The following is a 57671-nucleotide window of genomic DNA, read 5'->3' on the forward strand; positions in this document are numbered from 1 at the left end:
AGGACTTTCACGGCACCTACGATGAATACCGGGAGCAAGTACTGGCTAAGGTCAGCAACGGCTCTGACAGCAAAAAGAAAAAGACGCCGGCTCAAAAACCAAAGCAGGAAAAAGAGAAGCCTAAAGAAGAACCCAAAAAGCTCAGTTATAATGAGCGCCGGGAGTTCAATAAGCTGGAGAAAGAGATTGCCCAGATGGAAAAGGAGAAAACCGAACTTGAAAAATCAATGAGTGCCGGAAATTTGGATTATGAGGAACTGAGCGAACTTTCTCAGAAATTTGAGCAGCTGAAAGAAGAGCTTGAAGAAAAAGAATTAGTTTGGCTGGAACTTGCCGAACGAGCTTAAAAATGACTTCATCCGACGACTCCCAGTTCGTCTGATGAATGGGAAAGGCACAACCTCTTTACCAACTTTTCTTGCTCCTTTCAATCGTCAGACCACTTCGAGGTAGGGTTTAACTTTACAGCTTAGTTCAGTGGTCGGAGGGTTTTTGGGAAATGGAACAATACTTGCCTCCACATACTATTATCCAACAAGTTAGTATCTTACTTTTTTTCTAAATCAAGAAACACATCATGGATATATCGAACAACCGAGGAGTAGTCATTCTCGGGATCTGCATTTTTTTGGGTTTAGCTTCGCTTGGGTTTCTTCTCAGCAATGCTGCCATCACTTATAAAGAATATGAGCGTTCTGTCACCGTAAAAGGACTGGCGGAACGTGAGCAACTTGCTGATGTCGTCATCTGGCCCATACAGTTTACCGAAGCCAGTAATCAGCTACAGGATATCTATGTATCCCTTGATCAAAGTCAGCAAAAAATTAAAGACTTCCTGATTCAGAATGGTGTTAATGAAGATGAGATCTCAACCTCCTCTCCCTTTGTTACCGACAAATCTGCTCAGCAATATGGGGGCGGGCAAAGTCCAGAGTATCGATATGTAGCCGACCAAACCGTTACGGTATATTCAGAAAATGTGCTTGAAGTACGAAAGATCATGAATAAGCTGGCTGAACTTGGGAAACAAGGTGTTGCGCTTACCGGAAATGAGTATCAGGTCAGAACGGAATACCTATATAACAGCCTGAATGACATCAAGCCAGAAATGATTGAAGAATCAACAAAAGAGGCTCGCAAAGTAGCACAGAAATTTGCCGAAGATTCGGACAGTAAACTCGGCAAAATTAAAACCGCCTATCAGGGGCAATTCAGTATTTCGCCGCGAGATAATAATAATCCCCACATCAAAAATATTAGGGTCGTTTCTACCGTAGTCTATTATTTATCGGATTGACCACAACCGGGGTTCTGTTTCCATTCCATTGTGATGTGAAATCAAATCCCGTTATCTTTAGAAAAATTCAGCTAAAAATAAATTCATCATGCCTACCGTAAAACTATTGAAAATTGCTCATGGCCGGAGCGGCGATAAAGGAAATGGAAGTAATGTCGGTATCATCGCTCGTCATCCGGATATCTATCCCTTCCTGCAAAAAGAACTGACTGCAGACCGTATTAAAGAGCACATGAAATATGTCTGCAAAGGTGATGTTGAGCGATATGAGCTTCCTAATATTGGAGCGCTGAATTTTCTGCTTAACAAAAGTCTTGGCGGCGGAGGTACGGTTTCCCTTAAGCTGGATGCACAGGGTAAAACGCACGCTTCTCAGGTTCTTCGTATGGATATTGATGTTCCGGAAGAGTTGCTTAAGCTGGTAGAGAATTAGTTAGTTACTCCCCATAAAATCGTATAGGAATATCCACCTGTATGAGGTCCCATTTCAACTTCATGGTTGTCATACTATACTCTGGCTTGGTGAATTCGATGGTGAAAGCTTCGACAGGTGTCTCTAAGTTTTTGACCGGAAAATTCATTCGTTTGTAGTCTCGCTCGGGCTTGTATTCAAAAGCTCCCCATTGCCCCAGTTCGTGATTTAAGATAATCGTAAACTCTTCGGGACCCGGTATGGCAAACAAGGCATAAGTGCCCTGCTTAATTGCCTGATCTCCCATCAAAATAGGCTCTGTGATTGTTATTTCCGTAGCTTCGTTAGCTCCGGCTCTCCATACTTCTCCCCAAGCTTCTAAGTCGCCGAAAATAGTTCTTCCCCGGCGATACGGCTGCCCATACACTACTTTGATATAAGTACCATCTTGCTTCACCGAAGCGATAGCGATAGGACTTTTTCGATTTACTTCCTCGGCAGTCTGTGAAAAGTCCGTTTTATCAAGATTACATCCTGAGAAAAATGTCAGGCTTGAAATTCCAAGCAGCAGAAAGAAGAACCAAAGAGTTTTAGTATGGATCAAAATTGGCCAAATATTAATTGAGTATTTCCCCGGGTCGGCTCATACGAGAACCCGATCCCTAAATCTAACAACAAATTGGACACTTTAAACTGAACATGCAGGCCTGCACCTAAAACACTCCGGCTAGATTCCACTAAGTCGTTGGCGTTCATGTCAGTTAGCGTGTGTGTAAAAGTTGTTAAATAGACACTGCTTAAGTATAAAGGCACTAATAACCCCCCTGTATCGGGATACCAAACGGGGATCGTGTAGCGGGTACTAAACCGACCTATGTTCTGAAAACCTGTGTCATTAGAAATATTATAATTCGGGAAGTCGATGTTATTGAAACCCATCGGCACGATGGTGCTGTTTGAATAAATAGCCCTTGAGCTCTGATTTAGAAACTGAAGATCTAACCGCATAGATTGATTCCACCTTCTTAACGGAGAAACAAATCCAAACACACCATAATAGGCTGCCCACTGATTTCTAAAATTAGCTGAGTAATCGCCTATGGGTGTAGGAACTGTAGCGCTTGGTTCATTCAAGGTCTGCTCATACAAACCAAATAGCGCCATTCCGGAAGAAGGCTGGATATCTCTCGGTAGATTTAGAATCCCCAGGCTCAATTGAGAAAACAATCCTGCTTTATATCGTGTCGAAAAGTCGGTCAACTCATCCGCATCCAGGTTGTAGTATTTGAACTGCTCGGCTGAAATCTCCGGTGAGAAAGAGAACGCGCTGTACCTGGTATCACCCCGGAATATATAATTAAAGGGCATAGACAAGCTAAAGCCACGATCCTGCCTCATCAGTGAAAACACCTCGTTTTGATTATTCCGTATGGCAAAAAACTGAGGGTCGCTGTAAGCAGAAACTTCTACTCCGGGATAGAACATCTTATTGGTGTAGGTGAAGTCATACCATACCCGATTCTGAATACCTGTTATCTCAGCAGAATAAGCCTGCCGGGAAAGAGCATCTATACTCGAAAATCCAGCTCCATATTGATAGGTATCTGCCTTTTCCAGAAAGACAGGATATACCGCACGGGGCTTTAGCCAGGAAGCATCACTGCGATAGGGTGTTTTTTCTATCTCTGAGATGGAGCTCATGACAGAGGAGCCCAAGAGTGGCCGTGAGATCTCTTCCTCGAGTGCAGAACCTGTAAGCAGGGCTTCGTTAGTGATCGGTTTGTTTACAAAGACAGCCCGGCTTAGCGTGGCTATTTTTCGTTCATCAACAGATTGCAATACATAGGCAATTGTATTTCCATCGGGTGAATAGGAAGCTTCAAAAGCATTATACAACGAGCTTGTTAACTGAGTAATTTCTTCGGTGTCTAAATCATATTCATAGACATTCATTGCCGGTGAGGCATCCATAGTGAATAGAAGTTTATTTCCATCCGGGTGCCATTCCGGATCAAATATGGAAGCATTATAAAAGGCCAGATCCGGGTCTCCATCTAATTCTTGTGAAAGAGTGTTTATTGTGGTGATCCATAGCGCCTGAACTCCTCTTTTATTCACAACCACCGCAAGTTGCTCCGGGTTTGTTGGGTTGAATTGCATGCTGACCGGAATCCCGTTTGTGAAGCTTTTTCGAGTTTCTACTGAACCATCACCAAGTACTTCCACTATTTGAGCGCCGGCTCCGTCAACCTGAATTCCTAGCACTCTATCCCCATTGGTCGTGGGGGCATAGGTTTTAGCGCCATCCGTAAGTCGCTCTGTTTTACCTGTTCCTACATTCAACTTCTGGATATCGGTTGTGTAAACACCGCTGATTAAAGGATCGCTTTCGTAATTACTGAAATAGAGATCTTTTCCATTTTCTAAATCATGATTGTAATCACCAACGCTGAAGACTTCTTTTATCAGTTTGAAATCCCCGCTTTCAAGGTTATATCGATAGAAGCCGACACGGCCGTTATAGAAGGAACCATAAAAAAGCAGCTCTTCATCCGAAATCCACTGCGGACCGTGCATTTCCTCCCCGCTGTATTTCGTATCGATAATCCGGGATTTTTCGGTCGTATTTACTTCAATTTGTGCTAATCGGATTGACTCCTCCTCTTCCAGGTCTTCTTCATATAAAGCATATAGCTGTCCAGGCCACTTCCCCGTTTTCTGCCGAAGTGAAAATCCATAGCCCAAAAAGAAATTATGGTAATGATCGCGGATGGTCCTCTTTGAGATATCGTCTCCATACTCATCATGCAACCAATCCATAAAAGTATATCCGGCTACATAATGTCGATTGTATGGCTGGGAGTAATCTGAGGTAATCAATGTCTGCCCCATATTCCAGCGGTCGGAGCTCCCAAAATTTGAATTAAAACGATTGGTATTAAAGGTGTAATTACCCCGCCCCCCATTGGGCGCCACTGATTCTGTTTCGTGATAAACCGCCAGCCCTTCATGCAAACCAACCGGAGGAAATCCGTGAAATGTTCGGGCAATGTCCGGAGAGAAAAGGCTTATGAAATTGGGAATACTCACCTTCTTTTCATCAAAAGGCTGCTGAACATTGAAGTGCGTTGCGTGGACCAGCTCATGTGGCAGTACGGTTTCCAGCCAGTCGCCGGACTGCGGGTTCATCCCTTTACCCTTCAACGCAGAAAGATCTATTTCTGAACGAAAATTAAACGAGGTCACAAACCCGTTAGAGAGGTAGTTATAGTTATTCAATACTACCGGGAAATTATTTAGCCGACCACCGGTCAGGTTTGATATACTTTCGTACTGGCTTTCGAGAATGGCTGCCGAACGATAGGCTAAGGAGTCTTCCCCATCTGGAAAAATAATGCGGAAATGCGGGGTTTTAAGCTGCTGCCAGTTTAATCCGCTTGGTCTGTTTATCACTGTAGGATTATACAGCTGACCAAAAGCTAAGCCGGGCATCGCCAGAAATACAAAGAGTAGAATTAATTTAATGTCCTTCATTAAGCAGGTAGGTTAAAATCTGGTAAGTATCTATAGATCGCCCAATAATGAGAAAAAGCGCCGCCCATTACAAACAGGTGCCAAATTTCATGGAAGCCAAATACCTCCGGAAAGGGATCCGGTTTCTTCATGCCATAAATAACAGCACCTACCGTATAGAATAATCCTCCAACAGCTATCCAATATACAAACGCGTGGGGAATGAGATCCCAAACCATGGGGAGGATAATCACAGAGACCCAGCCCATCAGCAAATAAATAAATGTAGAAAACCAGCGGGGAGCACTCATCCAGAACGTCTTTTTAAGGATTCCGCCTAAAGCAAAAATCCAAACACCGAGCATCATTCCCCACTGCCACGCGCCTTCCAAAACAATCGCACACATCGGGGTATAGGTTCCGGCAATCACAATATAGATGAGGTAGTGGTCTACCATCCGGAAGATCTCCTCCACTTTGAAGGATACATTTAAGGTGTGATAGATGGCGCTGGATAGAAACATCAGTACAACGGTGATCCCGTAAATTATAAATGAGACTTTATGGCCAAGCGGGCTTTCACTTGCTTCAGACATTAAAAAGAAAAGCCAAATAAATGCTATTAATGCCCCCAGATAGTGGGACCAGGCGTTAAAGGGCTCTCTTGGAGGAAATACTATTTTCAATGGAACTACTCTTTTTCGATTGGTTGGCTTGAAATATAGATGTTTTGGTCTTCTAAATGCTAATCGTGAATCAGTAATATCAGATCTTTACTTCGTGCTGACTTATAGCCTGATATCTCTTGAGTTAATCAAAATACCATTACTTACGTTCTAAGCACTCAAGATGGCAACAGCCAGATAATCTGGAATTGACTAAAATATATACCGCCTTTTCAAAAGAAGCGCCAGTAGAAAAAGAGCAGGGCGAAAGCAGTCAGGAAGGTCATCCCCAGCCAGCTCAATACTTTTAGCCAGGTTTTGGGCTGATGCTCTTTGGGAGTTAATGAAGAAAAGATCAGCTTATAATTTATAAATGCCAGCGCCGGAGCAGTCAGGAATGAAAGCGATGTTGCCAGATCAATCATATAAGTAAACTGACTTCCCGCCAGCCACAGAACCAACATTGAGATTGCTGAAATGATAAAAAGCAGTCTTTTGTAGGAAAAAATCCGCGATTCACTTTCCCGCTCTTTCATCACACGGATAATCTCGCGGGTTACTCTGGGGTAAGAATCCGTAACGGTAAGTGTAGTGCTGAACATCGTTGTGAAGGCGCAGATGATGATAATCCAGTGTGCCCAGTTGCCCAGGGTTTGAGTGTAGAGGTCAATAAGCTGCTGAGCGAAACCTGCACCTGATGCCGAAAAGCTCACGCCGGAACCAAACATAACCAAGGCTCCGAGGGAGAGAAAAATGAGCGCTAAGATTGAAGCCCCCACATAGCCAATGTTAAAATCGAGTAGGCTTTCGCGCAGGCTGGATTTATGATTGGTCTGTTTATCACGTTCCAAACTCCAAAGTGAATGCCAGGCCGCTGCGTCAATCGGGATGGGCATCCACCCCATTAATGCGATTAGAAAAGTAACCCCGGCTACATCCCAAACCGATGGTGCAGACGGTAGTTCGGATGGAGACGTTTCAAAGAGAGCCGCCAACAAAGCCGCTATGGTTGAAACCGTTAACACAACCATTACGACTTTAATCAGGGAGTCGAGAGCGGAGTATTCTCCTTTAAAAAGCACCCCGATACAGATCACCAAAATAATGATACTCCAAACAAGCAGAGGAAGCTCTATTCCCGTTAACTCAACAGCCAAACTTGCCGTCACGATAGTTACCGCCGCCTGTATCGCAAACATGGTTCCCACCGTAAAAATGATATAGATCCAAAGCGCCCAGCTTCCCAGTTTTTTGTACCCTGCGATGAGGCTTTCTCCCGTTGCCGTAGCGTAGCGCGGACCGTATTCCAGAAAGGGATATTTCATCAAGCTGGCTATCAGCACAGCCCAAACCAGCGTAAATCCATAGTCAGCTCCCGCCCGGGTGGATTGCACCAAATGCGAAACCCCGATAGCAGCGGCAGCCAAAATGAGCCCCGGCCCAAAGGCATATTTAAAAGTAGATTTTACTTTATCCGACTCCATTTCCCGATGCTTTGCTTTCTATTCCTACTGATGATACTGAAAAATCTACTCACAGCTTAAAAGGAATCTGCAAGCATTCGCAAATCGGTCATTCGGTCCATCGGTTAATCGCTATTCTTTTTGAGGGAAGAAAGGTCGAACGACCGACTTGCGATGGACGAATTCTTTTTAATTACAAAATTGTGCTTTAGAGCTTTCGTGGCTCTAATAAGTGTTGGATATGTCGAATCTTAACTTTACTCCCCGCTAGAGTTATTCGTCAGACCATCTCGTGCCAAGTCCTGTATTTCTCTTTCTATTCAATGGTCGGACGAATACCTGCCAAAATTCACATTTTCATGCTTTAGAGCTTTCTTGGCAAAAACAAATTCAACCCGAGAATGAACGAATACTTTTAAAAGCTTTTTTCATTTTGAACTGGTACCATTCAGCGCGTTATTGACGTATCAACAAGTATAAACCAATTTTTACTATGAAAGCTCTCTTTACTGCTCTTATTTCTCTTTTATTTGGGATGATGACTCACGCTCAGGTTCTCAATCCTGAGCCCGTAGGTCTTGACTATTTTCTCCCAGATGGAGTTACCTATAATTCTGAAATTCCAACCCCGAAAGATGTTCTCGGTGCTGAGTTGGGTGAATGGCATGTTCGCCACGATCAACTGGTGAATTATATGTATGCCGTTGCTGAGGCTTCAGACAGAGTAACTATCAGCGAATATGCACGGTCCTATGAAAACCGGCCGCTTTTGATGCTGACCATCACTTCTCCTCAAAACCAGCGCAACATTAATGCGATCAAAGAAGAGCATTTAAAACTGACGGATGCGTCTCAATCTGAAAGTTTGAATCTTGCTGAAATGCCGATTGTGGTAACCATGAGCTACAGTGTTCACGGAAATGAGCCGAGTGGTTCTAATGCATCACTGGCTGTTGTGTATCACCTTGCCGCTGCTCAGGGAGCTGAAATTAATGAGATGCTGAACAATACTGTTGTTCTGATTGACCCAAGTATTAATCCTGATGGATTGAGCCGTTTTGCACACTGGGCAAACATTCACAAAAGTAAAAATGTCCTCGTTTCTGATCCGCAAAGCCGTGAGTTTGATGAAAACTGGCCGGGCGGAAGAACCAATCACTATTGGTTTGACCTGAACCGTGACTGGTTGTTGATGCAGCATCCTGAAAGTAAGGGACGCGTTGCTAAATTTCACGAATGGGTTCCTCAGATTTTGACCGATCACCACGAAATGGGAACTAACGCAACCTTCTTCTTTCAGCCTGGAATCCCTTCGCGTACACACCCTATCACCCCACAAAGAAACCAGGATTTAACAGGGGCTATTGCTGAATATCACGCGGATGCTCTGGATGAAATTCAATCACTTTACTACTCCAAAGAAAGTTTTGATGATTTCTATTACGGAAAAGGCTCTACCTATCCGGATGTAAATGGCTCCATCGGAATCCTGTTTGAGCAAGCGAGTTCACGCGGACATGCACAGGAAAGTATTCATGGAATCCTTGAGTTTCCATTCACCATCCGAAACCAGTTTACGACTTCGCTCTCGACCTTAGAAGCTGCTCAAAGCCTCAAGGAAGAGTTGCTCGCTAACACCCGTGAGTTTTATCAGGAAGCAGCTGAAGAAGCCGGTGACGCCTCTATCAAAGCATATGTATTTGGAGAAGAAGCGGATCAGGCCCGAACCAAGCACTTGGCCGAAATGCTGAAGCGCAATCAGGTAGATGTTTATGAACTTGCTCGTGATTACGAAGACTTCACAGCTGGAAAAGCATACGTAGTTCCTACCAACCAGACTCAGTACAAATTGATTACTGCTTTATTCGAGCGCAGAACAGAGTTTACCGACAGTCTTTTTTATGATGTGTCTTCATGGACTATGCCTTATGCCTTCAACCTGCCTTTCGCGGAATTGAACAGAGGCTACAACAGCAACATGCTGGGCGATGAGTTTACTTTGGAAGACCTGAATCTTACCGGCGAACTTAATGGTGGACAAGCCGACTACGCCTACGCTTTTGAGTGGGATGAGTATTACGCTCCCCGAGCTGTTTATAGATTATTATCCCACGGAGTGAGAGCAAAAGTAGCTTCCCGAACTTTTAAATCTGTTACTTCTAACGGAGCTAAAGATTTTGATTACGGAACTATCGTTGTGCCAATGGGCGTGCAGGATGATCCTGAAATGGTTCACGAGCTAATTCAAACCATCACAGAAGAAGATGGAATCACCGTTTATAACCTTTCAACTGGTTTAACACCTTCCGGCATTGACTTAGGAAGTAATAACTTTGAAAATCTACGAGACCCTAAAGTCGCAATTATTGGCGGATCCGGAACCAGCTCATATGAAGTAGGCGAAGCGTGGCACCTGTTTGACCAGCGCTATCATATGCCGGCAACCATTCTTGAATATGGTGAGTTGGGCGGAGCAGATCTTGATCGTTACAACGTGATTATTTCCAGTGGATATGGCATGTCAGATCGTGCTGCTGAAAATCTTAAAAACTGGGTTCGCTCAGGCGGGACACTGGTTGTTTATCGAAACGCTCTCCGTTGGGCTGCTTCACAAGGTTTTGCGAACATCGATTTTGTTGAAGACGCAGAAGAAGACGAAGATGCTGAAGTTCAGGTTCGCCCTTACGTGAAACAAGGTCCTGATTCCGGATCTGAATATATCGGTGGCTCCATTTTCAATGCCAAGCTTGATCTCACTCATCCCCTAGGCTATGGGTATAATAATGATGACCTGACTGTTTTCCGAAGCACAACTACCTTCATGGAAAAAGGAGAGAATCCATATTCAACTCCACTCTACTACACAGATACTCCATTAGCTAGTGGTTATAGCAATGACGAAAACCTGGAGAAAGCCAAAGGTACTGCGGCCATCGTGGTAAGCCGTCTTGGCGGAGGAAAAGTAATTGCCATGGCCGACAACCCTAACTTCCGTGCATTCTGGTATGGAACCAATAAGTTGTTTGCCAACGCTGTTTTCTTCGGCCACACCATTAGCGGAAGTACTGCTAACTAATTTGTTTTATAGGTTATTTTAAAGACACTACCGTAAGGGCGTATTGCAATTCGCCCTTACGGTTTTTTTTATTAGGAGTCTCGAGGAGGTAACCCTAAAAGATTCCTCATATCAAATTCATCTTCGGGTTGAGCTTTCAAGTTGTTGATAAGCATAATAGCACGGTCAATTTTCAGCTGACTGCTTTTTACCTGAGATACATAGTGAATGATGTATCGCTGTTTGCTGGGAGCCAGCATTTCAAATCTTCGCTCTCCCTCTTGATCCTGTTCCAATAAAGCTTCCAACTCTTCCGGCATTTCCATCCCGTATTTGCTGTGATCCAATTCTAAAGTCACTTCAACTTCATCCCCCAACTCTACACCAAATTCCTTCATCCGTTTTTTGTTTACTGTGATGTAAGCCGCTCCCCCGCCCAAAGCAACCATCCCACCATGAAAAGCTTTCTGACCATTTATTGAGCACATCAAACGCGTTCCAATCCCGCCCACCTTATCCACGATTTCTGAGGGAACGGTAATATGATGCAGTTTTAGCTTGGCAAGATGATCGATATGAGATTTGAAAGTGATTGGATTCATTGTATTGTGACATAAACCTGTGCCGATCTCTGTCAGCTAACCATGGTATGCATATCTTCTCGCTGAGTCGATTTCTTTTTTAATATTTAATGTTCAGAACAGTTCTCTGAATTCGTTTTTGCAATAAGATCCCGACCAGTCTTCCCATGAAGTTACCAAACCAGCTTTAACAGGATTATTTAAGGTATAATGAATCACCTGTTCCATTTCGTCAGAATCCCGAATTACATGGTCGTAACTTTCTGATTGCCAAAAAGCAGAACCGGTTCTATTCAGCACCTTATTAGCCTTCAAGGCGGTGTACCATTTTAACGATTTTAAAACAGATGTAAGGGGATACTCCTCGGATTCAGCAAGATTCATCGACTCTGAGTCGGGCAGCTTACAAACTAAATGCACATGATTTGGCATTATGCAATATGCGTATAAATCATATTTGTCCTTATCCCTGTAGTGAAGTGCTTCTTTTACAATGTCTGCTATTTTAGGATTTGATAGCCACGTGGGGCCTTGTTCATTACTATCAACTAAATGATCATATTTTTTGAAGATCTTCTCATGAATTTGTACCCGTAGGTCGGACAGGCTGTCCGACCTACAGGTACTATCTGCAACCTTTTTAAATAACATTTTTTGTTCTTTTTTTAACCTGAGAATTGCTTGCTTTGGCAAAGAACCCGCTAATCGAAACGTTATAAAATACTCAGCTCCAGCAGGTTGCCAATGAGGTAAATTTCTTCGATAGAATGACATTATCTCCCCTCTTTAGTTTTTGACAATATCCCAAATATTTAAAGCACATTGCGATTTTGGATTATAGAAAGTAGAACAGATGGGCTGTCTATTCTACTTCCGGTAATTAACGGATTTAAATCTCCCTTCTTCATCGATAATATTAGTTTCGGCACCCGGAATAATGTCTGTGTTATGTGCGGATACACAAATCCAGCTTTCTTCCCTTTTTTGTACTACAAAACTGAAGATGTTTTGTCGCAGTGAAGGCGTTTTCACTTTCCCTTTTGGGGTTTGATTTTTGAGTCGCATTCGGGCATGTACAACAGCAACATCATTCGACAAATGTTTTACCGTAGTTTTGCGAAGCACTAAGTCTGATTCACTGAATATCTTCTCAAAGCCATACGCGTGAGCCTGTTTGATATCTGCGCGGTTGTGCCACCATAAGCCAACCACATTCACAAACTCAGCATCTTCCGCAAATAAAGAAGCCAGCATGTCGGCGTCCCGCTGCATCCAGGCTTCAACAAAAAGAGACGGGATTTCCTCCGGCTCCATCGCTTTTTTATAGTTTTTTGGCATAGTGTATTTTAGCCAGTCGCTACGACGCAGAGCGTCTGTAGCGAGGCAGGTTTTTTGTTTATTCTCAACCTCTGGTAACGATGCTCTGCGTCGTTACCAATGATTACAGCCATCCATGTTAGTTACTTCACCTTCACGCCATCAATGATAACACCGGTGACGTTGCTGGTGTATTCCAGTGGATCACCATTGAACATTGCCACATCAGCGTCCTTGCCGGCTTCCAGAGAGCCTACATGGTCTTGAATGCCTAAGATTTCAGCCGCATCAATCGTAAGGACTCTGAGGGCATTTTCCATGCCAAGTCCATTTGCCGCAGCTACACCGGCTTCGAATAAAATCACGCGGGTTTTAGGAACGTAGCCTTCATAACCACTTTGGAATGCAATGGGAATACCTGCATCATAAAGCATTCCTGCTGTTTCGAAAGTTGCGTTTCTAGCATCGCCACCGGTTCTGATCATTGTTGGGTGGACGATTATTGGATGACCCGCTTCTTTGAGCTCATCCATAATCAGATATGCTTCCGCAGCGCCATCTAAAACCATCGGAAATCCGAATTCTTCCTGAAGACGAACGGCCGTCATGATGTCATTTGCTTTATGGACTGTTACTAAGGCTGTGAGCTTTCCTTCCAGCAAATCAGCAAGAGCTTCCATTCCTAAATCCATGGAATACTCTTCATCGCCATTTCGCTTCTCAAGATAATCCTGAGCTTTAATGAGCTCCTGACGAAGCATAGCCACGCCCTTGGATCGTGTTCCGGGCTTGGTGATGGCACGACTCATGTTATTGCCAAGTGTGAAGGCCAGCATTTTTGCCGGGACTACCGTTGACTCCTCTACAGTCTCGCCTGCCGTTTTCACGATCATCGTTTGACCACTTATTAAAGCGCCGGGACCATGCCCTGTATGTACCGTCGTGATTCCGAGGTCTCTCAAATGCTTAACCAAAGCTTCTCGAGCATTAAATGCGTCGATAGCTCTGAGCTCGGGCTGAATAGCACTGGATGTTTCCAGTTGATCCTGATCATGTTCCTGATTCAGGTGGCCCGCAAGACCTACTACGGAGTGTGCGTCTATCAAGCCGGGTGTAACCACCTTAGCTTCATAAACTTCATAATTAGAAGGAATATTTACGCTGGATGCAGAACCCACCCGCTCAATTTTTCCATCTTTAATCAATACTACACCATTCGTGATTGGATCGCCGGCCATCGTATAAACCGTTTCACCTTTTACAGCAATCTGTGCTTCTGCCTGATTAAAGCTAAATATTAGCAGCAGTGCCGGTATCAGTAATATTTTTTTGAATAATCTCATTGTGAATCCCCCATATCATGGTGCGTGTGAATTTCGCCCCGGAAAATTTCATATCCGCCGGTCGCATATTTTCGATCTTCATCATTAGCCCGATCCCAAACTTTAGAACCTTCAATCCATGTCTCTTCAACATGTGTGTACACGCTAAATGGGTCACCGGAAAGGATAATGAAGTCCGCATCTTTTCCTTTTTCAAGGGTTCCTGCACGATCTTCGATATCCATCATAATAGCATTTGCGATGGTGACAGATTCGAGCGCTGCTTTACGGCTCATTCCTTCCCGAACAGCCAGTGCAGCTGATCGCAGAAACAGGCGTGAATCAGTGATGCCATCATCGGTGTGAAGTCCAACTAATACACCCGCATCTTCCAGATATTTCCCATTCGCATTCTTGATTTCAGCCGCTTCCAGCTTTCCACCAAAAGAGTCCAGCGTAATGATTGAAGCTGGAACTCCCGCCTCGGCAATTTCATCGGCTACTTTCCAGGCTTCACTTACATGCTGAAGCACCAGTTTGTATCCAAATTCATGAGACAGCCTGATTGCAGTGAGGATATCGTCGTGACGGTGCGTGTGATTGTGAACGGTTCGTTTTCCTTCAAGCACTTCAACTAAGGTTTCCATCCCAATATCACGGGCAGGCATTTTACTTTCGTCACCATCAGCCGCTTCAATCTTGGCCTGATATTCCTGCGCTTTAACATATAAAGCCCGTACCATAGCAGCCGACCTAGCTCGTGTTCCCGGGAAACCACTTCCGCCAATTGGGTTCGTTCCGTTTGCCATTTTCAGTCCACCATAAATGGTTTTCTCATCATCCAGATAGATCAACATATCCTCAATAGTGTTGGCTTTACGGAGCTTCAGGTAAACCGTTTGCCCACTCATCAGGTGTCCGGATCCCGGCATGATATTAACAGAAGTGATTCCACCTGCCAAAGCTTTTCTAAACGTATCGCTTCTTGGGTCAATAGCATCCATAATTCGTACATCGGGATGCAGCGCAGATGAACGATCACCGCCATCTCCTTCCCCAATATGAGAGTGCGTATCTACCAGACCGGGCATAATTATTTTTCCGGACATATCGTGAACATCGGCTCCACGAGGGATACGGGTATTTGGACCACCGACTGCAGTGATCTTTCCATCTTCAACAACAAGAACTCCGTTATTTATAGGCTCGCCGGAGATTGGAATGATTTGTGCTCCCGTAAATGCTTGCGGCGTGGATTGTGAAAATCCATTCCCCACAAACAAAAGAGTACAAACCAAAGCGAGCAATAGGCTTTGGATAGGCTTCATAATATTCATTTCGTAGTTAGTATTGATTGGCACCAATTTATAAAAAAAGAGGAGGTAGTAAAGCAGGTTTTCGTAAAATAAATGTATCGTTCATAATAGCCGAATAGTGCGCTCCGACGCAGAGCGTCAGAGCGAGAGAGGAAATCAGAAATAAAAAATCGGTATTTAACCTTTCCAGAGTTCATCCAGATGTTAAATACACCACATATACTTACTAACTCTGGAAAGGTTATTTCTAATTAATTGGCGTAATAAGCTTCAATTTCAGCCAGCTTTTGATCAATCATTTCGCGGGAATACCATTTCCCTTGAACCATCACTCCGGAATGATTCTGAATGTGATTTAAGTCTTCAAGCGGGTTCTCTTCTACCAAAATCAGATCTGCTCGTTGGCCTTCAGCAATGGTTCCAAAATTATCCCAGTCGGCAAAATACTCCCCTACATTCTTGGTGCCGGATTCTATGATTTCATAAGTCGTCATTCCGGCTTCTGCCATCAGCGGTAATTCTCGGTGTATTGAGAATCCGGGTACGCTGAATAATTGTGGAGCATCTGTCCCCATCAAAATTTTAACACCGGCGTTGTTCATTTCTTCTAAAAGCTTACGACGCATTTCGGCTTGCTCTTCAGGGGTTCCGATGGTATAACTGCTTCCGGGATTATCCGCAAAGTTGAAGTAATTCTGCTTAACTGCTTTTGGAATGTATTTCAGCTCATCATATTGCTTCATAGCTTCATAATCAGCAGCTCCAATTATGGTTTCCCAAAGGGCTTGGGTAGGCACAATCCAAACCCCGTTGTCTTTGGTCATTTGTATGATTTCAGCCATTTTCTGATCTCGTTCCTGCTTCTCAAACGCATCCAGATAAGCAACATATCCATCAATGTGATCCATTGTGAGTTGCCCCATTTCTATGGCATGTACAATCCCAACATCCTGAGGAACATGCCCCCCAAAGTGAATGCCGATTTCATTAGCCGTCTCTGCCATGGCATCATATTCGGGTCGGGTTAGTCCGGGGTGAACTTTCAGTAAGTCCCAACCTTCCTCTTTATGCTCTTTTACTCGCGCTTTGGCTTGAGCCGGGGAGGAAACGCTGTTGCCATTAAAACTCGGTCCGGCCAAATAAAGATTCGGGCCTATCATTTCACCGTTGTTAACCCTTTCCTTTAATTCCAGCTGATTTGGATATCCCAGCATTCCCCGTACAGTTGTGATCCCCGCCGACACATACAAAAACAGTGTGCTTTCCACGTACTCATCATCAAAATAAGAAGGGGCGTTGGGACCGGGATTGGTTGGAGGAACATGCCCATGCATTTCAGCTAAACCAGGCATCAGATATTTCCCGGTACCGTTTATTACTGTTGCACCATCAGGTATTTCAAAATCCCCCATAGAAGCAACTGCAGTGATTCTATCTCCTTCAACTAAAACCACCTGATTTTCCAGCATTCGGTTCTCGTCCATTGGCAGAACCGTCACATTTGTAAATACCGTTTGTTGTGCTGCTAAATGAAAACTAAAAATGAGTACGAGGCCGAATATTAAGAAGAGCTTTTTCATAACAAGTATTAGTTTATGTATAAGGTGAATTAAACAGATTAACAGGATAGAAACCAGTTTTTTGGAAGCAGGTTATATACTTTTACTCGTAAGCATATTTGAGGCGAAAGGTTGGATCTTTTGGCTTTTTGTCCCATTCCTGAAGCCCTTCGTTGCTTAGATAAACCGGCTGTTTACTCAAACTCATAGCATTAAACATGTAGATAGGAAAGGCACTGTGCAGCTCCTCTGGGTTTCTCCAAACACCTGCTAAATCAATATTTTCAACCACTAAAAAGAACTCATTAATATTTAATACGGGGGGGCTTTTCTTCAAAATTAAAATTAACCCACCCAACTTCTTCGGTCATAACAGATGTTTTTTTGAGGTTGATCATGTCTTCTCCGGGCATTCCCGATAAATCCACATTCAGAATTCTTACCCGAAACTCAGCTTCTTTCCAAGGGTTTTCGAAAACCCCCACAGAAACCTCATCTAACCTAATTGGAGGTTCGTGCTTTATTTCAATTTTGATAGCAATCGTTTTACCGACCCTGGTACTACTTAAGCCAGCCGACCAAGCCATTCTGTTGGTAACTAAAGGTAGCCAAGGATTTCCAATTGTGTTTCCTCTTATCCTCGAATCCTCAACAGTAAATTCTCCTAACTCATAATTCTTTGATGTAAGCATAATCTCAAGCTCATTGGTCATATCCACATCTTTTAACGAAATGCGTTTACCCTCAAACCCGATTGCTGAAATTACCAAAACCGCGTTCTCAAGGTCTTGAGAAAACTCCAGTGAAAAAGAGCCATCATCTCCCGAATAGGTTCCCATTTTGGAGTTCAACATGCCAATATTTGCCAAGGCAATAGGTTGGCCATTTCCCTCACTTTTTACCACTCCGTTTATGGTTTGCGCCATAGATAGTTGATATAGAACCACTACTATGAACCCCGATAACCATAATTTTTTCATATCAATCCTCTTTATTCTTCCCGTTTTACCCCACGAAATCCGTCTTTAACCGCCTCCCAAAAGCTCCCTTTTTCTTCTTTGATGTCTTCGGGCTTCAATATTTCAAACTTTCGGGCACCTCTGTAGAAAAAGTACATGCTTATCGCCATCACGGTATGGGCCACATCAAGATGATTAAACCAGATGCTGATTCCAATTTCACTGGTATAAAAGAAAGCGGCTAATGTCGCAAAAATCACCGTTAGGAAAAATATCCGGCTGCCTTCATTTCTCGTTCGCCAGTATACCAAAAAGTGAAGTGGCAGTACGACCAAACCCAACCCATAAGCCGAGTGTACCTGAATAAAAAAGAAGTTTAGCGTAGTGAATGTTATAACCGCAAAAATTAACATTTCTACCACATTGGCTACTTCCAGAAACTTCCCGAATTTATCGTTAATTACCGGCTGCGCATGCATAATGGAAGCTCGCTCTATCGCCATAACGGCAATCATACTGATAAGCCACCCAGGCAATTTCCACGACAACCCTACCGCGTACTGAAAAGCATGTCCCAAAACCCCACCTAAGAACGTAGCTACCGCCATGATGAGGAAATACCAGCGGATGTACTCGTGTACTTTTCCTTTTTTATCGAGCTTAACCAACTTAATGAACGCATAGACACATACCGAGGTAATCCACAAGTCGGTGAAAGTCACCATCGGCTCCATAATGGTGATATCAAAAATCTCTATCGAAGGTTGTCCGGACGCTGACTGCATGTGGGGCTGTTTTTTTAATCAGTAAATCATTGTTCTATATAACATAATAGAATTGCAGGAATTCCCGAACGATAAGATGGAAAAGGTTTTAAAACAAAAACGCTCCGACGCAGAGCATCGGAGCGAGATGTAAGAGTAAATAACATTCAACACTGAACTTCGAAATTGAATATTCTTCTATTCAGTGTTCGAGATTCATTAGCTCAGTTTATCAACAAAGTCCAGCTTCTCCCACGGAAACTCATCTCTTCCGAAATGACCATAGGCCGCTGTCTTTTGATAGATGGGGCTTTTTAAGTCGAAGCGCTTGATGATGCCTTGTGGCGTGCAATCAAAAGTCTTGGCCACTTTTTCAGCCAGTTCAAGATCATTCATCTTGCCCGTTCCATAGGTGTTCACGTTAATGGAAACAGGCTCAACTACTCCAATCGCGTAAGCAAGTTGAACGAGGCATTCTTCTGCTAAACCGGCTGCTACAATATTCTTTGCAATATGCCTTGAAGCATAAGCCGCGCTTCGGTCAACTTTAGAGGGATCCTTTCCGGAAAAAGCTCCACCACCGTGGGCTCCTCGGCCTCCATACGTATCAACAATAATTTTTCGGCCTGTAAGCCCGGTATCTCCATGTGGACCTCCGATCACAAATTTACCGGTTGGATTCACATGGTAGATTGTATCTGCATCCACTAGTTCTTCAGGAATTACATTTCCAATCAAATGCTTTTTAATGTCGGCTTCTATTTGAGCCTGCTCAATGCCCTCATCATGTTGAGTAGAAAGTACGATGGTGTGAATTCGTCCGGGCTTCCCGTTTTCGTCATACTCAATGGTTACCTGACTTTTACTGTCGGGACCAAGGTATTCCATCTTGTCCGTTTTCTTTCGAATTCTAGCCAACTCCTTTAACAGGTTGTGAGAATACTGAAGAGGCATTGGCATGAACTCTGGGGTTTCTTTGGTCGCGTACCCAAACATCATTCCCTGATCACCAGCTCCATCTCGATCTACACCCTGAGCAATATCCGGGCTTTGGCTGTGAATGGTTGAAAGTACCCCACAACTTTCCGAGTCAAATCGATAGGAGGGTTTGTTGTATCCAATTTCTTTAATCACACCTCGCACAATTTCCTGTACGTCAATGTAAGCATCTGTTGTAACCTCACCGGAAACAACGGCCAGACCAGTAGTAACAAGAGTTTCAACAGCTACACGGGATTCAGAATCGTCGGTGAGAAGGGCGTCTAAAATAGCATCTGAAATTTGGTCGGCTACTTTATCCGGATGTCCTTCAGATACTGATTCAGAAGTAAAAAGATTTTTCATGCTCATAATTATTACTGCTAATAAGGTGCTTTCGGTTAGGAAATTTAATGCCGGATTTATGAAGCCGGTTTTGCAAAGGCTGCAAAGTTAAAAATAATTGAACAGAAAAGAGCTACGAATTAAACAAATTTCGATCTGCCTTTTCAGGGTCTACACCAAGATAGTGATAGGCTTTCTTTGTACAAATGCGGCCTTTGGGAGTTCGCTGTAGAAAACCTTCTTTAATAAGAAATGGTTCATACACTTCTTCAATGGTTCCCTTGTCTTCCCCAACCGCAACACCAAGCGTGCTCAATCCAACAGGACCTCCATTATAGTTCTCGATAATGGCTGTTAGTATTCTGATATCCATGTCATCCAGTCCATTATTATCTACATCCAGTGCATTCAGTGCCTTGTCTGCTATGGTTTCATCTATGGTATTCAAGTTCTCGACCTGGGCAAAGTCTCGGGTTCGGCGGAGTAACTTATTCACAATCCTCGGAGTACCCCGACTTCTTCTGGCTATTTCGTGAGCACCAGTTTCTGTGATTCCCATCCCCATAATGTCGGCCGTTCTAAGGGCGATACGCTGAAGTAACTCTACATCGTAGTAATCCAGTCGCATATCTATCCCAAAACGAGCACGAAGCGGAGCTGTTAGCAGTCCTTTTCGGGTAGTGGCTCCAACCAGTGTAAAGTGATTTAGTTCAATCTGGATACTGCGTGCATTGGGGCCCGAATCAATAACAATATCCAGCTTATAATCTTCCATAGCGGAATAAAGGTACTCTTCAATTACCGGATTTAGACGATGTATCTCATCAATAAAAAGCACATCCCCCTCTTCCAGATTCGTCAGCATGCCCGCCAAATCTCCTGGTTTTTCTAACACAGGTCCGGTTGTTGGGCGAATATTCTTACCCATCTCATTTGCTATAATATAGGAAAGCGTTGTTTTACCAAGTCCGGGAGGACCGGAAAGAATAACGTGATCTAAAGCATCTCCGCGCTGTTTTGCGGCTTTAATAAACACCGACAGATTGGAAATAGCTTTCTTTTGCCCAATGAACTCCTGTAACGATCCCGGGCGAACCGTTTGTTCGAAAGCTTCTTCTTTTTCTTCTGGATTTAATAACGGATTATTCACGTTGTGTTTTTGAAGATTTGTTAACGCTAAGTTTACAGAATTATACTTAGTTTTAGATCTAATTGCGCATGCTAATTAAAGAACGCCACTTATGAAGAAGACGTCACTGTCACCAGATGAAGTTACATTCGATCCCTCAGTGGAAGATGAATCGAAGATTGGGAAGAATGCACTCAATCCCAAAAAGAATGAAATTCTAAAAAAGAAGGGTCTTCCCAAAGATTTGCGATCCAGTAATCTGAAAATATTTGGCAGCGACTATTACCTAAATTATGAATTAAGCTGGCTGAATTTTAACGGCCGTGTTCTAGCTGAAGCTCAAAGCAAAAGCAATAAAGTACTTGAACGGATTAAGTTCCTTGCCATCGTCTGCTCCAACCTTGATGAGTTTTTTCAAAAAAGAGTGGGTGGCTTAAAGCGTCAATTGCTAGCCGGGGTTAAAGAACTTTCTGTGGATGGAATGACGCCGGCTGATCAGCTTAAAGTGGTTCGCCGTGAAGTTCACAATATGATTGAAGCTTACCGAAGCTGCTTCTTTGATGACCTGCTTCCTAAGCTCGAAAAGAAGGGCATTCTTATAAAGTCATACAATGATCTCGAGGATTATCAGAAAAGTGTTTGTGACCGATATTTTCAGAAGCAGGTCTATCCCATTGTAACACCTCTGGCAGTGGATGAATCTCACCCCTTCCCTTTTATTTCTAACAAAAGCCTCTCTTTTGCGATTGAGCTAAAGAATCCCCGCACCAATGAAGTGTCTTTTGCACGCCTCAAAATTCCCGCTAACAGAAACCGGTTCGTTGAAATTGACCGTAAGGCAAGCAAAGTAACCCTGGTTCCCATCGAAGATATTATTCGACATAAGATGGATCACTTCTTTCCGGGTATGGAGGTTCTGTCTGCCCACATGTTTCGGGTAACCCGAAATGCCTCCGTAGATCGTAATGAGGAGGAAGCTGAGGATCTTCTCGAGACCATTGAAGGCGAGTTGAGAGAAAGAAAATTTGCTCAGATTGTACGCCTGGAAATTGACACCGAAATGCCAAAGCATCTCAAAAAGTATATCGTTAAAAACCTGGATATAAACTGGAACGATGTATATGAAATGAAAGGCACTATCGGGCTGGCTGATGTTATGGAGATTGGCAGGATAAATGGCTTTAGCAGGCTTAAAGAAAGAAATTGGACTCCGGTTTTACATCCTGCCCTGAAGCATAGCCCTGAAGATGAGATTCCCAGCATTTTCGAAGTCATTAGGCGTGGCGACTTTATGGTCCACCACCCCTACCACAGCTTTGAGCTTTCGACTCAGCGTTTTGTGGAGGAGGCGGCTCAGGATCCCAAGGTGCTGGCTATCAAACAAACTTTATATCGTACCTCAAAAGATTCACCGCTAATGCATTCGCTCATGAGTGCTGCCGAAGATGGCAAACAGGTTGCTGTTCTTGTTGAAATCAAGGCTCGTTTTGATGAAGAGCGTAATATCAATTGGGCGCAGAAACTGGAAAATTATGGCGTGCATGTTGGCTACGGCATTTCCGGATTAAAAATTCATACCAAAATGACTATGGTGGTTCGGGAAGAAAGTGATGGCCTCAGGACATATTGCCATATCGGTACCGGAAATTACCACCCAGATACAGCACAACTTTATGAAGATTTAGCGCTCTTCACCTGTGACGAAACTCTCACTTCAGATGTAACAGACGTTTTTAATTTGCTTACCGGATATGCTCCCGGCCAAACATTTGAAAAGTTACTGGTTGCCCCAAATCACATGAGGCAGCAAATGAATGACCTCATTGAAAAAGAAGTAGAAGAAGCCAAGAAAGGCAATACAGCCCGCATCATTGCAAAAATGAATACGCTGGAAGATCCCCTCATCATCCAACAGCTTTACGAAGCCTCGGAAGCCGGAGTTAAAATTGATCTCATCGTCCGTGGCGTTTGTAGACTGATTCCCGGCAAAAAGGGACTGAGTGAAAACATCACCGTCCATTCCATAATTGGGAGATACCTAGAGCATTCTCGCATTTACTATTTCCATCATGCAGGCGAAGATAAGTACTTTATCGGCTCCGCCGATTGGATGCACCGAAACCTGGATGCCCGTGTTGAGGCCATTGCCCCAATTGAGCAGAAAGAGCTAAAGAAGTATCTGCAGTTTATACTCAACATCTACTTCAACGATAACAAACAAAGGTGGCTGCTTATGTCTGACGGGAGCTATCAGCGGGCGCCGAAGGAAAAGGGATGCAAAAAATTAAGTACCCATGATTACCTCATGAATCATATGAAAGAAGGAACGGAACCAATTCCCATTGTCAGTTAATCTAACTGCTCGGTATCAAATTCTTCGTAGTCAACATTTCCTAAATCACTGCTAAGCTTTTTAAGCAAGCGGAAGGCTGGTTTTCTAAATATCCCTTCAAGTTTATACGCTTCATAGACGGCTGAGCGAGCTTCTTCCAGCTCACCAATATTAATCAGCGCATTCCCCAGGTACCAGTAAGCTTTTTCCAAAATCATGCGGCTATCCTCAACACGATTAGCCGATTCTTTAAATGCTTCAATGGCTTCATCATACTCTGATTCATTGTAGAGGACAATTCCTTTATTCAGGAACGCTTTAGAGCCATACGGTTCTTCATCATACTTTGATATTACCTCATCAAAAAGCTGAAGTGCCCGGTTTTCATTTCCGGATACAATGGCTTCAAAACCAAGATTGAGTAAAGAATCTGCAGTCGTAATTCTTATGTCTTTGGCCCGAACCCCATCGGAAGTTTCCAGCTGACCAGGCTCAATATTCTGCACCACAAATTGGTTCATCTCTGTAGGAGTATTTACCTGGAATAACTGAACCAAAGCGATTATAGCTATTACAGCCGCCGCAGCTGCATGCCAAGTCCATGAAGGAAGCTTGCTTATGGTTGGCTTAACTGAACTGAGGGCTTCCCTCTCAATAACTTCTTTGACATTAACTTCTATTTCTAAGATATCCAGCAGTTCCGGGTTCTTAGCAAATTCAGTCCAAAGGTCTTTTATCTCTTCTTCCGTGAGCTCACCTTTAACGTAAGCGTCTATTTGTTGTCTGATCTCGTTTTCTCTCGAATTTTCCATACTAAAGCTTTTCTTTTAGTTCAGAATGTATTCTATAAATACATTCTGCACCCGTGTAGTAAGAGCGATGAAAAGACCATTCCTTACAGTTAAAGTTTAATTTTTTTTTCAAAGCAATCTTTAAGCACATTTATCACTCGGTGCTTCTTGGTCCAGGCATTGCTTACAGAGATCCCAAAGTAGTCCGCAACTACTGAAGTTTCGTAACCGGGGTTTTGAAACCAATATTCAATATAATTTCTATAATCAGCCTTCAAACCCTCTATACAGCGTGTTAAGATGCTCATCTTTTCATCATCAAGCAGCCTGCTAAGTTGATCAGGCTTGTCAAAATGATGTTCTGGAAGGTCTTCATAATTAACTTCACGATCCTTCGAAAGCTGCTTTAAATACTCGTGTTTTGCTGTGGTGAAAAGATAGTTTATGACGTAATCCGGGTTCGTAATTTTGTCTTCCCGAATTTTTTCTATTGCGATAAGCAGGGTATTTTGTGCGCAGTCTTGGGCATCATGTATCGAAGCGTCGAGCCGGACGGTTAAGAATTTGATGAGCACAGGAGTGATTACATTCACCTGATCGGTGATGGCATTTTCATCGCGGTCTAATACCGCTTCCACAAATTTTGAATAATCCATGCCCTTATTTTTGCCTAAATTACAAGCTATCCTAAAATAACATTCACTGTGTAAAAGAAAACAAAGAAATTTAGATTATAAGACTGTAGTTTCAAATTATGTATCGCGTACAACTAAACAATTTTGAAGGACCTCTGGACCTCCTCCTCTTCTTTATAAAAAAAGATGAGTTGGACATCTATAATATCCCCATCTCATACATCACGAAGCAGTTTCTGGAGTATATCCATGTAATGGAAGAATTGGATCTGGATGTTGCCAGCGAATTCATTTTAATGGCCAGCATGCTCATGTCGATCAAGGCGAAGATGATGCTTCCCCGCGAAGATTCTGAAGATGAAGAACTGGATGAAAGTGACCCGCGATACGAACTCGTTCAGCGACTTCTCGAGTATAAGCGCTACAAAGAGATGTCGGAAAAAATGGCCGATATGGATGAAGAGACCCGCAAGCAGTATATGCGTGGTTATCCTGAAGCCGACAATGTAGATCAACAAGCTACCGGAGAAGCCCTGCAAGATGTAACGATGTTTGATTTGATTGCCGCATTCAAGAAAGTACTGCAGGATATTGAACGTAAGAATATTGTACATCACGTAGAGAAAGTAAGTACCACGGTCGAAGAACAGGCTGAATTTGTACTTAACAGACTTCAGGAACACGGACGACAAACGTTCATGGAAGTCTGCGCTACCCTTAAGAATAAAATTTATGTTGTTGTTACATTTTTAGCTGTACTCGAAATGATCAAGGAGCAACAAATCAATTTATTTCTCAGTGAAGAACCAACCGATTTTTATATAGATCTTAAACCCGTTGATGAAATAATTGGCGCTAATTAAAACAAACTACCCCTATCTTAATGACTAATAAAATACTTCTATTCCTGCTCGCTGTAACTGTTGCAGCATGTAGCACTTCTACTCCTAAAGACATCTATTCCTTTTCTGAGGAAATCACTGAATCGAGCTTGTACAGTGATTTAGCCGTGCTCGCTGATGACTCTCTGCAAGGCCGTGAAACCGGAACCATCGGTGAAGAAAAAGCCGCTCGATACCTTTCCAAAAGATATACTGAAATGGGCTTAAAAGCCGTCGGCGATAATGACACCTATTTTCAGCACTACAAAGTTAAACTGAGGGGCACTGAAGATTCTGTTGCTACCAAAAACGTAGTCGCTTTTTTGGAAGGTTCTGATCCTCAAATGAAAGATGAAGTCGTTGTACTTAGTTCACACTATGATCATGTAGGCGTTGGCCGTCCAGACTCCACCGGAGATACCATCTATAACGGCGCTGATGACGATGGAAGTGGAACAACTGCCACTCTTCAAGTAGCAGAGGCGATGGCAAAAGCAAAAGCAGCCGGTGTTGGCCCAAAACGCAGTGTGCTTTTCCTTAATGTTTCAGGTGAAGAAAAGGGATTGCTTGGCTCCTACTATTATTCTGAAAATCCGCTTTTTTCAATTGAGAACACTGTGGCTAATATCAATATAGATATGATTGGCCGTGTTGATCCGGAACACCAGAACGGAGACAGCAGCTATGTGTATGTAATTGGAAACGCCATTATTTCCTCTCAAATGGATAGCCTGACCCGAATAGCAAACGACATGGGCCCGAACCTTGATTTAAGTGATCGCTATAACGACCTGAATGACCCGAACCAGTTTTACAGAAGAAGTGACCACTGGAACTTTGGGCGGTTGGGCGTTCCTTTTGTATTCTTTTTCAATGGAACTCACGAAGACTACCACCGGCCTCAGGATCATATCGAGAAAATCACTTTTGAGCCTTATCTAAAGAGAACTCATTTGGTGTATAACCTGACTGCTATCTTGGCAAACTCCCCTAATCGACCTTTGGTTGATAACCAGGAGTTTATTGAGAAAACTCAGGTCAACCCAAGGTAGAGTATTCTTTCTTTGAATGTTGATACAGCCCTGCACATAAATTTATGTGCAGGGCTTTTTTTATAGTCTATTTCCCGATCAAAATAAAAGGTGCCCAATGAACCGGTTTGTTGTAGTAGGGGTGATCAATCATTGCCAGCTTGGCATCTCTTAAAGCCTTGGCCTTATAATCAAACATTGGGTGTTCATAGAGTCCAACAAGATCCAGGCTTTGGTTCCAGATACCATAATCTTCTTCCTTATGCTCTAACACACTTTTATAAAACTTGGACATAAACACAGAAGTGCTTCGGTCAAAGATATTCCATAAGCTAACCATAACTGAGGATGAACCAGCCGTCAAAAATGACCGTTGAAGACCAAGCAGCCCTTCTCCATTTATAAGTTTACCCATTCCTGTTTGGCAAGCACTCAGGGTTACCAAGTCTGCATTTAACCTGAGACCTGATATTTCCGTGCTATTCAGGTGTCCATCCTCACCGAACAAAGATTCTACTTCCATTTTTTTTGAAAGCATGAGTCCGCTTTGTGAGGGATTTATCTCATCAATTTCAGCATGAGTAGCAAAATGTATGTAGCGAAACTGACTCAGATCGAATGACTTCAAAGTAGCTTCGGTCACATCTTCATTTTTGAGTAAGCGGGTAGTGCTAAAATTTGCTGCTATTGAATCTACTTCAAGCAAGGTCGAGGGCAGTGAAGCAAAAGAAGTTTGTGAACTACTTTCGGTTATTCCTTCTTGCCCTCCCTCAAAACCAGACCCGGCCAGGGCCAGAAGCTCCTGACTCGTTGTTCGGTGCGGTGGTCGTATAAATGGATATATAGAAGCGGAAGGCAGATATTTAACATTATACGTTTGGATAATGTACTTGCCATCTTTTGAAAGCGCCTCAAAAGGAACAAACGAAATAGGGCCACCCGGCACAACTACAAAGTTCCTGACTCCTTTACTTCTCAACAGGTCTTCTCCCGGAATCAATGCATTATAAAGTTGTTCATATTCACCTTCACCCGTACCATCGATTATAAACTCTCTGAATTTTTTGATCTCCTGTGTCAGGAAGGTCTTTGCAGGCTGACTTCCTATTTGTTCGATAACAGTTCCCTCGATTGCATCTTGTGTTATCAAAAACCTGATGAGCTTATCGTTAGCAAATGCATACTCAAAAATGGCTGTTTCGTCATCGAGCAGATCCATGGCATCACCTGCTCTTAAAGGCTCTGGGTATTCAAAAGCCTTCAAATCCGGCACTTTTTGCCGAATAGTGTTAAGGAAAGTTTGATACTCAAATTCTAAGTTTTTCAGTTCATTCCGAAGCTGCTCAGACTCAGTATTATCTTCACTTTCCCTTATCTCGCCATACAGCTTATCAATCTGCTTTTGCATTTGCTGTTTACGGATCAGCGTAGCCTCATCCAGCTGCTGGAATAACTTGCTTTCAGCCTCGGCCAACTCATCCATTAATACTCGGGCCTTGGCTCCTTCAACCAGCTCAAATGCTTTATTATGATCTTCTTTTCTTACGATGTACCATTCCGCTACTTCATTATAAAACCCTGCATATTCACTGAAAAATCCTGCTTTAAAGGTGAAGCCCGCCACATTGTTTCGAACCGCATCAATATTTTCAAAAACCTGCTTTGCCAAAACAAAGGCACTGTCAGATTCAACCCTGTTATACGCTCTTGCCAGATGAATTGCCGGCCATATGCTCAGTGACAATGCCCCTTCATTCGAGTTCAGCTTATAGTACTTTTTATATTCTTTAAGGCTTGAATCGAAATTCCCCTGCATTGCATAAACTTCCCCTTTTAGCTTGTGACCTTGAGCTAATAAAGTAGTTTTATCTATGTTGCTAGCAATTTCAAATCCATCGCTGAGATACTTTTCTGCACTATTGTAATCACCCCGGCTTAATTCCATTTCACTTAACCTAAAATAGATCTGAGCTGATTCAGCCGTTACCTCTCCACCCTCCAAAAGGGAAAGAGCATCCATATAAAAGGATTCGGCCGTACTGTAGTCTCCCTCCTCAACTGCCAATTGGGCAATCATGCTTAAATTATTAGCAATAGATACCGGCCGGTTGGTCTGGCGATTGAATTCCAATGCCTCGTTATAATAAAGCAGAGCAGTCTCATTCTCCCCTGATTCTTCATAAAGGTTCCCGATGTTAAGTAAGGTCTGAGTTATATCGTATGGGTTTTCCAGCATTCGGGACAATTTCAGCGATTTCTGGTAATTGATGATGGCACTATCCCTTCTACCGAGCCTGCTGTGACTCGTTGCCATGTTATGATATGCGATATCCAGCAAATTTGGATTGTTGATTTCCTTACGGATTTCGAGGCTGGCCCTGATATATTTTTCTGCCTGTTTATGTAATCCGAGATCAGAAAGTGTTAAAAATATGCCGTTAAGAACGGAAGAAAGGTGACGGGTTCTGCCTAAATCCTCATAAACTTCTTTAGCTTTTGTTAAGTGAAAAAGAGCCTTTTCATAATCATCCGTATACAGATAAGCATAAGAAATATTGTTATTCAGATAGGCAATCCACAGCGAATCTTTTGAAGCATTTACTAACTCAATACCCTGCAAATAATATTCTTTTGAGTTTTCGTACTGCTCGAGAAGCCGATACGCCCAGCCAATTAAGTAATTTATTCTAGCCTGCGTTAAAAGTGAAGCATCGGAAGGTTTTTGTTGAGACAGATCCAACCCAGAATCAAGGGCTTGCTGAACTTCCCCGTTACTGATCAGTGCATCAATCTGTATAAGCTTTGTTTTAACCCAACCCAGGGAGTCGTCCCGCTGTAGGTAGTCTTCGCCGGACAAAGTGTAATACTGAATCGCATCATCATATTTACCGGCCGTGTAGTAATCTTCGGCGATATCAAAAAGTGAATCGGCTGAAGACTCCTGAGCCATCAATTCTGAAAAAAAACCTACGGCGCATAAAAATGTAAAGATTAGTATCGCCTTCATAAAACGTCCTAGAATTATTGCAAGTAGTTTTAATATATCGTTTTTTGCTTTGAACTCTAATTTAATCAGGCACAAATGAAAGATACATTGGCTTTTCAGAATACGTTAAAAAATCGTGCAGATGATCCTGATGACGATGATACAGACACCGGTAACCCCGACGATGGAGGAAAGAGCGGAACTGGGAGCGGTGACTAATTTAACAGTCCTTATTTTCTAAAAAAAAACTATTTAAAAGCCTGTTTGAGCAACAGGCTTTTCTTTTATTCGCCAAATAGTGCATTCACAAAATTAGCTCGGTCAAACACCTGAAGGTCTTCAATTTTTTCCCCCAGACCTATATACTTGACCGGCACATTTAGCTCATTCGAAACTCCAATCACAATTCCCCCTTTCGCAGTGCCATCAAGCTTGGTTAAAGCCAGGCCGGTAATATCAACCGTTTCTGTAAAGGCTTTTGCCTGCTGCATTGCATTCTGTCCGGTTGAGGCATCCAGTACCAGAATCACTTCGTGAGGAGCGCCTTCCACCACTTTGCCCATCACGCGCTTAATCTTGGCAAGCTCTTCCATCAGCGCTTTTTTGTTGTGAAGGCGACCGGCGGTGTCAATAAGTGCAACGTCACTGCCTCGTGCTTTTGCAGCTGCAACCGTATCGTAAGCTACGGAAGCAGGGTCTGCATTCTGGCCTTGCTGAATGATTGGAACATCGGCCCTTTCACTCCAAATTTTAAGCTGATTAACAGCCGCTGCACGAAAAGTATCGGCAGCTCCCAGAATCACTTTTTTGCCTGCCTTCTTATAAAGATGGGCAAGCTTCCCAATGGTTGTAGTTTTCCCAACGCCATTCACACCCACTACTAAGATTATGTGAGGCTTAATCGGGAAATCTGCTTCAAACTCTGCCGGCTTATCCGGGGCATTGTCTTCCAGAAGATCAACAATCTCTTGCCGAAGCATTGTTTGCAGCTCATCCTGACTTACATATTTATCCTTGGCAACACGAGCCTCAATCTTTTTAATGATTTCGATGGTTGTATTAACCCCTACATCAGAAGTAATAAGGATTTCTTCGAGATCATCAAGGATCGCATCATCAACTTTATCCTTTCCAACAAAAGCCTTCCCAATTTTATTGAGCAAGCCATCACGGCTTTTCTCAACGCCTTTATCAAGCGTCTCTTTTTTCTTCAGTCCTAATTTTTCAAGAAATCCCATAAAACTAATTGAATTTTGCTCCGCTCATAATCAGGCGGTAACGATTAAAATAATCAACCCAAGATATCACCATTAGCAATACCGAACATGACATTAAAAACAGGTGGACTTTAGCTGCATCGGGGAAAAAGAATACGGAAATCCAGTACAATGCCAATACATTCACCGAAATCTTTCCTGACATGATAGCCATGGCCACTTTGTTGTACTTCTTTTTTATGTAGTACGACCCCAGCATTATCATACTGTCCCGGACTATTGCGAACAACAAAAACCAAAGCGGAATCCATCCGATCCATACCGTGTATAGAAACAATACCAAGGCAGAGAGTTTATCGGCCACCGGGTCTGCCATTTTACCAACTTCTGAAATGGTATTCGTCTTTCTTGCGATGTAACCATCCAGATAATCCGATATAACCCCATATACTATCAATACCACGATAGCTGTATTCACCTGAAGATCGTTCACATAATGTAGATAGGTAACAGGGAAGGCGATCAAGATGCGTGAAAAAGAAATGGTATTTGAAAGGGTTAAAACCTTTCCGGTAACCTGAACTTTCTTCCCGTCTATATTTTCAGATGATGTAGCCAAACCTTGTTTTTATTTGCGATATTACTTGTCCAAATTTACAGTCATTAAGCATCTAATACCACCATGAACGAGCAGAAATTACTGGTCGAAGAAACACTGTCATCAAAAGAAGTTTTTAATGGAAAGTTACTTCATGTTTTTTACGATAAAGCCAAGCTCCCGGACGGTTCCACTTCAACCCGCGAGTGGATTAAACACCCCGGCGCCTGTGCAGTAGTTCCTGTTTTTGGAAATGGAGACCTGATGATGCTCCGCCAGTTCCGCTACCCGATGAAGCAAATTTTCTGGGAAGTTCCGGCCGGTAAAATCGATGCCGGTGAAGCTCAGGATAAAACAGCCCTCCGCGAGCTACGCGAAGAAGCGGGCGTTGCGACTCAGGATTATGCTTACGTCGGGCATTTTTATCCCGGGATTGGTTACTCCGATGAAGTCATTCATATTTACGTAGCGTGGAATCTTGAATCTGTCCCCCAGGCCGTAGATGAAGATGAATTTGTGACTCGTGAACGACTACCCTTTCAAAAGGCTGTTGAGATGGTCCATGCCGGAGAAATTAATGACGGTAAAACCGTGATCTGCTTATTAAGAGCCTGGGAATGGTGGCAGAATAATGCGCCGTTTTCCCTCACTTAATAATCCCCTCTTCCTTCGCCAAATCGTACATGCTCTCGTGTAGATTGTCATTATCAAGTTCACCCCGCATGCATAGCTCAGCGACCTCCAATCCATTCAACATTAATACACATCCCATTTCATTAAGAACTTGATCGAACTTCATGGGACTGGCTTTCCCCAGTCTTTTCACGTCAATTCCATCAGGACTTATTTTCTTGTTTACTAATACGTAGAACTGGTCGTCAGCTCCTTCTCCAAATGAAAATTCTTCTAATCCGGTGTCTTTCAGTTTAAGCATGTCGTTCTAAAAATTCTCTGGCTTTAATAATTTCTGTGATTTCATCGCTACCCCTATCCACAATACGAACCTGAAACAAGCTGATGATAGCCTGATCGTTTAGCGTGCTTATCACTTCTTCGATGGTATCACATTCTTCCGTTTCGCTTACAAGATCGTTGATCCCTTGCACAATATATCGGTATTGGGTTCCGTCTTTTTTCTTCTTCTTTGTGGTTTGGGTTGATGGCTCCTGGGGCTCATCAAAATATTCCCGGATGGCTTCTTCCGTCACATACCAACTCACTCCTAATTTCCGGCCTCGAATTCGCCCTTCTCGCAGGTAGGTTCGAAGCGTCATTTTTGAAATCCCAAGGAGTTCATGCAGATCATCTACCGAATACAGCGTTAAATCTCCTACTGTCTTAGACATTTAGCCTCTTAATTATCATTTTTTGATTACTTATTAACATCTATAAACTACAAATAATTTATTATTAGTTACTATTAGTTATACAAAGTAAATTAGATTTGGTCGAGGCACTACTTCCGCCGTATATTGGAAACAGTTACTCAAAAACCAAGCCCGACAGCTTAAAACTGGCCGGGATTTTTTATGCCTTTCTCTCACTGTTTACCCCCTGCCACAATCTATTTTCCTCCATGTTTTTTTGTTAACCATGGCTTCGGTAATTTAGGTCCATGATTCAAAAGTCTCTCTCACTTTTACTACTCATCACTATTTTCGCCTCTTGCTCTACAAGCCAGACGTATATCAATAAGGAAGATGGGAACCCACTTATCTTGACTCCGCCTCAAGAGAAAGACTTAATCTATCAGGTTTTTTTAATCGGTGATGCCGGTGCTCCCTCTTTAGATGTGCAGGAACCTACCCTCAAACTATTTCAGCAAAAACTGGATGATGCCGGAGAACGAAGCGCTGCTATATTTCTTGGCGATAATATTTACATGATCGGACTGCCTGATTCTACCCACCCACGCCGCGCCTTTTATGAACAAAGAATTATTGAGCAGCTCAAAACCGTGGAAAATTATAAAGGCAGAATTGTCTTTGTTCCCGGAAATCATGACTGGGATGATGGCGGCCCGGCAGGACTTGAAGCTGTAAATAGGCAAGAACAGTTTGTGGAATCTTATCTGAATCGGGGGAACACTTTTGTGCCCGATAATGGATTTCCCGGTCCCATCTCCATAAAGTTGCTTGATGACAACGATGACCCAAGGCTCCGTGAAGACATTCGCCTCATTGTTTTAGACACTCAGTGGTGGCTACACAAATACGACAAGCCTTATGGCGATACCGGCGAATACGAGCTTTTTGATGCCGGAGATGTGCTCATCCAGCTGGATGACATCCTCAAAAAACAGCGCAATGACAATCTTTTGATTGCCGCCCACCATCCACTTAGAACCAATGGAAACCATGGTGGATATTTACCTCCATCAACCCACTTGAAACCTCCTCTATTTGGAAGTTTATATGCACTTTATCGCAGAGTTTTTGGGTTTCCTCAGGATGTGCACCATCACCAATATGCCAAAATGGTGGATGCTCTCGAGAATTTGTTCGATGCTTATGAGCTGGAGGATTTGATTTACGCTTCCGGCCATGCGCACAGTTTACAATACCATCGTGAGGAAGGAACACGGATTAACCATCATTATTTGATTAGTGGCGCGGGGAGTAAAGAAAACTGGGTTGCTTCAGGCAGAGGTTCAGAATTTATCCACTCCGGCAATGGCTTTATGACCGTTCAGTATTACGCGGACGGTTCGGTGTGGATGGAAGCCTGGGCCCCCGAAAGTGATGGGTCAACCGGCAAGATGCTGTATCGAAATCAGCTAAAGCCTCCTTTTAACAACGCCTTTTCTGAAGAAGAATTCCTCGAAACTATTCCCGATTACGATTACACCGACAGCACCAATGTACTCGCTGCTAATCCTGATTATGATGATAAAAGCGCCTTCTTTGAATTTTTTATTGGCGAACATAACCGAAAGTATTGGTCGGTTAAAAATGAGTTTCCATTTTTTGATGTCACCGAAGTTGAAGGGGGATTAACTCCTGTCAGAACGGGCGGAAAGGGTCAGTCCACAACCATTCACCTTGAGCGAGAAGATGGGCGCGATTATGTGCTTCGATCTGTTGATAAAGAAGCCGGGCGTATTTGGGATGAAGAACTCCGAAAAACCATTGCTCTTGATTTAGCCCAGGATCAGTTTTCTATCATCAATCCTTACTCGGCCGTTATTATTCCAACACTTGCTGATGCAATCGGCACCTATCATACCAATCCAAAAATTTACTACGTCCCCAAAGATCCCCAGCTTGGACTTTATGCCGAGGATATTGGACGTCAGCTTGCCCTTTTTGAAGAGCGCCCAAATGGAGATATGAGTGATGTTGCGAGCGTCGGTTTTTCTGAGGAAGTCATAAGCAGTACCGAATTATTACGCGAGCTTGATAACGATATCGATCATCGCGTTGACCAAGAAGATTTTGCCCGAAACCGATTACTCGATATGCTGCTTGCCGACTGGGACCGCCACGAAGATCAGTGGCGGTGGGCTTCTTTTGAGCCCGAAGATGAGCAGGGTAAAATCTATAAACCTATTCCCCGTGATCGCGATATCGCTCTGATGAATATGACCGGAGTGATTCCGTCGCTGGCTAAAGTTTTAGGTCCTTTTAAGCAGTACCAAAATTTCTCCGAAGACTATGGAAACCTTAAGGGGTTGAATAACAATTCCCTTGCAATGACCCGCCGATTCACCAATCAGCTCACAAAAGAAGATTGGCTGGCTATCGCTCAAGAAATCGAAACAGCCCTTTCTGATGAGGTGATAGAAGAAGCGGTGTTGAATTATCCGGAGCCGGTTTTTCAAAAGTATGGTGAAGAAACCATCGCCATTCTTAAAACCCGAAGAAACCAGCTGCTTGAGGTTGCTAATGAATACTATGAGTTGATATCAGGAGTGGTATCTATTCCTGGAAGTAATAAGCGGGAACAGTTTGAACTTGAAGTATTGAGTGAAGATGAAGTCAGCGTAAAAGTGTTTAAGCTTTCCGGAAAAGGAAATCTGAGAGAACAATATTTCGAAAGAACCTTTACCAATGGTGAGACAGAAGAGCTTCGACTTTACGGAATGGGTGATGACGATATTTTCATCCTAAAAGGCTCTGCAGAAAATAACATGAAGATCAGAGTTGTTGGAGGTTCTGGTCAGGATGTTTACGACGACTCCACTCTCAAAAAAGGCTGGACGCGGCAGGTTGAAATTTATGACACTAAACGAGGCAATACCGTCACTGAAGGCTCGAATACCGATGTAAATCTTTACGATAAACCCGAAAATGTTCATTACGATTATAGCAAAGATTTTAAATGGAACACCGTTCTCGCCGGCTTCTATTTTGAATACAATGGCAATGACGGAATCTTTTTAGGAGGCGGACCAAATATCATTCGCAACGGATTTCGCAAACAACCAGCCTCCCGTCATTTTGCCCGGGCAAATGTAGCACCTCTTACCGGTGCTTCCAATGTTCGGTATGATGGAACCTGGTTTCAGGTTTTTCAAGAATGGGATGTTAAATTAGAATCTGAGTTCTTATTCCCCAAGAGTTATAAAAACTTCTTTGGCTTTGGGAATGAATCCTCTCTTCAGGGGCGGTCACTGAATTATTATCGGGCAAGACTTTATCAATTCAACATTGAACCGGGCTTTCTTCTCAAAAAGAACATTCTTGAACTCTATGCAGGCATCAAATTCAGAGGAACCAATGTTGAGAAAGACCCAAATAATATTGTTACCGACCCGATAGACGGGATCCCAAATGGAGAGCTGGATGAGCAGTATTTTGCCGGGGTTGTAACCTCCCTCCGCTTTGTTGATGTCGATAATGGCCTCAATCCAAGGCAGGGCTATCGTTTTCTTATTGAAAGTGATGCCAATCTTGGTGTGATCAGCACCGGCGAAGCTTTCACTCGCTTACAATCTGAGCTTGAGCTTTATTTATCACCACGACTGAACCCACAAATCACCTTTGCCAACCGAGTCGGCTCTGCACATAACATTGGTGATTATCCTTTCTATGAAGCCAACACCATTGGTGGAACAACCAACCTAAGAGGATACAATAGCCGAAGATTTGCCGGACGAACCAGTTTGTACAACAACACTGAATTACGACTCGAACTCTTTGACTTCTACAACTATCTGCTTGGAGGAAAAGTAGGATTGAGTGGCTTTTTCGATGTTGGACGTGTTTGGTTTGATGAGGAAAACTCTGACGTCTGGCATACCGGTTATGGGGGAGGAATTTGGTTTAATGTATTTGAATCTTTTTTACTGAATTCCAGTATTGGTCTGTCAGAAGAGGGAACCCTATTCTCAATAAAAGCAGGATTTTTATTCTGATGCGAATCAGGCATGATTATTGATTATATTTCTACTCGATTCCGCCTTTAATTTCTAAAGCACTACGCCATAAAAATGGCTCAAAAAAACAACATACGCCTGCTTGCAGCTATCATGTTTGCAGACATTGTCGGCTACACTAAAATGATGCAGGATGACGAGGAAAACGCAAAGAACTTGCGCGATCGTCAGCGAAAGGTCATAGAAGAGAACTTGCTTAAATACCATGGACAGGTAATGCAGTACTATGGCGATGGCACACTCATAATGTTTGGCAGTGCTTTGGATGCTGTAAACTGTGCCAAAGAAATTCAGATGGAGTTACAACAAGCGCCCGAAATTCCTGTCCGCATTGGCATTCATATTGGAGATGTAGTTTATGATGATGAAGGCATCTACGGAGATGCCGTGAATATAGCCGCTCGGGTTCAAAGCTTAGGAATTCCGGGTTCCGTTATGGTTTCCGGGAAAGTATTTGATGAAATAAAAAACCACCCCGGCATTCGGGTCGAATCATTTGGGGAACATGAGCTCAAAAATATTTACATCCCTATAGGCATTTATGCTTTAGCGGATAAAGGCCTCAATGTCCCTCTGCAAAGTTATATTGAAGATCTTACCGGCAGTTCACAGAAAAGTATCGCGGTTCTTCCGTTTTCTAATTTCAGTTCTGAAATTGATAACGAGTATTTCAGTGATGGGATCACAGAAGAGATTATCAATACTTTAGCCCGGATTAAAGATATCCAGGTGGCTTCTCGTACTTCCGTTTTTGCTTATAAAAAAGTAACTAAAGACATCCGCGATATTGGCAAGGAACTAAACGTTGCCACCATTTTGGAAGGAAGTGTTCGAAAAGCCGGAAATAAAATCAGAGTAACAGCCCAGCTTATTAACACCGATGATGGTTTTCACATTTGGAGTGAAAACTTCGATGGGGAGATGAAGGATATCTTTGCCGTTCAGGACGAAATAGCCCGCAAAATTGTAGCTAAGCTAGAAGATAGCTTTAGTCTCCAAGATCAAAATAAGCTTTACGAATCGGAAACCACCAGCGTTGAAGCTTACAATTATTATCTGCAGGGACTTTACCACTGGAATAAGCGTTCGCCCGAGTCTATTAATAAGGCTATCATCCTTTTTGAAAAAGCCATTTCCGAATGCAGCACCTATACCAATGCGTATTCATATCTGGCAAACTGCTATACCTATTTGGGTACTATTGGCCACATGAACAGCAAAAAAGCTTTTTCCAAAGCTGAAAAAAATGCACTTAAAGCTATTGAGATTAATAATTCCAGAGCTGATTCTTACATAGCTCTTGGCTATGTGAACCTCTTTTTTAAGTGGGATTTCTATACCGCTGAATCTAATTTCAGGAAAGCCATAACCATGGAGCCCGACAACGCAGAGGCCCGGCAAGCTCTTTCCTTTTACAACCGGATTATCGGTCGCTATGATAAAATGCTCCAGCAAGCAGAAGCCGCTGTCAAAATTGACCCTCTTTCTCTCCCCGCACTTTTAGAATTGGGGCGCTCTCATTGGGTGGCCGGAAATTATGACAGGGCCATTAATAGTTTTAATGAGGCTCTTGAGCTGGATCCTATGTTCAGAGCTGCCCTCGAAGGACGCGCGCTTGTTTACATCAGCCAAAAGAAATACGATAAAGCCTTACGGGCGGCAAAGAAATATATCGATCTTATTGACTCAAAATATAAAGGTGGCTCTCAGCTAGCCTGCATCTATGCCTTGATGGGTGATAAAGTACAAGCTGAAGAACAGATCGAACTCATTAAAAAAAGAGAAAAGGATCAACCCCACCAAAACCTGACGCTGGATTATGCCATGGTATATGCCGCTTTGGGCAAAACTGATAAAGCCTTCAAATATCTTGAAAAAGCCGTAGATATGAGGCTGGGGTCTATCCTTCTGATCAAAACACTCCCCGTAATTAAAGATCTCATTGATGACCCAAGGTTCGAGGATCTTTTAGAGAAGATTGGCCTTCCTGCAGAATCAAAATCAAATCTCGCAGCACATCTACATTGACCTGCTTTTTCTTATCTTAGTTGCTTAATCAACATATCTTAAATCATTATGTCAGAGAATCAGGATCAGGCAGAACAGCAAGAACCAGAGAATAAAAGTCTGGGCTCCAGAAAGCGCGGCGTTTCGGATATGTTCCGAACTTCCTACCGTACGCACATTGAACTCAGCGCCATTGCGGATAACAAGTCTAACATCATGATTAGTATCAATGGTATAATCATCTCGATTATCATAGCATCTATATCACCAAAAATCGACTCCAACCCCTGGCTTCTGATTCCCACCTCTATATTGCTGGTTACCTGTATGGTAGCACTCGTCTACTCGGTGCTTGCAGCTCGGCCACGTGTCAGTAAAGAAGATGTGTCTCTGGAAGACGTTCGGTCAAACCGGTCAAACATTCTCTTTTTTGGGAATTTTAATAAGCTGAACCGGGAAGATTATGTTACCGGCATGGAAGAGCTGATGAGCGATAGCGAGCGGCTTTATGACACCATGGCTCGCGATTTGTATGGATTGGGTTCGGTTCTTTCCGAGAAATACCGGCTGATAAGAATTGCTTACAATGTATTTATGATTGGGCTGGTGCTTTCGGTAAGCAGCTTTATTCTCGTTTATATGATTGTATCTGGGAGCCTCTGGTTTTAGTTCTCGTCGTCCTGATCTATATTTTTGTAGGCCTGTGTTATACGCTGATTCATTAGCCGGCGATAGTTTGTAAACTCATATTCACTCACAATAAATTCTGAGTGATATTCACCGTCAAAGCATTCCACATTCAGCTTGTTTTCTTTATCAGTTTCGGTGATGGTGACCTGAACTTTACCCAGTTTGTAGGAATCTCTTTCTTTCATAGTTTATTTTTTTAGAAAGGTAAAAAAATCTATTCTCAGCTGTTGAACTTTAACCCCTTTTAAATTCGTTCATTCAGACAAGTGAAGGATATTTGTTATTTTCACGCTCAGCATTTAAAACTAATTCTGTTATGCAAAAGAAAGCCATCATTACGGTAGCGATCTGTATTTTTTTAGGGATATTTGTATACATCTCCCTCACTAATGTTCAGCCTACCGTAAACGACAATTCCCCTGACTGGATACCTATTCATGAGGCTCAGGAAGTTGCTGCATCAACCAACAAGCTTATTTTTGTTGATGTATTTGAAATCGGCTGTAAATATTGCCGGGCTATGGATCGTGAAGTTTTCCCTGACTCTACAGTCCGCCAGGTTATGGATGCCAATTATATTCCTGTGAGAATAGACGGAAACTCACCAGAAGTTATACAGTTCAACGGACAAGAAATTCCGTCTAAAGAATTTGCCCAAAGCAAAGGCGCTTATGTATTTCCCACATCTTTGATCCTTGATGCGAATGGAAACGTTATCAAGAAAAAAACCGGTTATATGGGCGTAGATGAATTCCGACAGTTCCTTTATCAATAACGATATTTAAAAACCAAACACCTATGAAATCTAAATTATCGACACACAGTATATTAGTCGCAACGCTTTTACTCTTTTCAACCACGGCATGCTCAGGCCAAGGCACTGACTTTAACAACACTCCTGTAAACACTGACGTAAAAGCAGAAAAGGTTGTTGATGGAATCAGAATTGGCTGGGGGATTGAATTCCTACCTAATGGAGACATGCTAATCACCGAAAAATCCGGAAAGTTAATTCATGCCAGAGACGGTGAAATTATTGCAGAGATCACAGAAGGCATTCCATCAGATCTTGATGTGAATGGCCAAGGTGGTTTTTTAGATATTCAGCTACATCCAAATTATGAAGAAAACGGCTGGATCTACTTTTCCTACGCTTCTAATGCCGGTGAAGGAGAGGGAAGCAATACCAAGATTATTCGTGCTAAACTTGAGAATAACGCACTGACCTCCGCCGAAGAAATTTATAAAGGAACTCCAAACTCCGGTCGCGGAGCCCACTATGGCAGCCGCATTGTTTTTGATAATGATGGGTATCTATTCTTCTCCATTGGAGATCGTGGAAACAGAGATGTAAACCCACAGGATATCAACAGAGATGGCGGAAAAATCTATCGCCTGAATGACGATGGAAGCGTGCCTTCTGATAACCCTTTTGTTGGGAAAGACAGCATTGACGCTATGTTTTCCTACGGTCACCGTAACCCGCAAGGCATGGCAATGAACCCTAACAGTGGCGTGATTTGGGAACACGAACATGGTCCCCGCGGCGGCGATGAGATTAACATTATTGAGCCCGGCAACAATTATGGATGGCCGGTAATCAGTTATGGAATTAATTACAACGGTACTCCTTTCGCGGAAGACACCGTTATGGAAGGCATGGAACAACCCCTCATCTACTGGGATCCTTCTATAGCTCCTTCAGGCATGACCTTTATCACCAGTGATAAGTACCCGGGTTGGGAAGGTGATTTACTGGTCGGCTCTCTTAAATTTGCTTATATCCACTATCTGGATATTGAGGGAAATAAAATTGTAGGACAGCAAAAACTTGTAGAAGGAACTGGACGCATTCGTGCGGTAGAACAAGCCCCTGATGGTTACATCTACTTTACAGCTGAAGGTGACGGCGTTTATCGACTCGTACCTGCCGGTAACTAATTAGTCTCCTTATTTGAATTTGAAAGCCTGCTTCAACAGCAGGCTTTTTTTATGTCTATAATTCTCCTTTTCTAATGACTGAAAAATTTTTTGTAAGGATTTGATTTCTAACCGCTCTTACCGGTATGGGGCGTCGCAATTCATATCAATTTCCCTTTAGCCGATATCCGGCCGTTCGGATAGCATTACTGCTTATCGCTGGCATATTAGTGGGGCATTATTATCAGATCTCCCTCTTCGTTTCAGGAACTGTCTTCTTGGGTGTAGGAGCGATTTTCTTTTTTGCTGAATGGAAAAACATTCAAACAGTTAACCACTGGCTTACAAAGTTCAGCGCCCTTCTTTTCCTTGTGATAGTCTTCCTGTTTGGTCTTTTCAGAATGTCGCTACAATCCGGGCATTCAGCTTCTCAAACCGTCCGGCTTATTCAAGTTTCCGATTGGGAGTCAGTTACCGTTTCCGGCTCTGTTCAATCTATTTCTGTCACTTCCTCTGGAAAAGAAAGATGGGATGTTAAAGTGGATACCTCACGGTTTGGCGTAATTGTTTCAGATCAACCCTACAAGGTAAGAGTTCTTGCTGATGAAGCTGCCGGCAGAGCGACCTTGGGAGACAGAGTAAGTTTTAGCGGGACTATCATTCCCATCTCAGAAAAAAGAAATCCCAAACAGTTTGACTACAAGGACTATCTAGCATCTCAAAATATTTTCGCTCAAATCCAGATTGACAGCCTCATCTCCATCACCCCAAATAACAATATTGCGGAATGGATATGGTGGCGGGAGCAAGCTCTGGAGTTAGTTGACCAAAATTTTGACACCCAAACCGCCCCTATTGCCAAGGCATTACTCGTTGGCTACAAACTTGATCTGGATTCCGAGTCTAAAGCGGCTTTCGCCCGGGCGGGCTTATCACACATCATGGCGGTTTCCGGTCTTCACGTTGGCTTTATCGTGGCACCCTTCTGGATTATCATTCCCTACTTTTGGACTAAGAAACATGGGAGCATCATTGGCCTTGCTGTGCTCGTACTCATATTGATTTGCTATGCAGGTATTACCGGATTCTCCGCCTCCGTTTTAAGAGCCTCTGTCATGGCTTTCTTTCTGAGCTACGGCAAACTGTTTCATAAGGTAAATAACTCCATCAATCTGACCGCGGCAGCAGCAGTATGCCTTCTGATTTTTAACCCTTCTCAACTTTTTGATATCGGGTTTCAATTATCTTTTTCAGCCGTGCTTATTATCCTGCTCCTTCTGCCCGTTATTCAAAGCAAACTCCCTTACTGGATTCGGATTCGATGGTATGGCACTCCAATTATGGTAGTGATTGTTTCTCTGGTTGTGCAGTTTGGGCTCTATCCTCTTCAGGTTTATTATTTTGGGGAGATTTCACTAGTCAGCCCTATTGCTAATGCTCTTTTTGTGCCTCTCTTGGGTATTGTAGTTCCATTATCTTTGATTGCATTATTTATCACGTCGGTTTTTCCGGCTGTTGGCTTTATCATTAATTACCCCTCTTTCTTATTTCTGGGATGGATGAGTGATTTTGTAAACTTGGCCAGCACCTGGGATTGGGCCTGGACAACCGCCAGCCTGGAAAGCAGCCTTATTTTTGTGCTCTGGTTTTTCCTGATCCTTGGGATTTCTTCCTGGCAAATATCCGCATTACGGTGGAGGCTTTTGATTGGGTTCCTTGCCACCATTGTTTTGATGCTTTCTCTCAACTTCATTCAAAAATTAAAACCTGCTACCCTCACCCTTACTTTTTTTGATGTTGGCCAGGGTGATGCCGCGCTTCTCAAAACACCAAACGACAAGCACATTCTTATTGATGCCGGGGTTTGGTCGCCGGGCTATAACAGCGGTAGGTCCATCATCCTCCCTCACCTTCAATCAGCAGGAATTAAAAAGCTTGATGCAATTATTCTAAGTCACCCTCATGCTGACCACATTGGAGGGATACTCGACTTAATTGAAGAAATGCCGGTTGATGTCATTTACAATTCAGGCTATGAATATGACTCAAAACTCTACCACTCTTATTTAGAATTAGCTAAGAAAAGATCTATCCCCACTATACCTTTGGTTGCCGGGGACACACTCAATGTGGATCGATCCATTCTATTCCTCGTTCTTGGACCGGATGGTCGCACGTATAATTCAGATCCCAACGAACATTCCGTTGTCCTTAATGTGATTTACGGTGAATCCGAATTTCTCTTTACCGGAGATGCGGGTGAAGATCAGGAGGAACGACTCCTCCACGCTTACACAGATTTACTGGACACTGATATTTTAAAAGTTGGGCACCATGGCAGCCGAACCAGCTCCAGCTTACCCTTTCTTAAAACGGTCACTCCAGACATTGCCGTGGTCTCTTTAGCAGAACGAAACCGATTCCGTCATCCGCATAAAGAAGCGTTAACCCGCCTTCAGCAGTCACAGGCCGAGCTTCTTTTTACCAGTCTTGAACGGGCAATTATTCTTGAATCGGATGGAAAGGCTATCCATCGTGTCCGGTGGTGATTGTTTACAGTAAACATGCCTTTTTGCTAAAAAACCGGTATCCTTGAGGGATATAAAGTGTATAAAATGACCGGTTCAAAAAAAACTTAATGGCAGAAAAGGAACGACTTAGCTTCGAAGAGGCTTTAAAGAAATTAGAATCCATAGTGGAACAACTCGAGAATAAAGAGATTACACTGGAAGATTCTGTACAACTATACGAAGAAGGCGTGAAGATGTCTCAGTTTTGCACAGAAATTTTAGAACAAGCTGAACTTCGCATAGAGCAAGTAAACGAAGCAAATACGCAGTAAAAGAGCATCATATGGAACAAAAACAGCCAACACCGGGAAAGCTATTAGCAGGAATTAATTCCCCCGCCGATCTTAAAATGTTAGGGCCGGACAAACTTCAGGACGTTTGTGACGAACTCCGACAGTATATCATTGATATGGTTTCGGTACATGGCGGCCACTTTGGAGCCAGCCTTGGAGTGGTAGAGCTGACCACAGCTCTTCATTATGTGTATGATACTCCCGAAGACCTTGTAGTCTGGGATGTAGGCCATCAGGCATATGGGCATAAAATTTTAACGGGTCGCCGAGATCAATTCCACACAAATAGAGTGTATGGCGGTCTTTCCGGTTTTCCTAAGCGTTCCGAAAGTGAATATGATACATTTGGAGTAGGTCACTCGAGTACCTCAATTTCTGCCGCTCTTGGAATGGCCGTTGCTCGAGACCTCGACAAATCAGACAAAAAAGTAGTCGCCGTTATCGGTGATGGTGCCATGACTGCCGGGCTTGCCTTTGAGGCCATGAATAATGCAGGAGCTCTGAATAGTGATGTTCTTGTTATCCTGAATGACAACAACATGTCCATTGACCCAAATGTTGGGGCTCTTAATGAATACTTAGCTGATATCACGACCAGCAAAACCTTCAATAAAATGAGGGATGAAGTGTACGACATGCTCGGGCACTTTAAATCTGCCGGCGAAAAAATGCGCAAAGTAGCATCACGCCTTGAAAAAGCGATGACTGCCGCACTTACGCCAGGCTCACTATTCCGTGCACTTGGCTTTAAATACTATGGTCCAACTGACGGACATGACGTTGAAGGGCTTCGTAAGACATTAGAAGACCTAAAAGATGTGAAAGGTCCCAAACTTCTTCATATCGTGACTGTTAAAGGAAAAGGATTTGCTCCTGCAGAACGAGAGCAAACGAAATGGCATGCTTCCAGTAGTCCTTTTGATAAGATTACCGGAAAGTCCCTTTCAGCTCCCGCCAAGAAAAAAGCTATTCCAAAGTATCAGCATGTTTTTGGTGATGCCTTGGTTGAACTTGCTGAAAAAGATGAGCGAATTGTAAGTATGACACCGGCTATGCCAAGCGGTTCCAGCCTTTGGCCGATGATGGAAGCTTTTCCGGATCGCGCCTTTGATGTTGGAATTGCCGAACAACACGCCGTCACCTTTGCGGCCGGACTTGCTGCAGAAGGCAAAAAACCATTTTGCGCCATTTACTCTTCCTTCCTCCAGCGAGGATATGATCAGTTAGTTCATGACGTTGCCATTCAAAATTTACCTGTTGTTTTCTGTATAGACAGGGCCGGACTGGTTGGTGCAGATGGGCCTACTCATCACGGCGCTTACGACATTGCCTATATGAGAACGGTTCCGAATATGATTATCTCATCTCCCCTGAATGAACAGGATTTGCGTGACATGATGTACACTGCTTCAAACTATGATGATGCTTCCTGGGCTATTCGATATCCTCGAGGGAAAGCAACCGGAATGAACGTTCGCAGGGAATTTCAGAATATTGAAATTGGAAAAGGTATCAAACTCCGTGACGGTGATTCAGTTGCTGTTCTTAGTTTCGGACCCATTGGAAAGTATGTAACAGAAGCTGCTCAGAAGCTATCTCAAGAAGGTATTGAGATTGGACATTTTGATATGCGATTTGCAAAACCAATTGATACCGAATTAATTGATGAAGTTTGCGAAAACTACGATCATATTATCACTCTTGAAGACCACGCCAGGCTTGGCGGCTTTGGAAGCGCAGTTGCTGAATACATAGCTGAAAAAGAAACTAGCCCCACACTTAAAATAATGGGTATTCCTGATCGTATAGTAGAACACGGAACTCAGGAAGAACTTCACGACGAAGTTGGTATCGGTGTTACCGGAATCATAGAAGCTGTTAAGCAAAAAACTTATATAAAAGTCTGATTTTGAAACTTACCCCTTTAGTTTTTTTATCCACCATCTTATTCTTTTTAAGTGGATGTTTGAGTAACGCTGATGGACCAAAAATTTATCGTGATGCCACCGGCGTCGTCCTTACATCCGGTGGTGATCCTGTAGCTGATGCTGACATTCACATCCGAAATCACTTCAATCCCGGCGGCTTTCTTCCGGAGTTAATTGGCGATACCGTAAGGGTGAATTTCTCCGCTCCAACCAGGACCCTTTACCGGGCCTCGATATATCGGCATGACGCAAACAGTTTACTCGCCACCTTTTTTGAAGATACTTTAGAATCAGGAGACCAAGAGCTTATCATACCTGATTCTTTATTGAGTAACGGCATTTTAGGATTTCAGGTCTCGACATCGGCCCGGGTTTTAGGTGGCAGTCTTTTTGTTGTTAATAAACCGGACAGCCTTCTCGTCGGAACCCTTCCGTTTACAGAAACTTCAGCTGAAGGTGAATTTAGACTAAACAGTTCGTACTTAGCTATTGGAAGTTCTTTTAATGCTTCTTCCGGATCTTTTAAAATCACAGACAGCCTCCAAATAATGGTTGTGCAGGATAGTGTAATTACCTCTAAAAGAGCCGTAAAGCTTAAAGCAAACGAACAGAATTTCTTTGAGATTACTGTAGATTAGTCCTTCCTTTGGATATGAATTTCACCCTCTCTGATTTCGATTACCATCTCCCCGAAGAACTCATCGCTCAATCTCCGGCAAACCCGCGAGATCATGCCCGCTTGTTAGTTTATGATCGTGCTTCCGGCTCCATCACCGATGACTATTTTTATAATCTTGGGGAGTATTTGCCAGACGAATCTACTTTAGTAGTTAACAATAGTAAGGTCGAAAAATGCCGGCTACTTTTTGATGAGGGCAAGAAAGAGATTTTTGTTACATCCGTCCGAAATAACAATACCGTTGAAGGCTTAGTCAGGCCGGGCAAGAAATTCAAGAAAAGCAAAACAGTACAACTTGCCGATGGAGTTACCGCTGAGGTTACTCACATAGCTGACGATGGATTACGCACCTTGATTCTATCATGTGATCTTGACTCCACGAAGCTCGAACCCTATAAACACACTCCTTTTCCTCCTTATATCGAACAGGATGAATCCCTTTCGGAGGAGTATCAGACCGTGTATGCCAAAGACTTGGGAAGCAAAGCTGCCCCAACAGCTGGTCTTCATTTTACCGATGAACTGCTGGAAAAACTTAAAAAGGCCGGTATTTCAAAAACGGAAGTTACCCTTCATGTTGGCTTGGGGACTTTTGCGCCGGTTAAAACTGAGGACCTCGAAGAACATAACATGCACAGCGAATGGTTTCAGTTAAAGGAATCAACCTGTGAGCAACTCAACAGCGCTGAACATATTACGGCTGTTGGAACGACCAGTGTCCGGGTATTGGAATCTGCATTTGATGAAGGTGGGCCATTCAGCCCCCAAAGTAAGGAAACAGATATTTTCATTACGCCGGGCTATTCTTTTAAATCTGTAGATGCACTTATAACGAACTTCCACCTTCCCAAAAGCACCTTGCTCATGCTGGTTGCTGCATTCATGGGTTTTGATGAAATGAAAAAGGTGTACGAGCACGCCATTAAAGAGGAATATCGGTTCTATTCTTTTGGCGATGCCATGCTGATTCTTTAGTAAATCCAGACCTTATTTTTGATGTTTCTGAGTAAAGGTCTTCTTATATTTAAGGCCTTCGAAATTTTGAATGCGCCCGTAGCTCAACTGGATAGAGCGTCTGACTTCGGATCAGAAGGCTGAGGGTTCGAATCCTTCCGGGCGTACTCTTACAAAAACCCACCTTAATACTCTTTAAGGCGGGTTTTTTTGTGTTTTCCAATCAACTCAACACACCTTACATCGTGAAAACTTTTCACAAATTAGGGTAATTTTCTTGATTAAAGGGTACAAAAAAGGGTACATTTTTATTGAGCTAATAACCCAAAATGGACTAACATGGCTGGATTAAAGAAGAGGGGTAAGAACTACTATATTGTATTTAGTAAGAACGAGGACGGCAAACAGATAAAAAAAACTTACTCGCTTGGTACTACTTTTAAAAAAATTGCTGAAGAAAAAAAGGTCCGTTTTCAAAAATTGTATGATCAAAGAGAGATAGATCCCTTCCAAGAAGATTGGAGTGTAAGTACCTATGAAGACTATCTGAAGGAGAGTAAAGGTAAAAGTGTGGTGGTTGATAGCTACTACTTGGATCAACTAAAGAAGGACTTCTTAAAGACCAAATCACACACTAGTGATGCAACCAGAAAGGGATATAAGTCTGTTATCAACTTATTTATTGATGATGTAGGACGTTCAATGACCGTTAACCTAATTAGGCCATCGGATATCCGGTCTTTTTGCTTTAAAAAGAGGTATTCGAATGCTACAAAACGAAACTACTATAAGCATCTGAAAGTCTTTTTTACATGGCTTACTGATCAAGCTATTATAAACGAAAATCCTTGTGAACAAGTAGTACCACCAAAAAAGAAAGATAAGTTGGTTGATAAGATATTCAGTGAAGAGGAATTAGGGGTAATCTTCAAAGCCTTTAACGAACACCATAATAAGTGCAAAGAAAATAGACACATTGTTCAAAAATCTTTGAGGCAGGATTGGTTTGTACCCATGATTACCACGGCTTATTACACGGGCCTGAGAAGAAAAGAGATAACAAATCTAAAGTGGCACCAGATTGACTTGAAGAATAGGGAAATTAGTGTGACAGACACTAAAAATGGTCGAGAAAGAACTGTTGTTGTGTTTGATGTAGTTCATGAAGTGCTAAAAAACTGGCATAACCAACTTGGAAAACCTCAAAAAGGGTATGCATTCCCAAGTCCAAAATCGCACAAAAAAGCAGAACTTTCCTTACCAGGCGACTATGTATCTAAAGTGTTCAAGGGTTACGTTAAGAAGACAGATCTAAAGGATACTATCCATTTTCACTGCTTAAGGCATTCTTGTGCAACTTTTATGATTCGCAAAGGTTTTGATGTTACTCTGGTAAAAGAGATGCTTGGCCACAGAAGCATTGAAGTAACAATGAGGTATGTAAGCCTTGGTGTAGGAGACCGAAAGAACAAAGCAAAAGAATTAGGACTAATTACCTAGGATTTATTAAATACTAATGAAAGAGAAACAGCTTTTTACGACTGGAGAGAAAGTAGAACCATTACCTGAATCTACCGTTTATCTAACACTTCTTATTGTTAGGCTAAAGAGCCTTTTAAATTCTTCCTATCCTGATGAATTTAAAAATGCACCACAAAATATGGCCTATGACTACCTTGAGTACCAAGGCTCGTATTGGGAAGTCATGCAAACTTGTTTACGAAACTTTGATGAAGTTAAGCGATCTGAATTTACTCAAGATTATAAGGAAGTGGCCTTAGAGCTTTTAGAAGAAGATTTAAAAAAAGCCAAAGAAGAATTATTGGTATATGTCCAGGAAATCAAAACTGAAAAAGATCAAAAGATTGAGTTTAAAGTTACAGAGGATGCAAAGGCTCATCCTTTAGTACTACATGAATTGAAGATAAGAGATGGTAAACCAAAAATTGATGCTCATAAAAAAGGCAACTCTAGGCTGGTTTCTTTAAAGAAAATCCCTGATAGTACACTAGATAATTTTGAAAGAAGATTATCTTACTTAGCCAAAATGTTACTAATGATTGAGGCTATAACATTTGCTGAAAGGCGGGCTAAGTTGAATGCAGGTAAATACAAATTCAAGAAATTAATGAATAGCTTATCTGAGGTTTACGATGATTATATCATTAATAAGTCATCAAATAAGCCTAAAAAAAGCCTGTTACAGAAGAAAAATGCTGACCTAATCAAATATGTTACTAATAACTATGAAATTATTGGTAATACTACCTATTTACTAAATAAGAGAAAGTTTGAAAAAGCTGTTAGAGGGCATTTTGTCCCAAAACTAAAAAAAGCTCGAAAAGACCTTGCCAAATAATAATTTTTAAAAAGCCTTACAAATCCTCTAAAAGCACTTTCTATAGGGCACATTCAGATTTGGCAAATTATACCCTTCTTAGCTTGTCAAAATGCCAAATCTAAAATTGCTTAATGAGTTCAAACCTTCGTTATAGTCCATATAGTCACCATATTTGGAACAGTTAATCAAATAACTGCAACCCAAAATTGAGACTATAAAAATGAATACAGACAACAAACTATTAACTCGGATTACAAGTCTTGAGGACAAACTCGACTTTGTAGTGAGTGCCCTTCAGCGTAAACGTGACACTACTAAATACCTAACTGCTCAGGATATCGAAGCAGAGTTTGGTATCGACCAAAGAACGGTACTAAACAGAAGTAATCTTCATCCCAGCTCACCGAGATTTATCCCAAGTATGAAGATAAGCGGTAAAGGCCGACGTAAATACTTTGAACGAAAAGTCATCGACCGCTTACTAAAACCAGTTTCAAGGAGGTAGCGCGATGAAAACAATCATTAGATACAAAGACCTAAAAGTGGAGATAAGCATTAATGATGGTGGCAGAGAGGAGGCGGAAACAATTAGTAATTGTATACCTCCAAATCACCCCGCTTTTGAATCAACTGGAGACATCCGAAAGATGGAAAGACGTGTAGAAGAAGCAAAATTAATATTGAAGGGGGAATAAGCCGATGCCAAGATTATCATTTAGTGAAATTAAAGCAGAAGTAAAGAGTAAATCCCAACAAGCGAAAGGTAAGTTACCAGTCAAGAAGATAATACCTCACAAAGATGTTTTATCCGAAATGCTTGATAAGGTCGAAAGTTTGGATTACCAAAAAGAGGCAAAGACAGATAAAAAACTATCGAAAAAGCATTTTTTGGTAATCACGGTAGAGAAGATAATTGAACTTGCGAAAAAACAAGACTGGGGCTTATGCAAACGTCATGATTTCATATACCTATACAATGGAGCTTTTTGGGACCAAATTGAGGAGGATTCATTACAGTCCTTCTTGGGTTCAGTCGCCTATAACATGGGGGTTGACCGGATTGAATCCAAATACCATCGATTCAGAGACGAACTATTAAAACAGTTTATGGTTACGGCACACCTCCCTGCCCCTGAAAAAGATAATTCAGAGGTGTTGATAAATCTCAAGAATGGAACCGTGGAGATCAATCCAGAAGCGGAGAATAAAGTTAACCTGCGACCACCAGATAGTAATGACTTTATTACCTATCAGTTACCGTTTGAATATGATCCCTACGCAACATCCCCACTCTTCGACAAGTATCTGGACCATGTACTACCAAGCAAAGATTTACAGAAGCTCTTAGCGGAATATTTAGGTTATATTTTCTTAAAACCATCAACATTAAAGCTTGAAAAGGCTTTGCTTCTTTATGGTTCGGGATCAAATGGGAAGTCGGTCTTTTTTGATACCGTCAATGCCATGCTTGGTGAGGAAAATGTATCAACCTATACCTTAAAGAGCCTGACAAATCAGAATGGTTATTACAGGGCAAAGATTGCAAATAAATTGTTGAACTATGCATCAGAAATAGATGGCGAGATGAGTACAGCTCTTTTTAAGCAGTTAGTCTCTGGTGAACCGGTTGAAGCAAGGTTGCCATATGGTGAGCCTTTTACCTTAAATAACTATGCTAAGTTGATTTTCAACTGTAATGAGCTTCCGACAGATGTAGAGCATACCAATGCATTTTTTAGGCGTTTTTTGATTGTTCCTTTTGATGTGACCATCCCACCAGAGAAACAGGACAAAAAGCTTTCATATAAGATCATTGAGAATGAATTATCAGGAGTTTTTAACTGGGTAATTGAAGGTTTGCATCGAGTACTGAAACAAAAAGGCTTTACAGAGTGTGAAGAAGTAAACCAACAGGTTGAGAAATATCGTACTGAATCCGATTCAGTTTTGTCCTTTTTAGATGAGAGGGGGTATAAATCAAGCACAATCTCTTACACTCCTCTTGCTGAGCTATATCAAAGCTACAGAAGGTTTTGTGAACAGGACGGATATAAACCGTGCGGTAACAGGAAATTTAGTAGTAGACTAAAGAATGCCGGTTACATTACGGAACGGAAAGAATATGGTAGAGTATTCTATGTCGTGCAGAATTTATAATTTTGTTTACAAGCAGCAGCACTGACAGCATCTACAGTGAAGCATAGTTTAAGGCCTATTAAAAGCCGATTCCTGTTGATACTGTCGAACCTGTTGCTCCACAAAAAACATTTATGAAGACGTTTCGATTTCGATTAGACTCCAGCTCAAACAAATTCACCTGCCCTTCGTGTCAAAAGAAAAGGTTTGTGAGGTACATTGATCAATCAAATGGGGATTATATCCAAAATAGGTATGGTCGTTGTGATCGTGAGGTTGCTTGTTCATACCATTACTCTCCTTACGATGATCACCGATTTGAAGGCAAAAAGACAGTGAACATTCCTAAGCGAATAGTAGAGCCCGTATACATACCTCGTGAGCTTTATAAAAGAAGCCTAGGAAACTACAGAAATAATAATTTCGTCCAGTATCTTAACTTTATATTTGATACTCCAACCGTCAGAAAAGTCATTAAAAAGTATCACCTTGGCACTTCTACTAAGCTGAAAGGTGGTTGTATTTTCTATCAGCTTGACCTTCAAGGCAAAATTAGGAGAGGGAAAATTATCGTCTATAATACTAGAACTGGTCGAAGAGGAAGGATTCATTCTGTGCACAGTATGCTGGGTATTGAAAAAAAGTACTACCCTAATTGGAGGTTCTTCGGTGAACACCTACTTATTGATAAAAGTAAACCAGTAGCCATTGTTGAATCAGAAAAGACGGCTGTTATTGCAAGTGCTTATTTCCCAGAGTTTATATGGCTGGCAACAGGTACAAAATCGACGCTAAAACCAGAGTATAGTCAAGCGCTGAAAGGTCGATCAGTTACTTTGTTTCCAGACATCGGAGCTTATCAGGATTGGTCTGTAAAGTTAGAGGGCTTTTCAGAATTTTGCGATATCTCAATTTCGAATCTTTTAGAATCAAAATCCGGAGACTTTGAAAAAAAAGAGGGGTTTGACCTGGCTGATTATTTGGCAGCTGGTAATGTTTGAGGTTTCGTGAAATTTCAGACACATGCTTCCGTATTAGTCTGGAAAACGTCCTTAAACCCTTTCATGCAACAAAGTACTTACAAATAATTGCAGGATACACCAGCTATCAATTAAAGTATTATGTTGCGGATTTGGTCACTTCAAGTTCTACCATCTGTTCATGCATAAGCTGAACTTCATGTGAAAGGTAAGTAAACAGTTCAAGCGTGGTAATTCCGAAGGGTTTGAATACTTCCCAAAACTCAAGGATCAATTCTTTTAACTCGCTTAGGAATTCCACTAATTCTGATGAATAAGAGCGCATTTTGTCAACCACGGTATCCATTAAGTCTTTGCCACCTTGTCTTAGATCATCTGAAAGAAATAACCCTGCAATAAACATTCCTGCTAGTCCTATCATTATTTCAATAGGAATCTGTCCAAGCGAATGGATAGTAAGTGCTGTTATACCAATTAGAGCTGTTATAATTCCTAATACCACCTCCAAAATAACTTTATTTATAAAGCTGACAAGTCTATAAAGTAGCTCTACAATAGATATAGATGCACCCGCTACAGCCAATGAGGTAATCCCGTGATTGAAAGTATGAATTACTTTTTCGGTATCGTCAATTCCCCATGTTTTAGTAAGGTTTTGGGATTTAAAGATCTTGTCAAAAGAAAGAATGCCATGACTGCTTGTATGTAAGGATAAGGCTAAAAACGAAACATCATCGGGATCTTCATTGCCAATGGTTCGCTGTGCAATTTTCCAGTCCTCAATCCATGGAGCATCCATCATGATTAATTTGTTTAGTAATATATCAGCATGCTTAGCTGCCTGTTCATTTCCCTTTTTTAGTACTCGATCAATTTTCTCGTATAATTCCTCTTTCAATTTAAATGGTGCATAAACTTTGACAAAGGAACAATTTATAAGCCTATAAATGAATGTTTCATCAAGAGAAATATTTTTAGTGACACTGCTTTTTATTTGCCCAAATATGAAATTAGTATCAATCACCAAGGAGAAATGGAGCTTGCCAAATCCTTCAATCTTTAGAATCTCTTGATGAGATTGATTTCTAACATGATCATACAGCGCCGGTCCTAACTCATTGGTTAACGACTCCCATCTCTCTTTAAGTCCTGGAAACTTTTGTTTTAGCTCATTCTCGATCTGTTCTTTATAAGTATATGATTTTGGTTCTTCATTCATATTGCCTCCCCTAGAATCAAATAGTAGGGTTATAATGCGATATCAATACTCTTGTTAGTTGCTCACCTCGCCCTGAAATTAATTCAATATCCTCTTCACTCATCGCTTTAAAATCAGTCGGGTATGTATTTACCTGATCATTGGTAATAAAATTTGCAGGTAGATAGGGAAGTGCATTATCATTCTGTCCCAAGTAGGAAAATATAAACCCGTCAATTTTTCCAGATTTTAAATATTCATGCAGGTCTTTTTTAATTCCATCCTGTCTTTTTCTGAAAGTAGTTTGATAGGATTGATTCATTCTCGAAATCATATAATATGGAGAACTTCTTTTACTATAGATCCCATGTCCTGCATCAAATGCAAAGATATAGTCAGGCTTAAATGAGTTGAAGCTGTAATTACTATCCTTGTCAGGATCAAAACAAGTTACTCCGGTATTATCATACACTCCGCCATCTGTTAAAAAGACTCTCTCATCAGATTCTAAATCCCTTTTTTGAAAGGTGTAATACTTATCCAGTGCTGGCAATAACAAAGGATAAGCAGCTGAACAGGCTACGGTCTCTGAAAGTGAAATTGAATTGCCCTTTACTTTTCCGAAACGCCAATTTCCGGTCTCTCGATTGCCAAATCTAAAAGCACTTCCAGTTGATAACTCACAGGCATTTATGATGACATCAATATCATTTTTTGTTTTAGATTTTAATGTCAATCCTTTGAAAAGTTCTTTCTCTAAAACTTTAATAAAAACATTTGTTCTACTATACCACCTTCTTAATGGTGGATTTAGACTAAAAAAGGGATGCCAGTTTAATATTCTGCAAATAATTGCGGTTGTTCCAGAAATCAATTGAGTACTCAAGATTCTAATTAAGGATACCGGAGATAAATATTTCAAAACTATCTTCATTTGAAGACCAGAACGCAATAATTTGACTACTCTTTCATCAGTAGACGAGAAAGATTCATCATAGTAACAGTACAAAGCAGAAAAAAGACTCCCGCCTGAAACTGAGGAGATATGATCAATCTTATCTAAAAAACCTAAATCATCTAAAGCTCTAAAACACCCAAGATGAAAAGCCATTGCTCTTGAACCTCCTCCTGAAAGGGCCACCCCTAGTGTCTTATTATCATGCATTTTCGATTCTTTATTACGTTTCCCCTTCATCCTAACTTCCTATATTAAATTCAATGGCATTATCCACTTGAGAAACATACCAGTTACTTCGCTTTTCACCTACAATTACCATTATCGCAGGGTAACTTTCTAACTTCATGTATCCTTTAATCCAACCGAATAGTTTTCTATCATCATCACTTGGAGTTAATGCAACGCCATCAGGATGTGAGTGCCATTCACCTATATATTGAAGGTTATTATTCGTCTTTTCCTGAATTTCTGTAACTTGTTCTTTTAGTCCATCTGTTCCCCGGATGTAAAAGGTTGGATATTCATCACTGTCTGAAGGAGAGGCTATCAAATCTACAGCATATACAATGTGCCGTTCGTGATCAAATGATCCAATTAATACTCCACCTGTTTCATTTTCCAATTTTTCGGCCCTTCGACTATCTATTTTGGCAAGTAAATCTTCCGATACCTTAACAGTCCATGATTCATTATTAGCAACTTTATAATTACTTGGCTTTATATCTGTCATTTTCACGGACAGATCATCTGTTAGGTACCAAATGCAAACTTGTGGTGATTCATTTTTTGAAAGGATATCTATAATCTTCTTCGATCCTATACCCGAATGTATTCCAACACTAAATTGTGGTATTCGAGAAGAGATATCTCTACAACTCTGTGCATACCTTATTCCTTCTTCCGTATTCAGATGATCGGCTAAGCTTTCGACTGAATAAAGCGATTTATAATATTCCATTTCTAAACAATCTAATCCGATTGATTTATCATCAGACTCAGAAAGTAAAACTAAGCTATCACCTTTGGGATTCAGAAAAAAAGAAATAATGGGTTTTTCCAAATTTAAATCTAATGAAAGTCTCCTTGAGACAGCTACGGAAGCAGCAAAGTCAAAGATGTATTCTGAGTCAGAGAAGGTTGATGATAAAGTTTCAAGATCAGATTGAAGGATATCCATTTCATGAGGCGAACTAATTGATTCTTCAATGAATATTCTTTTTATATATGCGTCTAGAGCTACTGATTTAGGGAATCCCATGTATACAGATGGCAAAACATGTCTGGCAGCGTTATGAGGTAAAAATTTATCTTTGTCAATTAGTTTCCAACGTCCTTGACCTGCTTTAATCGTGTTTATAATAATTTGTGAACCGAGGGTTCCGAGTCCAATGGCTGAAAGCTGAATATTGTCAGATGAATCAATATTATTATATAAGGCTGCTTCTTTTGTTGTTAGTATTGAGCTGGGATTTAGGATTGACAACTCAATAATTTTTGCATTATCTACAGCGGTATGATTAATTGTACTTCTTACCTGTCTGGGCCCATTTCGATAGATTCCCAATCCCACGCTAATTTCTAAAAGATCTCGTGGAGAAAAAAAAGTTATAATTTCATAGGCTTCTACTTCACCTTCATTAGTTCTCTTCTTGGGTATCCTAATTACTAAAAGTAGTTTATATCCAATTAAGTCTTTTTCATTAGCTTGGAATAGCCTTGATTGCAAGCGGCTAAGTAGGTTTATATTAAAATTTTTGAGGTGATTGTGTAGCCCATATAGGTTATTCGGTTGTAGATCTATGATACCATGAACTATTGGTTCATTAATATCAATGGTAATTGTTTTAATTTTAATGTCAGAATTGATGTTATATGATTTTGCAACTTCTTGATCTAAACCGACAATGACTATTCTATTTTTTTGGTCAACGATAGGAACAAACTCTAATGCTAGATCATCAACAGGTTTTTTAAAGTCATAGAATGATGAAGGTAACATGACCCTATCAGGTGATCCAAAAAACACATTTTCAAGTGGTTGATCATCCAAATGAAGTTTGTTTTTAGAAGTCAGTGACAACCATCTGTGAATACGTTGTAAATGTTTGGCAGCAGTCCACTTATGTTTCTCTTCTTCATAAAGATTAATTGATAGACATAAATTTTTTGGAGTATCCTCTCGTGAATAGTTTATGTGGGGAGCTGAAGGAAAGTCTTTTCGAAGAGCATATATTTCTGGTTTACCATCTTCATTAGCCAAAAACTTTACTCCTATTCTTTCCCTTTTTCTTATATCGATTTTAGGGTTTTGAGGAATACTTGGTTCTACGTCAAACACCAAGTATTCATTTCCAGAATCATCTTTTTTACACTTAATTAATTCAAAAAATAGATAGTCTTCATCAGTGATTAATTGCTTTACCGATATACAATTTTGAATTGACAGTTCCTTAGGATCAAGTTCCTTTCCCTCAAGTTTATAGAATTCTATATC

Annotated in this window: 50 protein-coding genes and 1 tRNA gene (2 of these 51 running past the window's edge); 25 read left to right on the forward strand and 26 right to left on the reverse strand. The window is 41.9% G+C overall.

The features are described from left to right. From CL667_12910 to CL667_12920, 3 genes are all read left to right on the forward strand, one after another. Positions 1-347, forward strand: partial view of an ABC transporter gene (locus CL667_12910; GenBank protein ID MAL18599.1) — the end only. Its footprint begins 1549 nt before the window's first position; only the last 347 of its 1896 coding nucleotides appear in the window; the start codon falls outside the window, past its left edge; its stop codon occupies positions 345-347. A gap of 230 nt (positions 348-577) precedes the next feature. Continuing rightward, positions 578-1297, forward strand: coding sequence for a hypothetical protein (locus CL667_12915; protein ID MAL18600.1), 720 nt, complete (start codon positions 578-580; stop codon positions 1295-1297). Between the two features lie 88 nt (positions 1298-1385). Then, a complete protein-coding gene (locus CL667_12920) occupies positions 1386-1730 on the forward strand; it encodes a hypothetical protein (GenBank protein ID MAL18601.1) in 345 nt (114 codons plus the stop codon). A 4-nt stretch (positions 1731-1734) separates the two neighbouring features. Here CL667_12920 and CL667_12925 read toward each other — a convergent pair whose 3' ends face one another. The 4 genes from CL667_12925 to CL667_12940 form a co-directional block, all read right to left on the reverse strand. After that, a complete protein-coding gene (locus tag CL667_12925; GenBank protein ID MAL18602.1) occupies positions 1735-2310 on the reverse strand; it encodes a hypothetical protein in 576 nt (191 codons plus the stop codon). Beyond that, complete coding sequence (locus tag CL667_12930) at positions 2310-5243, reverse strand: hypothetical protein (protein ID MAL18603.1); 2934 nt, start codon at positions 5241-5243, stop codon at positions 2310-2312. Before CL667_12930 ends, CL667_12925 begins: the two co-directional genes overlap by 1 nt. Beyond that, positions 5243-5908, reverse strand: coding sequence for a hypothetical protein (locus tag CL667_12935; GenBank protein ID MAL18604.1), 666 nt, complete (start codon positions 5906-5908; stop codon positions 5243-5245). Before CL667_12935 ends, CL667_12930 begins: the two co-directional genes overlap by 1 nt. A 212-nt stretch (positions 5909-6120) precedes the next feature. Next, entirely contained in the window at positions 6121-7371 is a 1251-nt protein-coding gene (locus CL667_12940; protein MAL18605.1) for a permease, read from the reverse strand. Positions 7372-7843: 472 nt separating this feature from the next. Between CL667_12940 and CL667_12945 the strand changes: the two genes are divergently transcribed. Beyond that, on the forward strand, positions 7844-10426 hold the full coding sequence (locus CL667_12945) for a zinc carboxypeptidase (protein MAL18606.1): 2583 nt from the start codon (positions 7844-7846) through the stop codon (positions 10424-10426). A 71-nt stretch (positions 10427-10497) separates the two neighbouring features. Here CL667_12945 and CL667_12950 read toward each other — a convergent pair whose 3' ends face one another. The 11 genes from CL667_12950 to CL667_13000 form a co-directional block, all read right to left on the reverse strand. After that, positions 10498-11007: a hypothetical protein gene (locus tag CL667_12950; protein ID MAL18607.1), complete on the reverse strand. Its 510-nt coding sequence runs from the start codon at positions 11005-11007 to the stop codon at positions 10498-10500. A gap of 93 nt (positions 11008-11100) precedes the next feature. After that, positions 11101-11760, reverse strand: coding sequence for a hypothetical protein (locus tag CL667_12955; GenBank protein MAL18608.1), 660 nt, complete (start codon positions 11758-11760; stop codon positions 11101-11103). Positions 11761-11853: 93 nt separating this feature from the next. Further along, the gene (locus tag CL667_12960) at positions 11854-12300 is read right to left on the reverse strand and encodes a DUF4440 domain-containing protein (protein ID MAL18609.1); all 447 of its coding nucleotides are present in this window, start codon (positions 12298-12300) and stop codon (positions 11854-11856) included. A gap of 146 nt (positions 12301-12446) precedes the next feature. Then, positions 12447-13646: an amidohydrolase gene (locus CL667_12965; protein ID MAL18610.1), complete on the reverse strand. Its 1200-nt coding sequence runs from the start codon at positions 13644-13646 to the stop codon at positions 12447-12449. After that, the gene (locus CL667_12970; GenBank protein ID MAL18611.1) at positions 13643-14953 is read right to left on the reverse strand and encodes an amidohydrolase; all 1311 of its coding nucleotides are present in this window, start codon (positions 14951-14953) and stop codon (positions 13643-13645) included. Before CL667_12970 ends, CL667_12965 begins: the two co-directional genes overlap by 4 nt. Before the next feature lie 239 nt (positions 14954-15192). Continuing rightward, a complete protein-coding gene (locus CL667_12975) occupies positions 15193-16521 on the reverse strand; it encodes an amidohydrolase (protein MAL18612.1) in 1329 nt (442 codons plus the stop codon). Positions 16522-16603: 82 nt separating this feature from the next. Continuing rightward, entirely contained in the window at positions 16604-16837 is a 234-nt protein-coding gene (locus CL667_12980; GenBank protein MAL18613.1) for a hypothetical protein, read from the reverse strand. Continuing rightward, positions 16806-17480, reverse strand: a complete 675-nt coding sequence (locus tag CL667_12985; protein ID MAL18614.1) for a hypothetical protein — start codon at positions 17478-17480, stop codon at positions 16806-16808. The genes CL667_12980 and CL667_12985 overlap by 32 nt, the downstream gene beginning before the upstream one ends. 11 nt (positions 17481-17491) lie before the next feature. Then, entirely contained in the window at positions 17492-18244 is a 753-nt protein-coding gene (locus CL667_12990; GenBank protein ID MAL18615.1) for a hypothetical protein, read from the reverse strand. A 198-nt stretch (positions 18245-18442) separates the two neighbouring features. Next, positions 18443-19567, reverse strand: a complete 1125-nt coding sequence (locus CL667_12995; GenBank protein MAL18616.1) for a methionine adenosyltransferase — start codon at positions 19565-19567, stop codon at positions 18443-18445. Between the two features lie 112 nt (positions 19568-19679). Next, positions 19680-20696 carry a Holliday junction branch migration DNA helicase RuvB gene (locus CL667_13000; GenBank protein MAL18617.1) on the reverse strand — a complete coding sequence of 339 codons (1017 nt, stop codon included), beginning with the start codon at positions 20694-20696 and terminating at the stop codon, positions 19680-19682. 91 nt (positions 20697-20787) lie between these two features. Here CL667_13000 and ppk1 point away from each other — a divergent pair, with 91 nt between their 5' ends. Then, positions 20788-23028 (forward strand): polyphosphate kinase 1, encoded by a 2241-nt coding sequence (gene ppk1, locus CL667_13005; GenBank protein MAL18618.1) that lies wholly within the window; start codon positions 20788-20790, stop codon positions 23026-23028. On the opposite strand, the gene CL667_13010 is transcribed toward ppk1, so the two are convergent. Together CL667_13010 and CL667_13015 are read right to left on the reverse strand one after the other, a co-directional pair. Continuing rightward, entirely contained in the window at positions 23025-23819 is a 795-nt protein-coding gene (locus CL667_13010) for a hypothetical protein (GenBank protein ID MAL18619.1), read from the reverse strand. The two genes, ppk1 and CL667_13010, sit on opposite strands and share 4 nt — an antisense overlap. Before the next feature lie 89 nt (positions 23820-23908). Next, entirely contained in the window at positions 23909-24454 is a 546-nt protein-coding gene (locus CL667_13015; GenBank protein ID MAL18620.1) for a hypothetical protein, read from the reverse strand. Between the two features lie 98 nt (positions 24455-24552). On the opposite strand from CL667_13015, the gene CL667_13020 reads away from it, so the two are divergent. Beyond that, positions 24553-25296, forward strand: coding sequence for a hypothetical protein (locus CL667_13020; GenBank protein ID MAL18621.1), 744 nt, complete (start codon positions 24553-24555; stop codon positions 25294-25296). A 20-nt stretch (positions 25297-25316) separates the two neighbouring features. Beyond that, positions 25317-26366 carry a peptidase M28 gene (locus tag CL667_13025; protein MAL18622.1) on the forward strand — a complete coding sequence of 350 codons (1050 nt, stop codon included), beginning with the start codon at positions 25317-25319 and terminating at the stop codon, positions 26364-26366. A 67-nt stretch (positions 26367-26433) separates the two neighbouring features. On the opposite strand, the gene CL667_13030 is transcribed toward CL667_13025, so the two are convergent. The 3 genes from CL667_13030 to CL667_13040 all read right to left on the reverse strand — a co-directional run bounded on the left by CL667_13030 (position 26434) and on the right by CL667_13040 (position 31167). Then, positions 26434-29352 carry a hypothetical protein gene (locus tag CL667_13030; protein MAL18623.1) on the reverse strand — a complete coding sequence of 973 codons (2919 nt, stop codon included), beginning with the start codon at positions 29350-29352 and terminating at the stop codon, positions 26434-26436. Between the two features lie 263 nt (positions 29353-29615). Further along, the gene (locus CL667_13035; GenBank protein MAL18624.1) at positions 29616-30569 is read right to left on the reverse strand and encodes a signal recognition particle-docking protein FtsY; all 954 of its coding nucleotides are present in this window, start codon (positions 30567-30569) and stop codon (positions 29616-29618) included. Positions 30570-30573: 4 nt separating this feature from the next. Then, positions 30574-31167 (reverse strand): hypothetical protein, encoded by a 594-nt coding sequence (locus CL667_13040; protein ID MAL18625.1) that lies wholly within the window; start codon positions 31165-31167, stop codon positions 30574-30576. A gap of 63 nt (positions 31168-31230) precedes the next feature. Here CL667_13040 and CL667_13045 point away from each other — a divergent pair, with 63 nt between their 5' ends. Then, positions 31231-31800, forward strand: a complete 570-nt coding sequence (locus CL667_13045) for an NUDIX domain-containing protein (GenBank protein ID MAL18626.1) — start codon at positions 31231-31233, stop codon at positions 31798-31800. Here CL667_13045 and CL667_13050 read toward each other — a convergent pair. Together CL667_13050 and CL667_13055 are read right to left on the reverse strand one after the other, a co-directional pair. Next, complete coding sequence (locus tag CL667_13050; protein MAL18627.1) at positions 31793-32080, reverse strand: hypothetical protein; 288 nt, start codon at positions 32078-32080, stop codon at positions 31793-31795. The two genes, CL667_13045 and CL667_13050, sit on opposite strands and share 8 nt — an antisense overlap. Further along, positions 32073-32492: a DNA-binding protein gene (locus CL667_13055; GenBank protein ID MAL18628.1), complete on the reverse strand. Its 420-nt coding sequence runs from the start codon at positions 32490-32492 to the stop codon at positions 32073-32075. Before CL667_13055 ends, CL667_13050 begins: the two co-directional genes overlap by 8 nt. Before the next feature lie 269 nt (positions 32493-32761). Between CL667_13055 and CL667_13060 the strand changes: the two genes are divergently transcribed. The 3 genes from CL667_13060 to CL667_13070 all read left to right on the forward strand — a co-directional run bounded on the left by CL667_13060 (position 32762) and on the right by CL667_13070 (position 39199). Further along, the gene (locus CL667_13060) at positions 32762-36502 is read left to right on the forward strand and encodes a hypothetical protein (protein ID MAL18629.1); all 3741 of its coding nucleotides are present in this window, start codon (positions 32762-32764) and stop codon (positions 36500-36502) included. A 75-nt stretch (positions 36503-36577) separates the two neighbouring features. Then, on the forward strand, positions 36578-38551 hold the full coding sequence (locus tag CL667_13065; protein MAL18630.1) for a guanylate cyclase: 1974 nt from the start codon (positions 36578-36580) through the stop codon (positions 38549-38551). Between the two features lie 48 nt (positions 38552-38599). Then, a complete protein-coding gene (locus CL667_13070) occupies positions 38600-39199 on the forward strand; it encodes a hypothetical protein (protein MAL18631.1) in 600 nt (199 codons plus the stop codon). On the opposite strand, the gene CL667_13075 is transcribed toward CL667_13070, so the two are convergent. After that, the gene (locus CL667_13075) at positions 39196-39405 is read right to left on the reverse strand and encodes a hypothetical protein (protein ID MAL18632.1); all 210 of its coding nucleotides are present in this window, start codon (positions 39403-39405) and stop codon (positions 39196-39198) included. The genes CL667_13070 and CL667_13075 overlap by 4 nt on opposite strands. A gap of 131 nt (positions 39406-39536) precedes the next feature. On the opposite strand from CL667_13075, the gene CL667_13080 reads away from it, so the two are divergent. The 14 genes from CL667_13080 (at position 39537) to CL667_13145 (ending at position 53042) form a co-directional block, all read left to right on the forward strand. Beyond that, complete coding sequence (locus CL667_13080) at positions 39537-39995, forward strand: hypothetical protein (GenBank protein MAL18633.1); 459 nt, start codon at positions 39537-39539, stop codon at positions 39993-39995. Between the two features lie 23 nt (positions 39996-40018). Then, entirely contained in the window at positions 40019-41161 is a 1143-nt protein-coding gene (locus tag CL667_13085) for a hypothetical protein (protein MAL18634.1), read from the forward strand. A gap of 125 nt (positions 41162-41286) precedes the next feature. Next, entirely contained in the window at positions 41287-43689 is a 2403-nt protein-coding gene (locus CL667_13090) for a DNA internalization-related competence protein ComEC/Rec2 (protein ID MAL18635.1), read from the forward strand. Between the two features lie 89 nt (positions 43690-43778). Then, positions 43779-43982 (forward strand): exodeoxyribonuclease VII small subunit, encoded by a 204-nt coding sequence (gene xseB, locus CL667_13095; GenBank protein MAL18636.1) that lies wholly within the window; start codon positions 43779-43781, stop codon positions 43980-43982. Between the two features lie 11 nt (positions 43983-43993). After that, complete coding sequence (locus CL667_13100) at positions 43994-45910, forward strand: 1-deoxy-D-xylulose-5-phosphate synthase (protein ID MAL18637.1); 1917 nt, start codon at positions 43994-43996, stop codon at positions 45908-45910. Between the two features lie 2 nt (positions 45911-45912). Beyond that, entirely contained in the window at positions 45913-46569 is a 657-nt protein-coding gene (locus CL667_13105; protein ID MAL18638.1) for a hypothetical protein, read from the forward strand. Positions 46570-46583: 14 nt separating this feature from the next. Further along, complete coding sequence (locus tag CL667_13110; protein MAL18639.1) at positions 46584-47585, forward strand: tRNA preQ1(34) S-adenosylmethionine ribosyltransferase-isomerase QueA; 1002 nt, start codon at positions 46584-46586, stop codon at positions 47583-47585. Between the two features lie 72 nt (positions 47586-47657). Then, a tRNA-Arg gene (locus CL667_13115) sits at positions 47658-47731 on the forward strand. Between the two features lie 172 nt (positions 47732-47903). After that, a complete protein-coding gene (locus CL667_13120) occupies positions 47904-49064 on the forward strand; it encodes a hypothetical protein (GenBank protein ID MAL18640.1) in 1161 nt (386 codons plus the stop codon). A 16-nt stretch (positions 49065-49080) separates the two neighbouring features. Beyond that, the gene (locus tag CL667_13125) at positions 49081-49923 is read left to right on the forward strand and encodes a hypothetical protein (protein ID MAL18641.1); all 843 of its coding nucleotides are present in this window, start codon (positions 49081-49083) and stop codon (positions 49921-49923) included. A gap of 202 nt (positions 49924-50125) precedes the next feature. Next, positions 50126-50410 (forward strand): hypothetical protein, encoded by a 285-nt coding sequence (locus CL667_13130; protein MAL18642.1) that lies wholly within the window; start codon positions 50126-50128, stop codon positions 50408-50410. A 4-nt stretch (positions 50411-50414) separates the two neighbouring features. Beyond that, positions 50415-50600, forward strand: a complete 186-nt coding sequence (locus CL667_13135; GenBank protein ID MAL18643.1) for a hypothetical protein — start codon at positions 50415-50417, stop codon at positions 50598-50600. A gap of 4 nt (positions 50601-50604) precedes the next feature. Then, complete coding sequence (locus CL667_13140; GenBank protein ID MAL18644.1) at positions 50605-52062, forward strand: DNA primase; 1458 nt, start codon at positions 50605-50607, stop codon at positions 52060-52062. 188 nt (positions 52063-52250) lie between these two features. After that, positions 52251-53042 (forward strand): hypothetical protein, encoded by a 792-nt coding sequence (locus tag CL667_13145; protein ID MAL18645.1) that lies wholly within the window; start codon positions 52251-52253, stop codon positions 53040-53042. A 118-nt stretch (positions 53043-53160) separates the two neighbouring features. Here CL667_13145 and CL667_13150 read toward each other — a convergent pair whose 3' ends face one another. The 3 genes in view from CL667_13150 to CL667_13160 are tightly spaced (at most 16 nt apart) and all read right to left on the reverse strand, a layout consistent with a single transcriptional unit that may run on beyond the window. Continuing rightward, positions 53161-54240: a hypothetical protein gene (locus CL667_13150; protein MAL18646.1), complete on the reverse strand. Its 1080-nt coding sequence runs from the start codon at positions 54238-54240 to the stop codon at positions 53161-53163. Between the two features lie 16 nt (positions 54241-54256). After that, positions 54257-55414 (reverse strand): patatin, encoded by a 1158-nt coding sequence (locus tag CL667_13155; protein ID MAL18647.1) that lies wholly within the window; start codon positions 55412-55414, stop codon positions 54257-54259. Position 55415: 1 nt separating this feature from the next. Then, positions 55416-57671 carry the 3' portion of a hypothetical protein gene (locus CL667_13160; GenBank protein MAL18648.1) on the reverse strand. Its footprint extends 6 nt past the window's final position, so 2256 of the gene's 2262 nt are visible here — the last part of the coding sequence; its start codon lies off the right edge, out of view; the stop codon is at positions 55416-55418.

It is taken from the genome of Balneola sp., assembly GCA_002694685.1.
Classification (GTDB): Bacteria; Bacteroidota; Rhodothermia; order Balneolales; family Balneolaceae; genus Gracilimonas.

Excerpts from the sequence above, each read along its gene's own strand:
- CL667_12915 (MAL18600.1), top strand. The coding sequence starts at position 578 with ATGGATATATCGAACAACCGAGGAGTAGTCATTCTCGGGATCTGCATT.
- CL667_12920 (MAL18601.1), top strand. The coding sequence starts at position 1,386 with ATGCCTACCGTAAAACTATTGAAAATTGCTCATGGCCGGAGCGGCGAT.
- CL667_12930 (MAL18603.1), bottom strand. The coding sequence starts at position 5,243 with ATGAAGGACATTAAATTAATTCTACTCTTTGTATTTCTGGCGATGCCC.
- CL667_12940 (MAL18605.1), bottom strand. The coding sequence starts at position 7,371 with ATGGAGTCGGATAAAGTAAAATCTACTTTTAAATATGCCTTTGGGCCG.
- CL667_12945 (MAL18606.1), top strand. The coding sequence starts at position 7,844 with ATGAAAGCTCTCTTTACTGCTCTTATTTCTCTTTTATTTGGGATGATG.
- CL667_12950 (MAL18607.1), bottom strand. The coding sequence starts at position 11,007 with ATGAATCCAATCACTTTCAAATCTCATATCGATCATCTTGCCAAGCTA.
- CL667_12955 (MAL18608.1), bottom strand. The coding sequence starts at position 11,760 with ATGTCATTCTATCGAAGAAATTTACCTCATTGGCAACCTGCTGGAGCT.
- CL667_12960 (MAL18609.1), bottom strand. The coding sequence starts at position 12,300 with ATGGAGCCGGAGGAAATCCCGTCTCTTTTTGTTGAAGCCTGGATGCAG.
- CL667_12965 (MAL18610.1), bottom strand. The coding sequence starts at position 13,646 with ATGAGATTATTCAAAAAAATATTACTGATACCGGCACTGCTGCTAATA.
- CL667_12970 (MAL18611.1), bottom strand. The coding sequence starts at position 14,953 with ATGAAGCCTATCCAAAGCCTATTGCTCGCTTTGGTTTGTACTCTTTTG.
- CL667_12975 (MAL18612.1), bottom strand. The coding sequence starts at position 16,521 with ATGAAAAAGCTCTTCTTAATATTCGGCCTCGTACTCATTTTTAGTTTT.
- CL667_12985 (MAL18614.1), bottom strand. The coding sequence starts at position 17,480 with ATGAAAAAATTATGGTTATCGGGGTTCATAGTAGTGGTTCTATATCAA.
- CL667_12990 (MAL18615.1), bottom strand. The coding sequence starts at position 18,244 with ATGCAGTCAGCGTCCGGACAACCTTCGATAGAGATTTTTGATATCACC.
- CL667_12995 (MAL18616.1), bottom strand. The coding sequence starts at position 19,567 with ATGAAAAATCTTTTTACTTCTGAATCAGTATCTGAAGGACATCCGGAT.
- ppk1 (MAL18618.1), top strand. The coding sequence starts at position 20,788 with ATGAAGAAGACGTCACTGTCACCAGATGAAGTTACATTCGATCCCTCA.
- CL667_13010 (MAL18619.1), bottom strand. The coding sequence starts at position 23,819 with ATGGAAAATTCGAGAGAAAACGAGATCAGACAACAAATAGACGCTTAC.
- CL667_13015 (MAL18620.1), bottom strand. The coding sequence starts at position 24,454 with ATGGATTATTCAAAATTTGTGGAAGCGGTATTAGACCGCGATGAAAAT.
- CL667_13020 (MAL18621.1), top strand. The coding sequence starts at position 24,553 with ATGTATCGCGTACAACTAAACAATTTTGAAGGACCTCTGGACCTCCTC.
- CL667_13025 (MAL18622.1), top strand. The coding sequence starts at position 25,317 with ATGACTAATAAAATACTTCTATTCCTGCTCGCTGTAACTGTTGCAGCA.
- CL667_13030 (MAL18623.1), bottom strand. The coding sequence starts at position 29,352 with ATGAAGGCGATACTAATCTTTACATTTTTATGCGCCGTAGGTTTTTTT.
- CL667_13035 (MAL18624.1), bottom strand. The coding sequence starts at position 30,569 with ATGGGATTTCTTGAAAAATTAGGACTGAAGAAAAAAGAGACGCTTGAT.
- CL667_13045 (MAL18626.1), top strand. The coding sequence starts at position 31,231 with ATGAACGAGCAGAAATTACTGGTCGAAGAAACACTGTCATCAAAAGAA.
- CL667_13050 (MAL18627.1), bottom strand. The coding sequence starts at position 32,080 with ATGCTTAAACTGAAAGACACCGGATTAGAAGAATTTTCATTTGGAGAA.
- CL667_13055 (MAL18628.1), bottom strand. The coding sequence starts at position 32,492 with ATGTCTAAGACAGTAGGAGATTTAACGCTGTATTCGGTAGATGATCTG.
- CL667_13060 (MAL18629.1), top strand. The coding sequence starts at position 32,762 with ATGATTCAAAAGTCTCTCTCACTTTTACTACTCATCACTATTTTCGCC.
- CL667_13065 (MAL18630.1), top strand. The coding sequence starts at position 36,578 with ATGGCTCAAAAAAACAACATACGCCTGCTTGCAGCTATCATGTTTGCA.
- CL667_13070 (MAL18631.1), top strand. The coding sequence starts at position 38,600 with ATGTCAGAGAATCAGGATCAGGCAGAACAGCAAGAACCAGAGAATAAA.
- CL667_13075 (MAL18632.1), bottom strand. The coding sequence starts at position 39,405 with ATGAAAGAAAGAGATTCCTACAAACTGGGTAAAGTTCAGGTCACCATC.
- CL667_13080 (MAL18633.1), top strand. The coding sequence starts at position 39,537 with ATGCAAAAGAAAGCCATCATTACGGTAGCGATCTGTATTTTTTTAGGG.
- CL667_13085 (MAL18634.1), top strand. The coding sequence starts at position 40,019 with ATGAAATCTAAATTATCGACACACAGTATATTAGTCGCAACGCTTTTA.
- CL667_13090 (MAL18635.1), top strand. The coding sequence starts at position 41,287 with ATGGGGCGTCGCAATTCATATCAATTTCCCTTTAGCCGATATCCGGCC.
- xseB (MAL18636.1), top strand. The coding sequence starts at position 43,779 with ATGGCAGAAAAGGAACGACTTAGCTTCGAAGAGGCTTTAAAGAAATTA.
- CL667_13100 (MAL18637.1), top strand. The coding sequence starts at position 43,994 with ATGGAACAAAAACAGCCAACACCGGGAAAGCTATTAGCAGGAATTAAT.
- CL667_13110 (MAL18639.1), top strand. The coding sequence starts at position 46,584 with ATGAATTTCACCCTCTCTGATTTCGATTACCATCTCCCCGAAGAACTC.
- CL667_13120 (MAL18640.1), top strand. The coding sequence starts at position 47,904 with ATGGCTGGATTAAAGAAGAGGGGTAAGAACTACTATATTGTATTTAGT.
- CL667_13125 (MAL18641.1), top strand. The coding sequence starts at position 49,081 with ATGAAAGAGAAACAGCTTTTTACGACTGGAGAGAAAGTAGAACCATTA.
- CL667_13130 (MAL18642.1), top strand. The coding sequence starts at position 50,126 with ATGAATACAGACAACAAACTATTAACTCGGATTACAAGTCTTGAGGAC.
- CL667_13135 (MAL18643.1), top strand. The coding sequence starts at position 50,415 with ATGAAAACAATCATTAGATACAAAGACCTAAAAGTGGAGATAAGCATT.
- CL667_13140 (MAL18644.1), top strand. The coding sequence starts at position 50,605 with ATGCCAAGATTATCATTTAGTGAAATTAAAGCAGAAGTAAAGAGTAAA.
- CL667_13150 (MAL18646.1), bottom strand. The coding sequence starts at position 54,240 with ATGAATGAAGAACCAAAATCATATACTTATAAAGAACAGATCGAGAAT.
- CL667_13155 (MAL18647.1), bottom strand. The coding sequence starts at position 55,414 with ATGAAGGGGAAACGTAATAAAGAATCGAAAATGCATGATAATAAGACA.